Here is a 57671-nt window from a genome sequence, read left to right on the forward strand (position 1 = left end):
CATCGATTACTACTACGATCACTGGCAGCGTCTCGAGTTCCGGAGCCAGATCATCCATGGACTCGCGACGGTAAAGCGGGTCTGTCAACGGCGTACCGGCTTTCTGGCCATCCTTGACCTTGCGATTGAAGCCAGCGAGGTTACGCACACCCATGGCGGCCATCAGTTTGTAGCGACGTTCCATCTCGGCGACACACCAACGCAGAGCGTTCGCCGCTTCTTTCATATCGGTCACAACCGGTGCCAGCAGGTGCGGAATACCTTCATAGATCGACAGTTCCAGCATCTTCGGGTCGATCATGATCAAGCGCACTTCCTCTGGCGGCGACTTGAACAGAATGCTCAGCAGCATGGCATTGACACCCACCGACTTACCCGAGCCCGTGGTACCCGCCACCAGCAGGTGGGGCATCTTGGCCAGATCAGCCATGACCGGATGACCGCCGATATCATGCCCCAGCGCCAGCGTCACCGGCGAGGTGGCCTCGTCAAATTCGCGGGTTTCCAGCACCTCGGACAGGCGCACGATTTCACGGTCTTCGTTGGGAATTTCGATACCGACAGTGGTCTTGCCGGGAATCACCTCGACCACCCGCACACTGATCACCGCCAGCGAGCGGGCCAGATCCTTGGCCAGGTTGGAAATCTTGCTGACCTTCACACCCGGTGCCGGCTGAATCTCGAAGCGAGTAATCACGGGGCCCGGCTGCACCTTCTCTACTTCCGCCTCAACCCCGAAGTCCTTGAGCTTGAGTTCCAGTAGACGCGACATGCCCTCCAGCGACTCGGCGGAAAAGCCCTTCTGCTTCTTGCTCGCAGGGTCCAGAAGGGAAATCGGCGGCAGCGAACCGGGCTCGACACTGTCGCTGAACAGGCGTGACTGCTTTTCCTTCTGCAGTCGCACACTGGCTTCAACCGGTTTGGTGTCCAGCGGGACGATTTCCGGCGGCAGCCGGTGTTCCCGGGCCGCCACATGTTTGGCCAGGGCTTCCTGGCGCTGAGCCTTGGACGCATCAGCCTGACGCTGGTCTGCGGCGCTGAATACCGGCTCACTGCGGGCAGCCGGCTGCTTGCCGGGCCGACCTGGCATCTCACGCTGCAGGGCTGTTGAGGCACGACGGGCTCGCCAACTGGCCCAGGCCCGCTTGAGCAGGTCGAGCAAATCCAGGGTAATGCGCCCAGTCAGTTCCATGACCTTGAACCACGACAGATTGGTAAACACCGTCAGACCGAACAGAAACAGAGTGAGGAATACCAAGGTACTGCCCTGCATGTTCAGAATCGGGTAAGCCAGTTGTGACAACAACTGCCCCAGCACCCCGCCGGAGCCGGCGCCATCAGGAAAATGTGCTGGTTGTGAGCCATGCAGCGCGGCCAGCGCGGTACCCGCCAGCAAGGTCAGTACAAAACCAATCAGGCGCCAGGAAAACAGCCAGCCATTCCAGATAAAAGGCAAATGACGACGGCGGAACATCTGCCACACCTTGAGGGCGACGATCAGCGGAAACAGATAGGCCAGATAACCCAACGCGAGCAGTAGCACATCGGCAATCCAGGCGCCCATGCTGCCACCGGCATTGCTCACCTGCGCGGTATCACCACTGCGGGTCCAGCCCGGATCACTGGTCTGGTAGGTAAACAGTGCCATGCACAGGTACAGGCACAGGGCAATCATCGCCAGCAACGCGCCTTCGCGTAACCGCAGGGTCAGTTGTTCACGCCATACCGGCATGGCTGTCGAGACTTTGTTATCCTTCAAAACGCAGGCTTCCATTGTTGAACGCCGGTCATTGTACGATGTCCGGCAGGGGAATTCATAAATGCCGTTTGCGCTCTGTGCTCCCGCCTCGGCGGAAACAACACGAACGGCAGGGCCAAGGCCCTTTGTACTGCACCAGATTCCTGAACTATATTCATATCTGACAATAACTTATATCAGATAGCTGATAAACCATTTAAATCATCCAGTCACACCCAAGGCTCCGTATGACGCAATTGACCTGGCTTGATCCGGATAGCCTGGAGTTCCCACAGGCCGAGATGGCACTGGCGGACCCACCCGGACTGCTCGCTGCCGGTGGTGATCTGTCCCCCGCCCGACTTTTGGCCGCTTATCGGCGCGGCATCTTTCCCTGGTATCAGGATGGTCAACCGCTGCTCTGGTGGTGCCCCGCCCCGCGCACCGTTCTGATCCCGAAAAAGCTGCATATATCCCGCAGCATGCAAAAATTCCTGCGCCAAAGCGATCTGCACCTGAGTATCGACCGCGATTTTGCCGGCGTGATTCGCGCTTGTTCTGAACCTAGAGCCTATGCCGACTCGACCTGGATTACCGAAGAAATGCAGGCCGCTTACCGACGCCTGCATGCCTTAGGTGTAGCCCACTCGGTCGAGGTCTGGGAAGACACTGTTCTGGTCGGCGGACTCTACGGCCTGGCCATTGGCCGGGTATTTTTTGGCGAGTCGATGTTCAGCCGCCGCAGCAATGCCTCCAAGGCGGCCTTTATTCATCTGGTCAGGCAGTTGGCCAGCTGGGGATTCAGTCTGATCGACTGCCAGATGCCCACCGACCACCTGTTCAGCCTGGGCGCCGAATCCATGGATCGCGAGCAATTTCTGGCACAGTTGCAACGCGATTGCAGTGAAGATATACCCAGCGCCTGGGGCGTCACGCAATAGTCCATCACCGGCCGGCTTCACCCTCCGGGCAACTCGGCCTATACTGCTTACGAGTCTCAACGAACCTGCCATCATGACCGATCTGGCCCAGCTCAAGTTTTACGCCACCCAGCCCCATGGCTGCAGCTACCTGCCGGAAGAGCGGGCCACCACGCTATTCCTTGATCCGCAGAAAAGCATTGATTCAACCACCTACAGCCAGCTCTCGGACCTGGGCTTCAGGCGCAGTGGTGACCATCTCTATCGTCCACATTGCCAGAGCTGCAACGCCTGCATTGCCTGTCGCATTCCGGTTGCGCAGTTCATCCCGACTCGCCAGCAACGCCGCATCAGCCGACGCAACGCCGATCTTGAGGTCAGCGAACAGCCGCCGTTGATGACCGATGAGATCTACCAGCTGTATGCGCGCTATATCGAAGCGCGGCATGGTGATGGCGACATGTATCCGCCCAGCCGCGAGCAGTTCAGCTCCTTTCTTGTCCGCGATCTACCCTTCTGCCGCTTTCTGACCTTCAGGCTGGAAGGTCGACTGGTTGCCGTCGCTGTCACTGATTTGCTGGATAACGGCCTGTCTGCTGTCTACACCTTCTACGACCCGAACCTGCCCAAGCGCAGCCTTGGGCGTTTTGCCATCCTCTGGCAGATTGAGGAGACCCGGCGCAGGGGCTTGCATGCGGTGTACCTGGGTTACTGGATCAAGAGTTGCCGCAAAATGAATTACAAGACCGAATACCGGCCGCTTGAGATGCTCGCCAACCAGCGCTGGATCCTGATTACCTGATTATTTACAGCCCACGCGTTGCAAAAAACACGATGCGCCTTGGCTGTTGTGCACTTTTCAGGCACAATTGCTCACCTTTTTTACGGGCATGACCTGTTTTGCCCGTTGAATTCCCGACATTTGAGAGGCCTTTGCTTAATGGCAAAAGAAGACAGTATTGAAATGGAAGGCACCATCGTTGATACGTTGCCGAACACCATGTTCCGCGTTGAACTGGAAAACGGCCACGTAGTAACTGCCCACATTTCAGGCAAAATGCGCAAGAACTACATCCGCATTCTGACCGGCGACAAAGTGCGTGTTGAACTGACTCCCTACGACCTGACCAAGGGTCGCATCACCTACCGCGCTCGTTAATCCGGGTACCCTGCCCGGTTGCCCTGGCCGCTTCGGCCAACGTCAACGCCAGCAAAGCCTGCACATTCGACTACCCATCGAGTGCGCTTTGCCACGTCTGCTGGCTATTGATCACGGGGCATAAAAAAACCGCTCACATTGGAGCGGTTTTTCCGTCAGCAGCCTTGGATCAGCGGGCTGGCATATAACGTCCCAGCTCGTGCTTGCCAATCGCGGCACGGTGCACTTCGTCCGGACCATCGGCCAGACGCAGGGTACGCTGCATGGCGTACATGTGCGCCAGCGGGAAGTCCTCGGAGACACCAGCACCACCATGCATCTGAATGGCACGGTCAATGACGCGCAGGGCCACATTGGGTGCAACAACCTTGATCTGGGCAATTTCGCTCTTGGCGACCTTGTTGCCGACGGTATCCATCATGTAGGCGGCATTCAGGGTCAACAGGCGAGCCTGGTTGATGTCGATACGCGACTCTGCGATCAGGTCGATGTTGCCGCCCAACTGCGCCAGACGCTTGCCGAAGGCTTCACGTTCAACCGAGCGCTTGCACATCAGCTCCAATGCACGCTCGGCGGCACCGATGGAACGCATGCAGTGGTGAATACGGCCTGGCCCAAGGCGACCCTGGGCGATCTCGAAACCACGACCCTCACCCAGCAGTACGTTGTCATAGGGAACGCGGACGTTCTCCAGAACCACTTCAGCGTGACCGTGCGGAGCGTCGTCATAACCGAAAACCGGCAGCGGACGAATAACCTTCAGGCCGGGCGAGTCCATCGGCACCAGAATCATCGAGTGCTGCTGGTGACGCGGCGCATCGGGATTGGTCAGACCCATGAAAATCATGATCTTGCAACGTGGATCACAGGCACCGGACGTCCACCACTTGCGACCGTTGATAACCCACTCGTCGCCTTCGCGGCGGGCATTGGCCTGCATATTGGTCGCATCCGAAGAAGCGACACCGGGCTCGGTCATGCCGAAGCAGGAACGAATTTCGCCGGCCAGCAGCGGCTTCAACCAGCGTTCTTTCTGTTCTTCATTACCGTAGCGGACGATGGTTTCCATGTTGCCGGTGTCTGGCGCGCTGCAGTTGAAGGCTTCTGAAGCCAGGCCGGAACGACCCATCAGCTCGGCCAGTGGCGCGTATTCGAGGTTGGTCAGGCCTGCACCCAGCTCGGACTCAGGCAGAAACAGGTTCCACAGACCGGCGGCACGCGCCTTGACCTTGAGCTCCTCAACAACAGCGGTGGGCTGCCAGCGATCACCTTCATTGACCTGATGATGAAAGATTGGCTCCGCAGGGAAAACATGTTCCTGCATGAATGCATCAACACGTTCGCGAAGCTCTTTAACCTTGGGCGAGTATCCAAAATCCATAATTGCATGCCTTTTCTGGTGACAGTGATAAATCTCCCCATTGATGCTAGATGAGGTATGTGGATTTATCTAACCTATTTTCTGCGTGTATAAACATTCATAAGCAATATATACTTGGCCTATTATGTAACGAACGCTGTCTCGCATTGAGTCAATCAAACCTATCGAAGGATGATGCTGCGATGAACCTGAGTAAAGTCGATCTAAACCTGTTCATTGTGTTTGATGCCATTTATACCGAAGCCAACCTGACCCGCGCCGGACAGATTGTTGGCATCACCCAGCCCGCTGTCAGTAATGCCCTGGCCCGCCTGCGTGAAACCTTCAACGATCCGCTGTTTGTCCGTACCGCGCAGGGCATGGTGCCCACGCCCATGGCGCAGAACATCATCACACCGGTGCGCAGTGCACTGCAGTTGTTGCGCGTATCCGTTCAGGAAAGCCGCAGCTTCAATCCGGAGCAGGCCACCAAAACTTACCGTATCAGCATGACCGACCTCAATGAAGCCGTGATCCTGCCGCACCTGGCGGCGCGTATTCGACGCATGGCCCCCAACATTAAGATAGACAGCTTTCTTACCCGACGCCGGGAAACCACCAAGGAACTGGCTGCTGGGCGCCTGGATTTTGCCATCGATGCGCCGTTGAATACCGATACCCAGGTACGTCACGTCAAACTTTTCGAAGACCGTGGGGTCTGCGTCATGCGCCGGGATCATCCGCTGGCGAGCAAAGGCAAGATCACCCTGGACGATTATCTTGCCCAGTCGCACATTCATATTTCCAGCCGTCGCAATGGCCTGGGACATGTGGATCTGGCGCTTGGCAAGATTGGCCTGCAGCGCAAGGTGGTGATGCGCTCGCAGCATTACCAGATGGCCCCACTGGTGCTCGATTCAACCGATCTGGTCATGACCGTGCATGAGCGCTTTGCCCGGCGGCACAACCTGCATTTCGTGCAACTGCCAATTGATGACGTACCACCGATTGAAACCCACCTGTTCTGGCACGAAAGTACCGATCAGGATCCAGCCAACCGCTGGATGCGTGAGCAGATCATCGAGCTGTCGCAACTGGTCGAGCGCCGTACCCTGAAAGAACGCGAAGCCGCGCAGTCCTGATAACTATGGGCGGGCAGTTACCCGCCTTTTACCAACCTCTTCTGCTCTCTCCAACCTGCCTGGCTTGACAGAATGGCGCCTGCAGCCTTACGTTAACGTAAAGGTAAAGCACAAGGCGCCGCATGATCATGTCGACTTACTCAATATCTGACTTGGCCCGGGAGCTGGATATCACCACCCGGGCAATTCGCTTTTATGAAGAACAGGGGCTGCTGTCACCTCAGCGCCGGGGTAACGAACGCATCTATTCCGCACGTGACCGCGTCACCCTCAAACTGATTCTGCGTGGCAAGCGTATCGGCTTTTCTTTGGCCGAATGCCGCGACCTGATCTGCCTCTATGACCCTTCTGGAGGTAATCAGCGCCAACTGACCAGCATGCTGAACAAGATCGCCGAACGCCGTGCTCAACTGGACCAGCAGCTACTCGATATCCAGCAGATGCAGATCGAACTGGATACCGCCGAGGAGCGCTGCCAGGCCGCCCTTCTGTCAACCCGGCCAGACCAGCAACAGCCCGCCTGACGGGCGCCCACACAATAACAACAGGCAGGTGATGACATGCATTACACCTCTTTGAACTTTGCCCTCGGTGAGACCATCGACATGCTGCGCGACCAGGTCAGCGCCTTTGTCCGCACCGAACTGGCCCCGTTGGCAGCCGGGATTGATCGGGACAACCAGTTCCCGCAGGGCATGTGGACGCGCTTCGGCGATCTGGGCTTACTCGGCATCACGGTGCCCGACGAGCTGGGCGGCTCCGGGCTCGGCTACCTGGCCCATGTGATCGCCATGGAAGAAATCAGTCGTGCCTCGGCCTCGGTGGGGCTGTCCTACGGTGCCCACTCCAACCTCTGCGTCAACCAGATCAACCGCAACGGCAGTGCCGAACAGAAGGTCCGCTATCTGCCCAAACTGCTGAGCGGCGAGCATGTTGGTGCCCTGGCCATGAGCGAACCCAATGCCGGCTCCGATGTCGTCAGCATGAAATTGCGTGCCGAGCAGCACGGCGACTGCTTTGTTCTGAACGGCAGCAAAATGTGGATTACCAATGGACCGGACGCCGATGTCTACGTGATCTATGCCAAGACTGCGCCAGAGCTGGGACCACATGGCATTACCGCCTTTCTGGTCGAACGCAACTGGCCCGGCTTTTCCCGCGGCCCCAAGCTCGACAAATTGGGTATGCGCGGTTCAAACACCTGTGAACTGATTTTTGAGAACGTCAGCGTACCGGCTGAGAACGTGCTGGGCGGACTCCATTCAGGGGTCAAGGTGCTGATGAGCGGCCTGGACTATGAACGCGTGGTACTGGCTGGTGGCCCGGTGGGCATCATGCAGGCCTGCATGGATGTAGTTGTCCCCTATATCCATGATCGCAAACAGTTCGGCCAAAGCATTGGCGAGTTCCAGCTGATCCAGGGCAAGGTGGCCGACATGTACACCCAACTGAATGCCAGCCGCGCTTACCTGTATGCCGTGGCCCAGGCCTGCGATCGCGGTGAAGCGACTCGCAAGGATGCTGCCGGGGTGATTCTCTACACCGCCGAACGCGCCACGCAAATGGCCCTGGATACCATCCAGATTCTCGGCGGCAACGGTTACATCAACGACTACCCCGCCGGCCGCCTGCTGCGCGACGCCAAGCTCTATGAAATCGGCGCCGGCACCAGTGAGATCCGACGCATGCTGATCGGGCGGGAGTTGTTTAATGAAACGCGGTAAACAAGCTGGAAGCTTGAAGCTGAAAGCTGGAAGCAGCTCGGGGTTTTCTTCCAGCTTCAAGCTTCCAGCTTCTAGCTCAGGAGGATTGCAATGAGCATTCTCACTACACAGGTTCATTCGACCTCCGCTGAATTCAAGACCAACAGCGATGCCATGCGCCAGCTGGTCGATGAGCTGCGGCAGTTACTCGGCAAGGTGTCTGAAGGGGGTGGTGCGGTCGCGCAGGAGCGGCATGTGTCGCGAGGCAAGCTGTTGCCGCGCCAGCGGATTGATAGGCTGCTGGATGCTGGCTCGGCCTTTCTGGAAATTGCAGCCTTGGCCGCCCATGAGGTGTATGGCGAGGCCGTACCGGCAGCCGGGATCATTGCTGGCATTGGCCGGGTTGAGGGTGTGGAGTGCATGATTGTCGCCAACGATGCGACGGTCAAAGGCGGTTCCTACTACCCGTTGACGGTGAAGAAACACCTGCGCGCCCAGGCCATTGCCGAACAGAACCGACTGCCGTGCATTTATCTGGTCGACTCCGGCGGCGCCAATTTACCCAGTCAGGATGAGGTATTCCCGGATCGCGAGCACTTTGGGCGGATATTCTTCAATCAGGCCAACATGAGTGCCAAGGGTATTCCCCAGATCGCCGTGGTTATGGGTTCCTGTACGGCAGGCGGGGCCTATGTCCCGGCCATGGCCGATGAAGCCATCATGGTTGCCAATCAGGCGACCATCTTTCTCGCCGGGCCACCGCTGGTGCGGGCCGCTACCGGCGAGATCATCAGCGCTGAAGCCCTGGGTGGTGCCGATGTGCATTGCAAGGTCAGCGGTGTGGCCGACCATTATGCCGAGAATGACGAGCAGGCCCTGGCCATGGCCCGACGCTGCGTTGCCAACCTGAACTGGCAGAAACTAGGCAGGCTGACACATCGCCCACCGCTGCCACCGCGCTATCCGGCCAGTGAACTCTACGGACTGATCCCGGCGGACCCCAAGCAACCCTACGATGTACGTGAAGTCATTGCTCGTCTGGTGGATGACTCGCTCTTTGACGAGTTCAAGGCACAGTATGGCAGCACCCTGGTCTGCGGTTTCGCCCACCTGCACGGCTACCCGGTAGCCATTCTCGCGAACAACGGCATTCTGTTCAGTGAGTCCGCGCAAAAAGGCGCGCACTTTATCGAGCTGGCCTGCCAGCGCGGCATTCCGCTGATCTTTCTGCAGAACATCACCGGTTTCATGGTCGGGCAAAAGTACGAAGCCGGTGGCATTGCCAAGCATGGCGCCAAATTGGTCACGGCGGTGGCCTGTGCTCAGGTACCCAAGTTCACAGTGATCATCGGCGGCAGCTTTGGCGCGGGTAATTACGGCATGTGTGGCCGTGCCTATGACCCGCGCTTTCTATGGATGTGGCCGAATGCAAGGATTTCCGTGATGGGCGGCGAACAGGCTGCCGGCGTGCTGGTTCAGGTCAAGCGTGAACAGGCCGAACGCAGTGGCGAGGAGTTCACCGAGGCGCAACAGGCGCAACTGCGTGAGCCGATTCTTGAGCAGTATGATCGCCAGGGACACCCCTACTACTCCAGTGCCCGGCTCTGGGACGACGGTGTAATTGATCCGGCAGAGACCCGCGAGGTCTTGGCCCTGGCGCTCTCCGCCGCCCTGAATGCCCCGATTGAACCCAGCCGGTTTGGGGTTTTCAGAATGTAAGCGGCGCGAAGCGCCGCGCTGGAAGCTGGAAGCTGGAAGCTGGAAGCTGGAAAAGCATGACCAATTGGCATGGAGTAACGGGTTTTTTTTAACTTCAAGCTTCAAGCTTCAAGCTTCAAGCCTCTAGCCAACTAATCACCACTTATCGAGAAACACATGTCCGACTTCAAAACCCTCGAACTCGACTACAGCGCCACCGGCATCGCCACCCTGTGGCTCAACCGGCCTGACAAGCACAATGCCTTTAACGCCGAGATGATCCGTGAGCTGCTGCTGGCCTTTGACGAGGTTGAGGCGCGGCCGGAATTGCGTTTCATGCTGCTGCGCGGGCGCGGCAAGCATTTTTGCGCGGGTGCTGATCTGGCCTGGATGCAGGACAGTGCCACACTGGATTACAACGCCAACCTGAACGATGCGCGCGAACTGGCCCAGGTCATGGCCAGCCTGCACCAGCTCAAGCTGCCCACCCTGGCAGTAGTCCAGGGCGCCGCCTTTGGCGGGGCGCTGGGCCTGATCAGTTGCTGTGATATGGCGATTGGCAGCGATGACAGTCTGTTCTGCCTGTCCGAGGTCAAGCTGGGCATCCTGCCGGCGGTCATCAGTCCTTATCTGGTCCAGGCCATGGGCGCACGAGCGGTGCGCCGCTTCGCCCTGACCGCCGAGCGCTTTGATGCGACACAAGCGCTGCAAATGGGTCTGCTGCAAGCTACCTACAGCAGCGCTGAACTGGAGCAGGCCGTCAGTGACTGGGCCAGCAATCTGCTGCTCAATGGCCCGGCGGCCATGCGTGCTACCAAGGCCCTGCTGCAGGAGGTCAAACAGGGCGAACTCAGCCCTGCCCTGCGCCGCTACACCGAAGCAGCCATTGCCCGCACCCGCGTAAGCCCGGAAGGCCAGGAAGGTTTGAATGCCTTTCTGCAAAAACGCCCACCCGCCTGGCAGTTAGTCACCGCCGGTACAGATTCCGATTGATGGGAGCGACCATGATCACACGCCTGCTGATTGCCAACCGTGGTGAAATTGCCTGCCGGATCATCCGCACCGCACGCCAGCTCGGTATAGAGACTGTCGCGGTGCATAGCGCCATAGACGCCCATGCGCTGCATGTCCGCGAAGCCGATAGGGCCATCAATCTGGGCGGTACCAAACCGGGTGACAGCTATCTGCGTGCTGATTTGATTCTATCTGCGGCCCAATCCAGTGGCGCCCAGGCCATTCATCCCGGCTATGGTTTTCTCTCGGAGAATGCCGCCTTCGCCCGCGCCTGCGCCGACCAGGGCCTGATCTTTATTGGTCCGCCGCCCGCCGCAATAGACGCCATGGGCAGCAAAGCGGCAGCCAAGGCGCTGATGGAACAGGCAGGGGTGCCTCTGGTGCCGGGCTACCATGGCGATGCGCAAGATACCGCCCGGTTTATTGCCGAAGCCGACAAGATCGGCTACCCGGTCCTGTTGAAAGCCGTTGCCGGCGGTGGCGGCAAGGGCATGAAAGTGGTCAATAGCCCAACCGAGATGGCCGATGCACTGGCCTCGGCACAGCGCGAGGCAAAGGCGGCCTTTGGCGATGGCCGAATGCTGGTCGAGCGCTATCTGGCCCGCCCAAGGCATATCGAAATCCAGATCTTTGCCGACCAGCACGGCCACTGCATTCATCTGAACGAACGTGACTGCTCGATTCAGCGTCGGCATCAGAAGGTCATCGAAGAGGCCCCTGCCCCCGGACTGAGCACCGCGTTGCGTCAACGCATGGGTGAGGCAGCCGTGCGGGCAGCTCAGGCCATCAACTATGTGGGTGCCGGCACGGTCGAGTTTCTGCTGGATGAGCAGCAACGCTTCTACTTCATGGAGATGAACACCCGCTTGCAGGTCGAGCATCCCGTCACCGAGGCCATTACCGGCGTCGATCTGGTCGCCTGGCAACTACGAGTAGCCGAGGGCAATCCGCTACCCTTTAACCAGCAACAGGTACCGCTGAACGGCCATGCCATTGAGGCCCGTCTGTATGCCGAGAACCCGGAGCAGGATTTCATGCCTGCCAGTGGCCAGCTTGCCGTGTTTCAGCTACCTGAACTGCGCAGCGGCCAAAGGGTCGATAGCGGTATCAGCGAGGGCGAACAGGTGTCGCCCTTCTATGATCCGATGCTGGCCAAGCTGATTGCCTGGGGGGAGACCCGTGAAGCAGCGCGACTGAACCTGCTCGAGCTGCTGCGCAACACCCAAGCGGCCGGAATCGAAACCAACCTGGGTTTTGCCCAACGCATCATGCAGCACCCGGCCTTTATCGCTGGCGAGGTGGATACCGGTTTTATTCCACGCCACGCCGAACGGCTCTTGCCTGGCATACCGGAACTGGATCTGCGCTTCTGGCAACTGGCTGGCTGCGCCTGGTTGCTCAGTCTGCCAGGCCAGAATCCAACGGCGGACCCCTATAGTCCCTGGGCTGAACCTACAGGCTGGCGCTCCGCTGCAGCACCCGCTTTCAGCTTGCATCTGAGCTGCACTGGGCAGCACAGGGTGCTGACCAACCTGCCCTTGGCTGCGTGCAGCCTGGACCACAACAAGGGCTGTCTGAACGGTCAACTTGATGGTGTGAACCAGCAGCTGCCTTTTGCCCGCCGTGGCACCTCGCTGTTTTTGCAATGGCAGGGGTACTGGCACAGGATTGAAGCCTTTGACCCATTGGGTATTACAGACAAAAACAGGCAGGATGCCGGTGGCCTGCAGGCGCCCATGAACGGCAGCATTGTCAGAGTGCTGGTTAATCCCGGCGACCAGGTCGAGGCCGGCAGCCTGTTACTGGTGGTCGAAGCCATGAAAATGGAACACGCCATCCGCGCGCCGCAGGCGGGTCTGGTCACGGCACTGCGGTGCGCCGAAGGCGATATGGTCAGCGAAGGCCAGTTGCTGATTGATCTTGAGCCACAAAAACCGGAAGCTTGAATCCCTGCGATAAGTAATTGAGTAACGAAGCCCATGTCCAATTCCCTCCCCGCCGCCGTCCGCCTGGTTGAAGTGGGCCCGCGCGACGGCCTGCAGAATGAACAGCAACCCATCAGCGTGGCAGACAAGGTCAGGCTGGTTGATGACCTGTCAGCCGCCGGATTGCAGCACATTGAAGTCGGCAGTTTCGTCTCGCCAACCTGGGTACCGCAGATGGCGGGCTCGGCCGATGTCTTTGCCGGTATCCAGCGTATGCCCAGGGTCAGCTATTCAGCATTAACACCGAATATCAAAGGCTTGCATGCGGCTCTTGAAGCCAATGTTAAAGAAGTGGCGGTGTTTGCCGCGGCCTCGGAAGCCTTCTCCCAACGCAATATCAACTGCTCGATCGCCCAGAGCATAGAGCGTTTTGCGCCCGTACTCGAGGCGGCACAGGCTGCTGGACTGAAAGTACGCGGGTATATTTCCTGCGTACTGGGCTGCCCCTATGACGGTGATATCAGCGCCGAGCAGGTCGCCCATATCGCTGGCGAGTTGTATGCCATGGGCTGCTATGAGGTGTCACTGGGCGACACCATAGGTACTGGTACTCCGGGTGCGACCCGCAAGCTGATTGACGCCTGCGCGCGGCAGGTGCCACGTGAGCATTTGGCTGGACACTTCCATGACACCTTCGGTCAGGCATTGGCCAACATCTACGCCAGCCTGCTTGAGGGTGTTTCGGTCTTCGATGCCTCCGTAGCCGGGCTCGGTGGCTGCCCCTATGCCAAGGGCGCCACGGGTAATGTGGCCACTGAGGACGTGCTTTACATGCTGAACGGGATGGGCATTGAAAGCGGAATTGATCTGGATCGACTGATTGATGCCGGCGCAAGGATCAGCCGAGTGATTGGCCGGGAGAATGGCTCAAGGGTGGCGCGGGCCAGATTGGCAGCTCGCTAGTTACCTGCTTCTCGGTTTACGGCTTCGCTTTCGCGGCGGGGCCGCCGCTCCTACCAAGGCATGCCTCAACTTCAGGTGGGAGCGGCGGCCCTGCCGCGAAGGTCACAGGTCACTCTTAACCAGCAGAAACCCGAACCTTCTCCTCAACAACCTCCCGTATCAAATTGTTTTTATTCAATAAGTCTTTAGCCAACTCACCCAGCGTCCTCACTGCGCGCTCAGTCTCCTGACTCCAGGGGACCCCGCAGTTCAGTCGCAGACAGTGATTGAACTGGTCCGAGTTACTGAACACGGTACCAGGCGCGATACTGATGCCCTGCTCCAGGGCTTGATTAAACAGCATCTGCGCATCCAGTCCACCCGGCAGGCTTACCCACAACAGAAAGCCACCTTTGGGTCGAGTAAATTGCGTACCCTCGGGAAAATAATGCTGCACCGCCAATTGGAACTGGCTTAGATTGCGCCGATAGGCCTCTCGGATGTAACGCAGGTGACGGTCATACCCACCATTTTCCAGATAGGCCGCCATGGCCATCTGGCTGACACTGCTGGCGGACATGGTGGTAAAGGTCTGCAGCTTTTCTATTGCATCCTGGTACTTGCCGGCCACTACCCAGCCAATGCGTACGCCGGGCGAAATGGTTTTTGAAAAACTCGAGCAGTACAAAACGTTATCGTTGAGATCGAAAGCTTTCAAGGCACGCGATTGCCCTGACTCGAACACCAGCTCACCATAAATATCATCTTCAACAATCGGGATGTCGTGCGCTGCCATCAGCTCGAGCAGTGCACGCTGGCGCGAGACCGTCATGGTCGCGCCCATGGGATTGCCGCAACGTGCGGTCATCACCAGCGCCTTGATCGGCCATTTCTCTGACGCTGCCGTCAGCGATTCAAGGCTGATGCCGCTGTCCGGGTCGGTAGGGATTTCAATTACCTGCAATTCCAGCAGTTCACACAGCTGCAACAGCCCGTAGTAGCCTGGCGACTCAGTGGCAATCAGATCACCCGGTTTGGTCAGCGCACGCAGGCACAGCTGCAATGCCTCGACACAGCCATTGGTGATCACCACCTCAGCCGGTTCAACCCTTGCTCCAGCATCACGCATGCGAATCGCTACCTGTCGTCGCAACGGCTCGAAACCAGGGCTGAAAATATAGCTGTAAGCCTTGCGCCCATGAAAGCGCGTGACCTTGCTCATCTGCTGATGTAACGCACGCAGCGGCAAGTAATCACTTGAGGGCACCGCCGCCCCCAGCGGCATCACGCCCTCGCGACGGGATTGGCGCAAAATCTCGCTGATGATGCCGCTGCGGGTCACCGTATGGGGTGGCTGCACCTCGGCAATGGCTGGCTTTGGTGCGGTCAACAAAGGGCTTTCATGGACGTAGTAACCCGATTGCGGTCGCGCCCGAATCAGCCCCTGATCCTCCAGCGTGGCATAGGCATGCAGCACAGTGGCGTGGCTAACGCCCTTTTGCAGGCTCAACTTGCGTACCGAAGGCACGCGCTCACCGGGCCGATAAAACCCCTTGTGGATATCTTCAGCCAATTGATGCGCGATCTGCTGGTACAAAAGACGGCTCATGAACGCTCTCCGAGACCCCCGGTCGATGATTGTCGACAGCAAAGGGGCTGTCAAACCAACAGACTAGGATAACAGCGCAGGAAAGCGTCAGGATGCAACAGCAAGCAGAACAAACTGTTCTGCTTGCTGACATATCACTCCATGACAGGGACGGGCGAGATCTCCGCTTCAACCGGAGCAAACTGCTCGGACCAGATATCGCGGTACTTGTTCAACAAACGACGCGGCTCACCACGGTTGGTCAGATCGAGCATGGATTGCGACAGTATGGCTCGCAGTTCCGGCGAGTTGCAGGCCGAATTGTGCGACAAGGTGAAGTACAGATATTCGTTGATCAGCGAACCATCGACAACTTCCAGTTGATCCTCAAAACCCAATTGTTCAGCCAGCGCAAGACCTTGATAACGCTCATAGATCACATAATCGACGCGACCACGCAGCAAGGTGCGAAATGACTGTTCCACCGAGGGCACCTGCTCAATACGCAGATGATCACGGGCAAAGGTATCGAAGGCCTGACCAAAACTGTTGTTTACCAGAGTACTGCCACGCTTGTCCCTGAGGTCGTCCCAGCCACTGTAGGGAAACAGCTCTCCCCGCTTTACAAAGATAACACTGGGCACTTCAACATAGGGCGGATGAATGTAATCCATGTAGGACAGACGATCGCGGGTGAGAAAGGCGCCGGCCAGCATATCCACCCGGCCACTGCGAACCTCCTGCTGGGCGCGCGACCAGGGACCTACGTTCAGCACCTCGGCAGTGACACCGGTATCCTCAAGCGCCATATTGAGTAGCTCAACGGCAGCCCCCTTGAGCAGCTTTTCATTGTCCGGGTCTACCCAGAGGATGGGCGGATACTGAGCATTACCCGTCACGACAATGCGCTCACACAGTCCTGTTGCAGCCTGAACATTCAGGCTCAACAGCAGTGAAATCAGCGTTAGGGCAAAGCACCGAATCGATGCTGGGTGACAACCTCTCATCAGGCTTCCTTCTGAACAGATGAATACATTGCATTAACCGCAGTATAGACGCATTAAAGCTGATTGCTCGGGTTTTCCAAAGGGTTGGCCAACGCACCGCTATGAAAGCGAAATTCAAGATCAGGCGCCTGTATGGCCTGCGCCTCATGCTCGGCAAAAAAAGCAATACGCTGGTCAATGGGTTGGTCGGCATACTGGCGTGCGAGGTTCAAATAATCCTGATAGTGCCGTGCTTCGGATTTCAGCAGTGAACGATAGAAATCCGCCAATTCCTCATCCAGACAGGGTGCCAGGCTTGCAAACCGCTCGCAGGAACGGGCCTCGATAAAGGCACCAATGATCAGCGTGTCAATCAGCCGGCCAGGCTCGGTGGTTCTGACATGCTGACGCAAGCGCTGCGCATACTGGCTGGCCGACAGACCACGATAGACCACTCCACGTTTGTGCATCAGCGCGGTGACCTGTTCGAAGTGACGCAACTCTTCGCGCGCCAGCCTCGACATTTTTTGCAGTAACTGGGGCTTGTCGATATACCGGAACATCAGATTCAGCGCGGTGGAGGCGGCCTTTTTCTCGCAGTTGGCATGGTCGATCAGCAGCTCTTCAGGATGCTGCAGTGCTTGTTCCAGCCATTTCTGGGGCGTTCTGCAGGGTAAAAAGTCAATCAACTCTTGCGGCAAGGACATGCTGGGCTTTCCATTACTTGATATGAAATTCTAACGCGATTATAGGGTTAAGCCTGTTGTTTGAGCCAACCCTTCACTTGCAGGTTGATCCATATCAAAGGTAATTTGCCAGGATTCAGCTAGATTGTAGGTAGAAACCAATAGCGGCCATGGGCTGCATAAAAGGAGATTGCCATGCAAGCCATAAAACGCATCCTGGTCATTATTGACCCGACACAATCCACGCATGTTGCCCTTGGGCGCGCCAAGCTGATCGCCGGTGTTATCGAATCCGAACTGCACCTGCTGGTCTGCGAAGACCGCCATGACTACCTCCCGGTCCTGAACGAGCTGTCAACTGAACTGCGTGCCAGTGGCTTCAAGGCTGAGTGCAGCCAGCAATGGAAAGGCAGCATGACTGACACCGTGGTGCACGTGGTTAGCAGCCAGGGCTGCGGTCTGGTTGTCAAACAGCACCTGCCTGACAATCCGTTGAAAAAAGCCCTGCTGACCCCGGATGACTGGAAGTTGCTGCGTCATTGCCCGGCTCCGGTTCTGCTGGTCAAGGGCTCCGATAGCTGGATGAAAGGTGCTGTTCTGGCAGCGGTTGATGTGGGTAACCATGACGATCAGCATCACGTACTGCATGACACCATCGTTAGCCATGCTGGCGATATTGTCGACATGATCAATGGCCAACTGCACATCGTCAGTGCCCATCCGGCCCCGATGCTGTCTTCAGCCGATCCGGTTTTCCAGGTCCGTGAAAACATTGCTGCACGCTACCGGGATCAAGCTGCGGCCTATATTGCCCAGTTTTCACTGCCACAGGATCAGATTCATATCGACGAAGGCCCTGCCGATACGCTGATCCCCAGGGTAGCCCGGCAGATTGCTGCAAGCGTCACGGTGATTGGCACCGTTGCCCGCAAAGGCATTGCCGGCGCCCTGATTGGCAACACGGCCGAGGTTATTCTTGACCAGCTCGACTCGGACATTCTGGTATTGAAGCCGGAAGACACTATGGCGCATCTGGAACAGGTACTGGAAAAATAAACCTTAAGGGGCGAGTGGATCAGTTGACCTGCTCGCCCTGCGGCAGCATGTGCCGCTGATAATACGCCTGAGAGACGGCAAAGAACTGTTGATCCAGCTCCTCCCTCACCTGTTTCAAGGATTTTGTGGCCTGCTCTGGGCGCAGCCTCAACCCCATCTGCGTCAGCGCATCTAGGTCCACGGCACGCAACAAGGCTCGATGCGCAAGCAGCATGACGGGCATGTCTTGCGGCAGTCCGGGGGATAGCTGCGTCAATCTCTGCCGCAAGGTCAAGACCGAGAGCACCTCAATGCGTTCATGCAAGAGGGGTTCAAGCAATTGCCTCAGCCGTTGCCAGACGGCCGCACGTTGAGGCTGAGTCAGCGCATTCCAGGCAATGATTTCCTGACTGAAGCGCTTGCACCCTCGGCATACCTGATCACCATAAACGGTAGAACAGAGTCCAACGCAGGGTGTGGTGTCGGTGAAAGATTGTCTGTGCATGCGCTGTTCCATGGGCAGAGAACTGGATAGATTAAACTAAGGTGCTGTTCCGCGCAGCCAACTGCAACAGCCTGCATGGATACAAGACTAAGGTCAAAGGCCGGCGCTGCTTAACTTTAGCCCTCGCTTGCTGTAGAATCGCCTCGCCGTCAGGGCTGTGTGTCAGGCGATTGCCCGCAACTCCGTTTGTATCTGTTCCAACTAACTGGCCAGTTACCGGATGCCCGCCGCCAGCAACATCAAGACACCTGCACCCAACCTTGTAGCCGGCATGCAGGGGAAGCACTGAATAACTCCCTTATTATTCAAGATGCTTATTCAGTGCTTCCCTGGTCCGTGAGGATGACCGTTCCGCCACAAGCAGAACAGACTGATGAGGGTAATTATTGTGCTTGAAGCCTATCGCAAACACGTAGAAGAGCGCGCAGCACAGGGCATCGTGCCCCAGCCGCTGAACGCCGAACAAACCGCCGGTCTGGTTGACCTGCTGAAAAACCCACCTGCTGGCGAACAAGAGTTCCTGCTCGACCTGCTGACCAACCGCGTACCGCCGGGCGTTGACGAAGCTGCCTACGTCAAGGCTGGCTTCCTGGCTGCCGTGGCCAAGGGCGAAGTCACCTCTCCGTTGCTGACCAAATTACGCGCGGTTGAGCTGCTCGGCACCATGCAGGGCGGTTACAACATCGTCACTCTGGTCGAACTGCTCGACAATGACGAGCTGGCTGCCGCTGCCGCCAAGGAACTCAAGCACACCCTGCTGATGTTTGATGCTTTCCATGACGTAGCCGACCGCGCGAAAAAGGGCAATGCCCAGGCCAAGGCTGTATTGCAGTCCTGGGCCGATGGCGAGTGGTTCACTAACCGTCCTGCGGTTGCCGAGAAAGTCAGCCTGAGCGTGTTCAAGGTCCCCGGCGAAACCAACACCGACGACCTGTCACCCGCACCGGATGCCTGGTCACGCCCTGATATCCCGCTGCACGCCCTGGCCATGCTGAAAATGGCCCGTGACGGCATCGTGCCGGACGAGCAAGGCGCCATCGGCCCGCTGAAGATGATCGAAGAAGTCAAAGCCAAAGGCTTTCCGGTCGCCTACGTCGGTGACGTGGTAGGTACCGGCTCCTCGCGCAAATCAGCGACCAACTCGGTACTCTGGTTCTTCGGCGACGACATCCCTTACGTGCCGAACAAGCGCGCTGGCGGTTTCTGCTTCGGTAACAAGATCGCTCCTATCTTCTACAACACCATGGAAGATGCCGGCGCTCTGCCGATCGAGTTCGACGTCAACGAAATCAACACCGGCGACGTGATCGACCTGTACGTGTACGAAGGCAAGGTTTGCAAGCACGGTACTGACGATGTCATCACCACCTTCGAACTCAAGACCCAGGTTCTGCTCGACGAAGTACGCGCCGGTGGCCGTATTCCGCTGATCATTGGTCGTGGTCTGACCGACAAGGCTCGCACCGAACTCGGCATGGGTCCATCCGACCTGTTCCGCAAGCCCGATGTACCTGCCGCCAGCACCAAGGGCTTTACCCTGGCGCAGAAGATGGTCGGCAAGGCCTGTGGCGTCGAAGGCGTTCGCCCTGGCACCTATTGCGAACCGAAGATGACCACCGTGGGCTCCCAGGACACCACTGGTCCGATGACCCGTGACGAGCTGAAAGACCTGGCTTGCCTGGGCTTCTCAGCCGACCTGGTCATGCAGTCCTTCTGCCACACTGCGGCTTACCCCAAGCCCATCGATGTGACCACCCACCACACCCTGCCTGACTTCATCCACAACCGCGGTGGTGTTGCCCTGCGCCCTGGCGACGGCATCATCCACAGCTGGCTGAACCGCATGCTGCTGCCCGATACCGTTGGTACCGGTGGTGACTCACACACCCGATTCCCCATGGGCATTTCCTTCCCGGCCGGTTCCGGTCTGGTTGCCTTTGCCGCTGCCACCGGTGTAATGCCGCTGGATATGCCGGAATCGGTTCTGGTGCGCTTCAAGGGTGAAATGCAGCCCGGTATCACCCTGCGTGATCTGGTCCATGCGATCCCCTACTACGCCATCCAGGAAGGTCTTCTGACCGTCGAGAAGAAAGGCAAGAAGAACATCTTCTCCGGCCGTATTCTCGAGATCGAAGGTCTGGATCACCTGACTGCCGAGCAGGCATTCGAGCTGTCCGACGCCTCTGCTGAACGCTCCGCTGCCGGTTGTACCATCAACCTGAGCGAAGAGTCGGTTGCCGAGTACCTGAAGTCCAACATCGTCCTGCTGCGCTGGATGATTGCCAACGGTTATCAGGACCCACGCACCCTGGAGCGTCGCGCCCAGGCCATGGAAGCCTGGCTGGCCGATCCCAAGCTGATGAAGGCAGACGCCGACGCCGAATATGCCGCTGTGATCGAAATCGATCTGGCCGACATTAAAGAACCGGTTCTGTGTGCGCCGAACGATCCGGACGATGCCCGACTGCTGTCCCAGGTCGCCGGCGAGAAAATCGACGAAGTGTTCATCGGTTCGTGCATGACCAACATCGGTCACTTCCGCGCGGCTGGCAAACTGCTGGAGAAGAACAAGGGTGCCCTGCCGACCCGTCTGTGGCTGGCTCCGCCAACCAAGATGGATCAGTTCCAGCTGACCGAAGAAGGCTATTACGGCATCTACGGCAAGGCTGGCGCACGCATGGAAATGCCCGGCTGCTCGCTGTGCATGGGTAACCAGGCTCGCGTGGCTGCCAAGTCCACCGTGGTCTCCACATCCACGCGGAACTTCCCGAACCGCCTGGGCGATGGTGCCGATGTGTTCCTGGCCTCTGCCGAGCTGGCTTCGGTTGCTTCGATCCTGGGTCGCCTGCCGACCGTTGAGGAATACATGGGCTACGCGGCCGAGCTGAACAGCATGTCCGCCGATATCTATCGCTACATGAACTTCAACGAAATCGAGTCCTATCAGAAAGCCGCAGCGTCCATCCCGGTCGCCCAGCTCTGATCGTCTGACCCGAAACTAGAAACCGCCATCCAGGCAACTGGATGGCGGTTTTTTTTATGTCGCGCTGTAATGCTTGTTGCTGGGCGCATGGTGATCACATCTATGGGGGCTCGGAACGCGCTTGTGCATCAAGGATGGTCAGGCAGGTCTGCAACGCGGATCTGCAAGGCGGTGTGACGAGCGGCTATCCAGCAGACTGGTAACAGGGGCGGCAGACCGCTAGAATACGCGCCTTCCGTTCGCGACCACCGCACAGCCCGTGAGGATCAGCATGTCCACTACCCCATCGACCAATCCCAAAGTTGGCTTTGTCAGCCTTGGCTGTCCCAAGGCCCTGGTCGATTCGGAGCGCATCCTGACCCAGCTGCGCACCGAAGGCTACGACGTCGTCCCCACCTACGAAGATGCCGATGTGGTGGTGGTCAATACCTGCGGCTTTATCGACAGTGCCAAGGCCGAATCCCTGGATGCCATTGGCGAGGCCATTGCTGCCAATGGTCGCGTTATCGTCACCGGTTGCATGGGCGTGGATGAAAGCGTCATCCGTGACGTGCATCCCAGCGTCATGGCAGTAACGGGGCCCCAGCAATACGAACAGGTGGTTAATGCCGTACATGACGTGGTTCCACCCAGAGCTGATCACAACCCCTTGATCGACCTGGTGCCACCCCAGGGCATCAAGCTGACACCCCGTCACTATGCCTACCTGAAGATTTCCGAAGGCTGTAACCATAGCTGCAGCTTCTGCATTATTCCCAGCATGCGCGGCAAGCTGGTCAGCCGCCCCGTTGGCGACGTGCTCAGCGAAGCGGAACGGCTGGTCAAAGCGGGCGTCAAGGAACTCCTGGTGATCTCCCAGGACACCAGCGCCTATGGGGTCGATATCAAGTACCGCACCGGGTTCTGGAATGGCCGCCCGGTCAAATCACGTCTGACTGAAATGTGCGACGCCATGGCTGAACTGGGCGTATGGATTCGCCTGCACTACGTGTATCCCTATCCGCACGTTGATGAACTGATTCCGCTGATGGCCGAAGGCAAGGTGCTGCCCTACCTGGATATCCCCTTCCAGCACGCCAGCCCCAAGGTTCTCAAGGCCATGAAGCGTCCGGCCTACGAAGACAAGACCCTGGCCCGCATCAAGCGCTGGCGCGAGATCTGTCCTGAACTGACGATTCGCTCGACCTTTATCGTCGGTTTTCCTGGTGAGACCGAAGAAGATTTTCAGTATCTGCTCGACTGGCTTACCGAAGCGCAGCTGGATCGCGTTGGTTGCTTCCAGTATTCACCCGTTGAAGGCGCGCCGGCCAATGATCTGGACTTTGAACCCGTTACCGATGAGATCAAGCAGGACCGTTGGGAACGCTTTATGGCCCATCAACAGGCCATCAGCAGCGCTCGCCTGCAATTGAAAGTAGGCAAGTCTATTCAGGTGATCATTGACGAGGTCGACGAAGAGGGTCCGATTGGTCGTGCCATGGCCGACGCCCCGGAAATCGATGGCAACGTCTATATCGAAACCGATCAGGCACTCAATCCCGGTGACATTGTCACTGTCAGAGTGACCGATGCCGACGAGTACGATCTCTGGGCTGAATTGACCTGATAGCCTGATAGCTGCTGACAGGGAGCAAGCGACATGACCATGCGCGTTGGCATTTATCTTTTCGACAAGGTTGAAGTGCTGGACTTTGCCGGCCCCTTTGAGGTGTTCACCTCCGCAGCGCGAGTCTGGCGCAATAGCAAACCTGACGAAGCAAGGCTGTTTGAGGTGTTTACCCTGAGTTCCGAAGGTCAAAGCATTCAAGCCCGTGCTGGCCTCCGGGTGGTACCAGACCACAGCCTGAACAGTCACCCACCGATAGATCTGCTGCTGATTCCCGGCGGCATCGTCTCTGCCGAACTGGATAAGCCTGCAGTGATTGACTGGATCAAACAGCAAGCGGCGCAGGCCCAGGTCACTTCGTCAGTCTGCACCGGCGCCATGTTGCTGGCCAAGGCGGGCTTACTCGACCACCTGACCGCCACGACCCACTGGGAAGATATCACCGAGCTGCAGCAAACCTTCCCCAGGGTCCAGGTGCTGAGTGACCAGCGCTGGGTGGATCATGGACACATCATCACTTCAGCCGGCATCTCCGCTGGCATCGATATGAGCCTGCATCTGGTCGCTCGGCTAGCCGGTCAGGATATTGCCGCGCAGACCGCAAGACAGATGGAGTTTGACTGGACAGCGCGACCCTGAGTCGCCGCTGTTGCACCTGCGTCCCGACAGGGACTCTATTCAACTGACAAGGTAACCACCATGAGCACCCTTCCACCCTGCCCGGCATGCGGTTCCGATTATACCTACGAGGACGCCGCACTCCTTGTTTGCCCGGAATGCGGGCATGAATGGTCATCTACCGATCAGGCCAGTGCTAGCGAGGTGCGGGAAATCCGTGATGCCAACGGCAATCCGCTGCAGGACGGTGACAGCGTGACGGTGATCAAGGATCTGAAGGTCAAGGGCTCATCCCTGGTGGTCAAGGTCGGCACCAAGGTCAAGAATATCCGCCTGGTAGAGGGCGACCACGACATTGACTGCCGGATCGAGGGTATCGGCGCGATGAAACTCAAGTCCGAGTTTGTCAAAAAGTCCTGATCCAGACTAATGCTGCGCGATGGTCGCCATCCAGGCAACCACCAGCGAGGCAACTACCACAATACTGATGGGTTTGCGCAGCGCCAGGTACCAGACCGGTGCCAGGCCATGGCGCACCGCCCATACATCGGCAAAGTACATCGCCGCAAAGGCCAAAAAGAAAACCGGCAAAGCCAGGTTGATCGGTAGGCTGAGGGCAAACCAGCCCAGCAAGGGCGGAATCACCGAGAGTCCGAGCTGAACCGGGGCTTGATCACTGGCCTCATCGGCGCGCATGGCCAGCCCCCAGTGTATGGCGCCCATAAAGGCCAGGATAACCGCTGCATAGTTCAGCAACTCCTCCATAACCCACTCACGCCAGGCCTCCGGCGTCACCCACAAGCCCAGAGCCCCGGTCACAAAGGGTATAAGCCCAGCCAGACCAAGACCCATGGCCAGGTGCGGTGGACGTATTGCGCTGAACGGATGCATGGGTACTCCAGAAAGGCTGGGTTGTCTAAAACCACCGGCCCATTATAGGCCGCTGGACCTGCTCGGCAAATCGTTATCCTCGAGCAACTGACTGGCGCGCCGCGGACGCTTGCGCGGTAATCTGCGCAGCAGTATCTGCAAGCACTGCTGCAAGCGCTGCCGGGCGTCGGGCGTGGGCTGGTCATTCCCCTGGGCATAGAGTTGCTGGACATACTCGTCAAAAAAGGCACTCAGTTCAGCGACCAAAGCGGGTAGTGCGTCACTCAAACGCAGCTGCCAATCCCGTGGTCCCTCGCCCTTCAGGGCTTGCAGCCCCAGATGCTGTAGGCGTCTATCAAGCTGTTGCCAGGCGCGAACCCGTGTATCCCGGTGGCGACGCTCTGGACGCAGGGTCCAAATGGCCAGGGGAATCATTACCAGACCGACGCAGATCAGCAGAATAATGCCTAAGCGCTGCCAATCCGTGGTGCCTAACCAATCACGGAAAAACGCTAGTTGCCGTTCCGACTGATAGCCCAGCACACGCATCTGCCACTGGTAATTGATGTCATCCCAGGTCATGCGCAGGTTATTGACCCAACTGATATTGCGAAAGCGCGCTGCGGATAGCGGCGAATCTTCCAGAAAGCTGCCCTCGCCCTGAAGAGCATCCTGCAAGCCGCGCTCTATACGCTCAGGTGCTACCTGGAAAGTAGGATCCACTGATACCCAGCCGCGCCCTGAGAGCCAGACCTCTACCCAGGCATGGGCATCAAACTGGTGCACCAGAACATAGTTGCCACGCGGGTTGACCTCGCCGCCCTGGTAGCCCGCCACCACCCGCGCCGGAATCCCTGCCGCGCGCAGGACAAAGGTCATGGCGCCTGCATAATGGGCACAAAAACCACGCCGGGTATCAAACAGAAACTCGTCATTGGTATGCCTGCCGAGTGTCTGTGGCTGCAGGGTGTAATGAAAGGGTTCACGGTTGAAATGCGTCAGCAAGGCGTCCACCAGGTCCGCATCACGCGGGTACTGACGGCGTAGCTGCATGGCCCATCGACGACTGCGCGGATCCACCTCGTCAGGCAGATTGGTATAGATCCGCTGTTGCAGCGGATCAAGCGATTGCGCCTCAAGCAAACTGTCCGGGTAGGAGGTGGCCCGATAACTCAGGGTTTTACTGATTGGACGCTTGGCCTGGAGCATGAAATCGCGAGTCAGCATCAACGCTGCATTGTCACTACTGGCTCCGCGCAGACTGAAAACCCAGGGCTGTTGCGTAGCCCGCGTCAGCACTTCATAGCTGACCGCCTCCCCCCGGGTTTCCCATTGGCGCGGCTGACCGGAGGAGGCGAATGTAGAGTGACTCCAACGCCGACCATCAAAGCTGCTCAAGGTCAGGGCGCGCCAGTACATCTTTTCGTGGGCAGGAATTTCGCCATCGAAACTGACCCGAAAAGCCAGATCGGCTGATCGCGCCAGATTGGCAATATCGCCCGGGGTCATGCTCTCGGCCAGTCCAGTCGACGCACTCTGGCCGGGGGCGTTGACCGCCCATAATGGCCCGATGCGCGGAAACAATAAAAACAAGACCAGCATCAAAGGCACTGCTTGTAGCAGCAGCACTGCACCGGTTTTCAGGGCGCGCGCTGGGTCATTGCGTCCTGGGGTCTGTTGCAGTCCGACCAGAGCAGCGACCAGCACCAGCAGGGAAAAACAGTGGTACAGGGTCAACAGGATGCTTTGATCAAACAGAAAGGCCGTGGCCAGAATAAAAAAGCCCAGATAAATCACCACCATGGCGTCCCGTGGGTGGCGCATTTCCAGCAACTTGAGCATAAACAGCAGCAACAGCAGCATGACGGCGGCGTCCAGCCCGATCATGCTACCTTGGGTAACGAAAACACCGACAGCGATCAGGAATACGCCCAGTGCCTTGAGCAGATTACCCGGATACACCCAGCGCATCCGCTGGATCTGCACCCGCCAGACCGCACAACCAATCCACAGCACGACGACCCACAGAGGCAGACGCGGCAGTTGCGGCAACAGCACCACGATCTGGGCGACCAGCAGCCAGGCCAGACTGTTGCGCGGGATGAGTGCGTGTCCTTTCATCCAGCCACCCCATAAAGCGCCAATGCCCTGAGGCAAGCATCACGGTGAGCATCACCCAGGGCCGGACTGAACTGCTGCCCCTTGATACTCAGGCCATAGGGTTGTGCGGCCTGCTCCAACTGCATGATCCAGCCACAGAGAATCGAAAGACGCTGTTCGATATCGGTTCCAGGCGTCTGCTCCAGATCGAGCCAGAGCGCATTGTGCTGCGGCTCGGCAAATATCTTGCTGTGCAGGCCCTGACCACGGGAATAGGCTCGCCAATCAAGACGACGGCGCGAATCACCGGGCTGGTAATGACGCAACCCCTGAAAGTCATCCACACCCTCCCCCATGGGCACATCCCCCTCACCGTCACCCCCACCGACAAAGGGCAAAGGCATCGTCAGTGGCTTGGGGTAGACCAGCACGCGCCAATTCAGATCCACCAGACTCCAGGCCACAAACCAGCCCAACGGATAACGCGTATCGATGCGCAAACGTCCCGGGCTGAACCAGCCGCGTTGCGCGGTCGGATGATAGAGGGTTACGCGCATATCAGCGCCGTGAACAACATCGAGGGTTTGCGACAGGGCATCCGGCCAGCCAAGGGTAATGGATTGATGTTCATGCCGGGGGGCAATCAGGGTCAACTCCAGTGGTGCAGCCTCACCGGCAAACACCGCCCTGGCGCCGGCAGTATGCAACTCCAGGCTCGAGAGGTTGCGATAGGTATGGTGCAGCGAGACCCAGAACAAACTGCCGAGCACAAAGGTAACCGCATAGACCAGACTGTTCTGGTAGTTGATCGCCCCCACCAGCATGATCAGCAACAGCAATAGCAGACCCAATCCGGCGCGGGTCGGGATGATAAAGATTTGCCGGTGATTCAATCTGACCATGCTGGCCGCAGGAATGCGCCGCTTCAACCAGCGGTCAAACAGATTGGACAGGCGCGATCCGAGCAAGATGCTCACACCGCAGGCACCTCTTTCAGCAGCCACTGGGCCAGTCCGCCGCCGCCGTGACCGGCTGGATCTTCACTGGCACGCAAGCGATGACTGACGACGGACGGCAGCACAGCCTGCACATCCTCAGGGATCACATAATGGCGCTTTTCGAGCATGGCCCAGGCGCGTGCCGCTGCCAACAGACCCAGACTAGCACGCGGTGACAGCCCCCAGGCACAGACCTGGGATTCACGGGTGCGACTGACCAGCCGCAGTATGTAGTCGATGATCGCCGGGCTGGCCGTGATCTTGGGCACTTCGGCCTGCAGCGCACGCAGCGTGTCACGATCCAGCACCGCCGCAACGCGGTCAAGCCTGACGGTACGCTCATCACCCATCAACAGCGCTTTTTCCGCCTGGGGTGAGGGGTAACCCAGGGACAAGCGCATGAGAAAGCGGTCAAGTTGCGACTCGGGCAAGGCAAAGGTACCGCTTTGCGATACCGGGTTCTGCGTGGCAATCACAAAGAACGGATCAGGCAAGGGCCGGGTCGCGCCATCGACGGTGACCTGCCCCTCCTCCATGGCCTCCAGCAGGGCGCTCTGGCTTTTGGGCGTGGCGCGGTTGATCTCATCGGCGAGAATCAGCTCAGCAAAGATTGGCCCCGGATGGAAGACAAACTGTGCGGTATTGCGGTCGAATACCGAGGTGCCCAGAATATCCCCGGGCAACAGGTCACTGGTGAACTGGATGCGTTGATAGCGCATACCCATGACCCGCGCCAGCGCCTGTGACAAGGTGGTCTTGCCCATGCCCGGCAAATCCTCGATCAGCAAATGCCCCTTGGCCAATATGCAGGCCACCGCCAGTTTGACTGCTCGCTGCTTGCCCAGCAGCACCTGATCAATGGCGTCCAGCGCCTGACTCAACGCATCCTTCATACTATCCCCTTGTCTGCCTTTAGGGCATGTTAGGTGCCTGCATGTCAGCCCGAAAGGTGCATGCAACGACTTGTAACAGCTTGTTGTTTTTTCTGGCACGGGGCTGGGTCATGATCACTGCTGATACTGAGGATGATCCTGTCATGCCGCCGTCCCTGCGCTATCTGTGTTTGCCGCTCGTCCTGCTGTTGCAGGCCTGTTCGCCCCTGGCACCCCTGAACCTGATCATACCTGACTCATCCTATCGTGTACTCAGTGACCAGGCCTACGGCGATCAGCCAAGACAGAAGCTGGATGTCTACTTTCCCCGGCAAGGGCTGCAGGAGGCGCCCATCGTGGTGTTTTACTATGGCGGCAGCTGGCGAGGTGGCAAACGTGAACACTATGTCTTTGTTGCTGAAGCCCTGGCAAGGCGCGGCATTATCACGGTGGTCGCCGATTACCGTGTGTATCCCGAGGTCCGTTACCCGGATTTCCTGATAGACAGTGCCGCCGCCCTGGCCTGGGTTGAAGAGGCACGTCAGTCCTGGCAGCAGACACCCCAGCCGCTGTTTGTCATGGGCCACAGTGCCGGCGCCTACAACGCCGCGATGTTGGCGCTGGATCAGCGCTGGCTGCAGCAACAGGGACTGGAAGCCGAGGTACTGGCTGGCTGGATCGGACTGGCGGGCCCCTATGACTTCATTCCGATCCTCAACCCGCGGGTCAAGCCGATATTTCATCACCCGGATACCTCGGCAGACTCGCAGCCGCTGTTCCATGCCGGTAGTCATAGCCCGCCAGCACTGCTGCTAGCCGCCAGTCCCGATCGCCTGGTTGACCCTCAGCGCAATACCGGTCAAATGGTCGAGGCACTCAGGGGGGCTGGCGTCCGGGTCGAGACCCAGGTTTTCCCCTCGCTGAATCATTTCAGCCTCGTGCTGGCCATGGCCAAGCCCTTTGAGGACTGGGAACCGATCGCCGATCAGGTCGCTGAATTTGTAATGGACCCGGCCTTCGCCCCCTGAGCCGACTGCATGCTTTCCAAACGTTGGATCATATAGCGCACATGCAGATGCAAGCTGTACAGCTCGTGGGCATAGGACAAGGGCACATCAACCCGGGTCAGCTCGTCCTCGAGCCGATGCAGGGCGGCAATCTCGTCATTGATCACGCTGGCTATCTGGTCCTTGAGAATCAGCCTGTCAACCCGCCGCAGGTACTCATACCAGCGGTATACCCGTGAACGCACACGCCAGCGATAAATCGGCCCCATGCTGCGCATCAGCGGCAACATGATGGCAATAAAGGGAATCACCAGCACGATATAGCGATCCACGATGGAGGCGATCCAGAAAGGCAGGTAGCGCTGCAGGAAGGGGGTGCCGCGTTGATGGTAATAATCCGCCTCGCCAGTCAGGGGCAGATCCATGGGCTGCGCCGCCGGAAAGCTACCCGGCGGATCAATCAGATTACCCTCACGCAACACATCACGCGCTGCGTCCAGTACCAGCGCAGTCAGCGCCGGGTGAAAGTCGTCATTGGCCACCAGGGTGGCGACCGGTGAGAGCAGACTGATCTCGCCGGCAGGAATGTTGCGCTGAATATCCAGCAGCCCCTCCGGCACCCGGATATCGGCAAGAAAGGGCAAGCGCGCAGAAAAGGCCCGGGCCTGACGAATATCCACCAGCTCGACATCCGGATGGGCAATCAATTCACGCACAATACTGTTGCTGGCCGGCAGAACAAAGAAGGCGGCATCCAGCTCATCGGCGAGCAGTGCATTGACCGAGGCACGCCCGGGCAAGGCCTGCCACTGACCATCATTGAGACTGTCGAGTCGCTGCAGGTCATTCTGTACCGCGAACAGGCTGCGCACCACAGACCAGGTGCCACTGCCCTCGCCACCCACCGATACCCTTTTGTCATTCAGATCACTGAGCCGCTGAATACCCAGATCACGACGCTGGAACAACCACAATGGCTCGTGATACAGAGCGGCCAGACCATTCAGCTGTGCCAACTGACTGGCATCGGCCATTTGCTCAACGCCGCTTTGGATCAAACCCAGTTGGACCTCACCACTGCCATCGGTCAGCCGCTGGATATTATCCATCGAGCCGCGACTGGGCCGTAGCTCGAGGGTCAGGCCCTCCCGCGCCAGACGTTCCTTGAGCGCTTCACCGAACTGGTGATAGCCACCGCTTTCACCGCCGGTGGTCATCACCAGGCTGCGTGGCGGCGCGGGATCGAGAAAGCGGAACAGCACCCAGAGCAATACCAGAACCAATGGCACCATCCATAGGTTAGCTCGTATGAACAGGGCGGTCTGTTTAAGAACATGCATGTAGCGCTCTCCAGCGAGTGAACTGGGTAGAGTCTAAACGCACTAACGCAAATGGGCGAACTGGCGCACCAGCGACTTGTCGGTCACAGGGGTGCGCCAGGCAAAGACTATCAACCAGCCAGAACCATACCCACACCCGCCAGGCCGATCAGCGCGCCAAGTGTGCGCGACAACACCGCAGCATGACTCCGGCGCAACCACTGGCCCAGGCTCAGGCCGAACAGATGCAGGCCGGCAGTGGCCAGGGCAAAACCGGCAGCATAGGTGCCTGCAGACGCGTCCAGAGGCATCTCGGTACCGTGCGCATGGCCATGAAACAGCGCAAACACAGCGACCAGCGAGGCACTGGCCAGCAGCGGCAATTGACGCGCCCAAAGCAGCATCAAACCCAGCACCAGAACCGAGGCGACAATCCCGGACTCGACAGCCGGCAGGATCATACCCGCCATCCCCAGAGCGCCACCGACGAGCATGACCACGACAAACAGCACCGGCAGAAACCAGCGTGCGCGTCCGCCCAGCTGAGCCCCCCAGAGGCCTACGGCCAACATGGCCAGCAGGTGATCGAGACCGAGCAACGGATGGCTCAGTCCCGCCAGCCAGCCCTCCATGACCATGTGTCCGGGGTGCGCATGGGCCATGGCGGGTAAACCCAGGCTGGCGCAAAGCAATAGTGTTTTCAGAGTAATGTGGCGCATGGTCAGACTCCTTCTGCCTGTTTGTTCTGGTCTTTAAACGGCCGCAGCATGCCCTGACGGACAATAAAGGCGATGATGTCATCGACCCCTGTACCGCTTTTCAAATTGGAAAAGACAAAGGGCCGCTCGCCACGCATCTTGGCTGCATCGCGGTCCATGACGCCCAGATCGGCGCCGACCAGCGGTGCCAGATCGGTCTTGTTGATAATCAACAGATCGGAGCGGGTAATGCCGGGACCACCCTTGCGCGGAATCTTGTCGCCGGCGGATACATCAATCACGTAGAGCGTCAGATCAGACAACTCCGGACTGAAGGTAGCAGCGAGATTATCGCCACCGCTTTCCACAAAAATCAGCTCGACTGCGGGAAAGCGTTCCTGCAATTCGGCAATGGCCGCCAGGTTCATCGAGGCATCCTCGCGAATCGCCGTATGCGGGCAACCCCCGGTTTCCACCCCGAGAATCCGGTCAGCCGGCAGCGCTTCATGACGCAGCAGAAAGTCGGCATCCTCGCGGGTATAGATGTCGTTGGTAATGACCGCCAGATCGTAATAGGGGTACAGGCGTTCACAGAGAATACGCACCAGGGCGGTCTTGCCGGAGCCAACCGGGCCACCGATGCCGACGCGCAGGGCAGGTTTGCTATGCATATCAAGTTTCCTCAGGATCGAAAGAGTCGAGTGTATTGGTGTTCGTGCCGGGCACTGGCAAAGGCCAGCCCCGGTAAGCCGGCGCCCAGCTCGTCATCGGTCAGCAACAGGGCCTGATCAATAATAGGCCCCAGGGATGGCAACAGACGATCAAGCAGGCGCTGGGCATCGGTCTGCCCCAGCGGAATCAGTTTGGTAGCTGCACCGGTCTGGTTTTCCAGCCAGCTCCAGAGCACACCCAGCGCCAGGGTTCGTTCCCCGGTCTGCCAATGCTGACCGGCCATGGCCATGGCACTGACCAGCGCCAGCGGCTCCCCGGTACGCCAGGCGAGTGCCGCCGGGTTCTCAAGGGATTTCAGCAGGCGCAGCAAGGCGCCGCCCTGCTGGCTGTCTTCCAGATAGAGTTCGGCGGTTTCCCGACTGGCCAGCAGCCAGTCGTTCCAACGGGCAAATCCTTGCTCATCACCGGCCTGCAAGGCACGGTACTGGCGCAGCAGCAAAGGAATATCGAGACGCCCCAGAGACTCGCGAGCCAGACCGGAGAGCCAGTCAGCGGCGCTGTCCAGGTCGGTTACCCAGTGCTCACCTATGGCATATTCAAGGCCCTGAGAGTAGGCATAGCCGCCTATCGGCAAGGCCGGGCTGGCCAACTGCATGACCCGCAGCAAGGCGGCATCCTCAATGCCCATGACCGTGTAACCGTAACAGGGGTGCCGGCGGCGTTGCGACACTGTGGGCATGGTTGTGATAGGCACCCGGCTCCGGGTTGAAGGGCGCATGCACCGACTCAACATTCAGCCCGAAACCAACCAGCATGGCGTCCAGCACATGATCACAGAGGTAACGCAGTTTCCCCGGCTGGATCTCCAGCGGCACATGCCGGTTACCCATGTGGTAGGCCGCCCTGGACAGCAACAGCGGGTCGTCACAACAGACCTGCGACAGTTTTTCCGACCGGGCGCGGATAACGACAACGCTGCCATCGGTGGCCAACAAGCGGTCACCTTCTGCCAGCACCCGCCCACGCGGCAAAAACAGACCGACTTCGATACCCGACTGGGTAGTAGCGCGAAGACGGCTACGCGTACGTTTTTCGTAGGTCAGCTCCAACTCATGATGAGCCGGGCCGCTGCCCTCAAGCCATTCATGGCATTCCAGCATGTCCGCCTCCTCAGAACAGGTAATAGCGTTGTGCGAGAGGCAGGGTTTCTGCCGGCTCGCACAGCAGTTCAACACCATCTGCCTTGACCACATAGGTCTGGGCATCGACGTCGATCTTCGGCTGGTAATCGTTGAGTTTCATGTCGGCCTTGCTGATGCTGCGGGTTTGGCTGACCGCTTCGAGGCGTCGATTCAAACCCAGTCGAGCACCAATATCGGCCTCCAGCGCTGCCTTGCTGACAAAGGTCAGACAGGTACTGTTCATGGCGCTGCCAAAGGCTCCGAACATGGGCCGGTAATGCACCGGCTGGGGCGTCGGAATTGACGCGTTCGGATCGCCCATGGGCGCTGCAGCAATGCTGCCGCCCTTGATGATCAGACTGGGCTTGGTGGCAAAAAAGGCGGGTTTCCAGAGCACCAGATCCGCCAGCTTGCCGACCTCGACCGACCCGACTACATGGGATATACCCATGGTAATGGCCGGATTGATGGTGTACTTGGCGATATAGCGCTTGGCGCGGAAATTGTCCGACCAGTCATCGTCCTCTGGCAGCGGGCCGCGCTGTACTTTCATCTTGTGTGCGGTTTGCCAGGTGCGGGTCACCACTTCACCTACCCGGCCCATGGCCTGGGAATCGGACGAAATCATGCAGAAGGCGCCCAGGTCATGGAGTATGTCTTCAGCAGCAATGGTTTCACGGCGAATACGCGAATCAGCAAAGGCCACGTCTTCGGCAATGGCTGGGTCAAGGTGATGGCAGACCATCAGCATATCCAGATGCTCATCCACCGTATTGACGGTGTAAGGTCGCGTCGGATTGGTTGATGACGGCAATACATTCGGCTCGCCACAGGCCTTGATGATGTCCGGAGCATGACCGCCGCCGGCGCCTTCAGTATGGTAGGTATGGATAACCCGGCCCTTGATAGCCGCCAGGGTATCCTCGACAAAACCGGACTCATTCAGGGTATCGGTGTGAATCGCCACCTGCACGTCATAGACATCCGCCACGCTCAAACAGCAGTCAATCGCCGCCGGGGTGGTTCCCCAGTCCTCATGCAGTTTCAGGCCCATGGCGCCGGCCTTGATCTGCTCTTCCAGTGCCGCTGGCAAACTGGCGTTGCCCTTGCCAAGAAAACCCAGGTTCATGGGGAAGCTTTCCGCTGCCTGCAACATCTTGCCGATGTGCCAGGCCCCCGGCGTGCAGGTGGTGGCATTGGTACCGGTAGCCGGGCCTGTGCCGCCGCCGAGCATGGTGGTGACCCCCGACATCAGGGCCTCTTCGATCTGCTGCGGGCAGATGAAATGAATGTGCGCATCGATGCCACCGGCGGTCAGGATCATACCCTCCCCGGCAATCACCTCGGTGCCCGGACCAATGACGATATCAATCTGCGGCTGAATATCCGGATTACCGGCCTTGCCTATAGCCGCTATCAATCCATCGCGTATGGCCACATCGGCCTTGACGATGCCCCACCAATCCAGGATCAGGGCATTGGTGATCACCGTATCCGGTGTTTCCGCCCTGACTCGCTGACTTTGGCCCATACCGTCACGGATAACCTTGCCACCGCCGAACTTGACCTCTTCGCCGTAGCAGGTGTGGTCCTGCTCAACGCTGATCCACAGCTCGGTATCACCGAGACGCACACGATCCCCGGTGGTCGGACCATACATTTCGGCATAGGCCTGCCTGTCAATTTTCATCACAACACCCCCATGACCTGACCGCGAAAACCGTATACCTTGCGCTCTCCGGCAAGGGCCACCAGTTCGACTTCACGGTACTGGCCGGGCTCAAAACGCACGGCTGTGCCGGCAGCAATATTCAAGCGAAAGCCCCGCGCCGCCTCACGGTCAAACTGCAAGCCGGCATTGGTCTCGGCAAAGTGATAGTGCGAGCCGACCTGAATAGGTCGGTCACCGCTGTTGGCAACGGTCAGCTTGATGGTCTGGCGACCTTCATTCAGTTCCAGACTGCCTGGCCGGGTCTGGATTTCTCCGGGAATCATCTGCTCTCTCCCCTTCAGGGTATCGGGTTGTGCACGGTGACCAGTTTGGTACCGTCGGCAAAGGTGGCTTCTACCTGAACTTCGGCAATCATTTCCGGCACACCCGCCATCACCTGATCGCGACGCAGCAGGGTGCGGCCAAAGCTCATCATCTCGGCCACGCTCCGCCCATCGCGTGCGCCCTCCATGATCGCGGCGCTGATATAGGCCACCGCCTCGGGGTAATTCAGAATCACGCCGCGCGCCAGTCGGCGCTCGGCCACCAGGGCTGCGGTAAACAGCAGCAACTTGTCCTTTTCCCGGGGTGTCAGCTCCATGGTGTTACTCCTGTCAGGTATTCCAGATACGTGGCGGGCAAGCTGCCCGACCATTGATCAAAGGGCGCAGATGTTGCCAGAGGCGCATAAAGGTAAACCGTGCCTGCTCGGCATCCTGCCCCAGGTAGCGGCCAATCAACAGCCCGTGCCTTTGTGTCAGGGCCAGTTCGGGGACAGCGGAAAAGGTCTCGCGCAGGGCATCAAGCCGGTCGCGATCCAGGGTCAGACTGGCCAACCAGGTACCGCTGACGCCCTGTCCGGCCAGTCCCCAACGCGCGCTGAGCAGAGGATCACCACCGATAAAGCGGTTGCGCTCGATATACACCGGGCGTCCTTCACGCCAGACATCCAGGCACTGCTCAACCCGGCCATGGGCGAAGCCTTCGTTCGCTGCCGGGCGGCCCAGACACAGCAGATCCCAGAGACAGAAACGCGCACTGGCCGCCAGGTCGATACGCGTCACCAAGCGGGCGTTACACCCTTCATAGGCGATGCTGTCCTGGGGTAGAAATTCCAGACTGCTATGCTCGGCCAGATTGAAACGGTTGTGCTGGATCTGCAGCGTGCCGTTGTCCCGGGCACGGTAGAACTTGCCGGAAGACGGGGTGGTCAAGAGCGCCGTAGCACCGGCATGCATATCGACCTGCAGGCGCAAATGATCACCGCTGACCAAGCCACCAGGCGGATGCAGGATATACAGATGGGGACAGGCGGGTCCTTCGGGATGCAAGGCCCGCTGAACGCGCAGGGGGCCACGGTGACTGAGATGCTGCAAAAGACTGCGCCCATCGCAGTGGACAAAACCCAGGTTCAGTCCAGCCTGCCAATTGAGCGCACTGTCATGTTGTTCGAGGTGCCAGGCAGCCGTCATCCCGGTACGCATCCCTATGTGATCCGATTCGTTGATCTGGATGAGCAAGGGTCGTGCCAGTAGCCCAGTACCCAGCTGTGCAGGCTTGCACAGGCTGTGCTCGAACAAACTGCGCACCAAATAAGTGCCAGCATCGCCGCGCGCACCAAAATAATGCTTTAGCCTGTGCTTTGGTCGTAGACGCCTTGCTAAAACAATTACCTGTGATAGTGTCAGTGGTGGCTGCAAGCCGCAGTCATTCCCACACTTTTTTTAATCCAAGCAAGGAGTCTTTCCGTTCGCCATGAACAAATCACCCGCTATTGTGATGACCCAACTGGATGTCCAGCGTCTTGACCAGGTGTTGGCCGCGCTGGATGCCCCGATTGACCTGCTGGAGTCCCTTGAGGGCGAAATGCTGAGGGCTCGGGTGGTCAATCACAAGCGTATCGCAGCTGACGTTGTCACCATGAACTCGACGGTGCGTTTTATTGATGAGGCTAGTCAGCGAGAATTCGTCTTGACCCTGGTCTACCCCGACAAGGCCGGACAGCCCGGGACCATTTCGGTGCTGGCGCCGGTTGGCATTGCCCTGCTGGGCCTGAAAACCGGCCAGCAAATTGACTGGAAAGGCCCGAACGGCCGCCCCCTGAAACTGAAGATTGTCGACATCCTGTACCAGCCGGAAGCCAACGGCGACTACCACCTCTGATCTGAGGCGGCGCCGACCAGCAGGACGCACCCGCCCTATTCCGGGTCAGCGTCCTGACTGTTGCGACTCAATTCCAGCGCCGCCCGATCAGTCCAATCCTCATCCAGCTCAGCCCTGACCGACACCCCCAGATCCCTGAAGTCGGTCACCTGCTTGACCAGATTGCCACGGCCATTGACCAATTGATCACAGGCCTTCTGGTAAGCATCAGTGGCCCGCTCCAGGCTCTTGCCAATTCCGTCCATGCTACCCAAAAAGGTGCGCAGCTTGTCGTACACCTTACCGGCGCGCTCGGCGAGCTCGGCGGTATGGCGATTCTGGTCCTCGAAGCGCCAGAGCTGCCGAACGATGTTCAGGCTGGTCAGTAACGTGGTCGGCGTGGCGACCAGCACATTCTGCTCGATGGCCTTCTGAAACAGGCTCTCATCGGCCTTCAAGGCTTCGACAAAGGCCGACTCGATGGGAATGAACATGAACACCATTTCAGGTGCGTTGAGTCCGGGCAATTCAAAGTAATTGCGATCCGAGAGTTCACGGATACGTTGACTGATCGCCTGTACATGCTCGCTCAGCGCAACACGCCGCTCGGTGTCGTCCTCACTATTGATATAACGGGTATAGGCATTCAGCGAAACCTTGGCATCGATGATCAGATGCTTGTCCTGCGGCAGGTACACCAGTACATCAGGACGCTGACGCTGACCCTCACTGGTGGTCATGCTGACCTCGCGCTGAAAGTCCTTGCCGGCGCGCAGACCTGAGCGCTCCAACACGTTTTCCAGTATCAGTTCACCCCAGTTGCCCTGGGTCTTTTTCTGTCCACGCAGGGCCGTGCTCAAATCATGCGCTTCCTGGGTGATCTGCCGGTTCAATTCCTTGAGATGCTGCAGTTCACTGGCTAGCGTGGCCTGTTGCTGGGTGTCCTTGTGGTGAATATCCTCAACCTTGGCCCGGAACTGATCGATCTGCTCGCGAAAGGGTTTGAGCAGTGCATCCAGCGACTGCTGGCTCTGCTGCGAAAACGCCTGGCCCTTGGCTTCGAAGATCTTGCCGGCCAGCTGCTCGAATTCCATTTTCAACTGATCGCGACTGTCCTTGAGCAACTGTTGCTGCTCGGCAAAATGCTGCTGCCGGTGCTCCAGGGTATTTTTCAGCGTCGAGTGATCCTGCCCCAGCTGCTCATGGTTTTCCTGCAATTGTTGCAAGCGGCTCTGCAGGGCGTCACGCTCGCGGCGCAGCTCATCAATCTGGCGGGCCTGCTCGGCGCTCAGCGTTTGTGCGCGTTCAGCCTGCAACTGCCAGGTCTGACGCTCCTGCTCAGAAGCGGTCAGGCGGTTACTGCTGGTTAGCTGCTGGCTTCTGAGTTCCTCAAGACTGACCTGCAGTAGCTCATAGCGCGCCTCCAGTGAGGCCTGGGCAGAATGCTGGTGATGCAGATCCAACTGCAACTGCTGTTGCTGTTGTTGCGCGGCCTGCAGCAAGGCCTGCAGCTGTGACGAACGGCGTAGCATCATCCAACTGCTCAGGCCCCAGGCGGCCAACAGGGCAAGCACCACCACAGCCAGTACCAGTGAGTCATTCAGGGGCATGCATTTTTCTCCTTTGCGGGTTAGGCATTATCCCTCCAGCGCCCACGCATTGTAAGCAGGATTGACAACAAACCCATACCAGCCGCGGATTTCAGCTTCACACCCCCCATTAGGGGGGGGCATACCTGACAACCTTGCGCATAGTGTCAATATCAGTGCGGGAGCCTCTATGGGCTCTCAGGATGGCCAACAACAGCCAGCATGCACTTGCCAAGGGTTCCCAATAACAACAAGCGCCCGGCGCGAGGAATACCATGACTAGGATAACAACAAGAAAATCCTTCAGTACCCTGCTAAAGCCCCTGACCATTGCCGTTGCCGTTGCCACCTCCTTCCAGGCCCAGGCAGTTCGCTTTGACCTGGGCGAGATCGAAGGCCAGTTCGATTCACAACTGTCCGTTGGCGCCAGTTTCAGCACCAGCAGCATAGATGATGACTTGATCTGGGTTGGCAATGGCGGCGGTGCCAATGCAGCCAACTCGGACGATGGCCGTTTGAACTTCAAGAAGGGCGAGATGTTCTCGCAAATCTTCAAAGGCACCCATGATCTGTCATTGGCCTATGGCGATACCGGTGTCTTCATACGCGGAAAGTACTGGTACGACTTCGAGTTGATGGACGGCAGCCGCGAACTCTATGACATCAATGACAGCGGGCGCCGAGACGCGGCCAAGTCATCAGGTGCACAGTTACTCGACGCCTTTCTGTACCACAACTACAACCTGGGCAACCTGCCAGGCTCGGTCCGCGTTGGCAAGCAGGTGGTCAGCTGGGGTGAAAGTACCTTTATCCAGAACAGCATCAACAGCATCAACCCGATTGATGTAGCCGCCTTCCGGCGTCCCGGCGCCGAGATCAAGGAAGGTCTGATTCCGGTCAACATGCTGTTTGTATCGCAAAGCCTGACCGACAACCTGGGGATGGAAGCCTTTTATCAGTTGGATTGGGAGCCGACTGTGCTGGATAACTGCGGCACCTTTTTCTCCTTTACCGACTCGGTGGCTCGAGGCTGCAACCAGGTGGGTGTCGGCGGCACACAACTGAATGATCCGGCTGACCCGCTCAATCCCTTTGTTTATGTTCCCCGCTCGAAAACCCGTGAAGCCCGTGACAGTGGTCAGTTCGGTGTGGCCTTCCGTCTGTTTGTCGATAGCCTGAATCAAACCGAGTTCGGCTTTTTCATGATGAACTACCACAGCCGTAATCCTGTCTTCAGCACTACAGCCGGAACAGGCAACCCAGCTGGATTTGGCTTCAACAACAATACCGGCGTATTTGAGGTCCCTCTGGACGCCAATTACTTCATCGAGTACCCCGAGGACATCCGTTTGTACGGTCTGAGTTTCCAGACCAATGTGGGCGGCATGTCTGTTTCAGGCGAAGTCAGCTATCGACCCAACATGCCCCTGCAGATCAGCACCAATGACTTGGTCGGCGCTGCTCTGGGCGCTGGCGGCAACCCTGTTACCCCGGTTAACGCCACGGGCATCGGCGGCACCGTGTTTGGCGTGCCTGCCGCACCGGGCACCGATCTTCACGGCTACAAGCGCATGCCGGTTACCCAGGCCCAGGTCACCGTTATCAACTTTATCGATAACGTAATGGGCGCTGACCGCCTGACGCTGGTCGGCGAGGTCGGATACAACCATATCGGCGGCATTCAAGATAGCCCGACTGAGCTGCGCTTTGGCCGTGACTCACTATATGGTTCAGGCCCCCTGGCTGTTCCCGGTGTCTGCGAAGGCGTGAATGCGGCACAACCCAAGTACTGCACCAATGACGGCTTCTACACCCAGCATTCCTGGGGCCTGCGTACCGTCGCCGAGCTGGATTACAGCGGCTATGCCGGTATCAACCTGAAACCCAATCTGGCCTTTGCCTGGGATGTGGAAGGCTACGGTCCGAACTTCAACGAAGGGTCCAAGGCGCTGAGCCTAGGCCTGAATGCCATCTACAACAATAAATACAACGCCAGCATCAACTACACGAATTTCTTCGACGGTGATTTCAACACCAACGTCGATCGGGACTTTGTGGCAGTCAGCCTCGGCGTGAACTTCTGACCAGGATGGAGACATGCATATGAAATCAGTAAAACATCTGGGACGCACACTGTCCGTGCTCGCCCTGAGCAGCCTGGCCATGTCGGTTTCGGCGGCTGTGTCGCCCGAGCAGGCCGCCGCCTTGCAAACCACCCTGACCCCCATGGGCGCCGAGCGTGCCGGTAATGCGGCCGGCACCATTCCAGCGTGGACCGGCGGTCTGGCCAGGGATGCAGCGGCAGTCGATGCCAAGGGTTTCTACGCCGACCCTTTTGCCGGCGACCAACGTCAGTTCACCGTGACCGCAGCGAATATGGAGCAGTACCGCGACAACCTTAGTCCCGGTCAGATCGCCATGTTTACCCGCTATCCGGAAACCTACCGGATGCATGTGTATCAAACCCGGCGCAGCAATACCGTACCCCAGGAAATCTTTGATGCGGTAGCTCGCAACGCGGTGAACACCCGCCTGGCTGAAGGCGGCAACGGTCTGGAGAACTTTGACAGTGCCTACCCCTTCCCTATCCCCCAAAGCGGTGTGGAAGTCATCTGGAATCATATTACCCGCTACCGTGGCGGCTCCTTTGCCCGCACCATTGCCCAGGCAACACCCCAGGCCAATGGCGCCAACACCATGGTGGTTTTCCAGGATGAGTTCACCTTTGCTACCGCACTGAATGACTACGGCCCGACTATCTCTGACAACCTGATGTTCTATTTCACCCAACGCGTACTGTCGCCGTCGCGACTGGCCGGTGACGTGCTGCTGGTGCACGAGAATATCAACCAGTTCAAGGAACCCCGTCTGGCCTGGATCTACAATGCCGGTCAACGTCGTGTGCGTCGGGCACCCCAGGTGGCCTATGACGGCCCGGCCTTTGGTTCCGACGGTACCCGCACATCGGATAACTACGACTTCTACAACGGCTCACCGGACCGCTATGACTGGAAGCTGATCGGTAAGCGCGAGTTGCTGATCCCCTATAACAACTATCGAATCGCCTCACCGGAGGTGAAGTACGACGACATCATCCAGTCTGGTCATATCAATCAGGATCTAGTGCGTTACGAATTGCACCGTGTCTGGGAGGTAGAGGCGACGCTCAAGGATGGCCAGCGCCATGTCTATGCCAAGCGTCATTTCTTCATCAATGAGGACAACTGGCAGGCGTCTGCGATTGATCATTACGATGGCCGTGGTGGCTTGTGGCGCGTGGCTGAAGCGGTTGGCATGCAACGCTTTGATCACCAGGTTCCAAGCTACGCAGTAGAAACCCTGTATGACCTGCAAAACGGTCGCTATGTAGCCCTGGGCATGACCAACGAAGAGCGGAGCAACTACGACTTCAGTTTCCGCGCCGCCTCAGCGGACTTTACCCCCAACGCCCTGCGCGCATCCGGCATTCGCTAGAAAGCAGGCAAAAAGGCGCCACCCGGTTTATCCGGGTGGCGCCTTTTTTATGGGAATTCCAAGCAATCCAGCTACTGAGCATATCCGCTCTGCAGCATGACGGCTGCCTGCGCGCGATTTTCAACCTTGAGCTTGGCAAAAATGCTCTTCATGTGCGACTTGATGGTTTCCGGTGTCACGTTCAGGTCGCGGGCAATCTGCTTGTTCGACTTGCCCTCGGCCACCAGTTGCATGACCTGGCGCTCCTTGACAGTCAGCTCCAGCAAGGCATTACAGCAGGCTTGGCTGACCATACCGGCAGAGCCACTCAGCAACGCTTCAACCCGGGTTATCCAGTCCTCCGAGACATGCCCAATCAGCCGGTCACAGGCTTGCGGCAAGGGCAGATCCTGAATCAGGCTGACCGCACCCATGCTGCATACCTGATCAAGGCATTGATCGAGCAAAAACTGCCCTCGTTCGGAATACCCATCAAGGCTGTATAGCGCCCCAAGGGTCAAACCCAGTTCGGCATGGGCCAGCACCAATTGCCGCTGATCAAGCTCTTTCAGCAAAACCTCACAATCGACAACCAGATCGCTGCGCTGCTCCAGTCCGTTCAGGGCCAGCCACAGCGCACTGAGGTGGGCAAGCAGTCGTCGGTCGAGACTGCCATCGGTCGATTCGTTCAGATCCATCTCGCGCAACGAGTGACTGCAGGCGATGGCCTTGCGGGGTTTATGATCCAGCAGGTTCAACCAGGTGCGCTCAAACAATACCCGCGCCCGCAAACGCGCCCAGCCACGCTGCTGTGCCAATGAATCCAGTTGTTCCAGGGTCCGTCGAGCACGAGTCATGGCGCCTTGGCGCACCTGCAGACGGGCATCCGTGCAGTAAGCCGCCGCCATGCAGTCAAGAAAGCCACCCATGGCAACAAAATCGATGGATTCTGCCAGGTGCTTCTCGGTCTGCGTGAGGTCACCGCGCCAGTAACTGATCTGCGCCAGCATGGCATGGGGCAGCGCCAGCAACGCGGGGTTGGGTCTGTGCAACTGTCTGTGAGCCGTGTTGTGCACCTTGGCCAGCAGCATTTGAACGCCCTCATGGGCGGCCTGCAGACGACCCTGCGCACTCTCTGCCAGCGCCTGTATTGCATGTCTGTAGCAGTCATGAAAAAGCATCGGCGGACTAAGCCGACCATCACTCAAGGTGGCCGGTACGGTGTAAAACGCGTCCCAGTTTGCCGCGTGATAATGACTGCAACTCATCAGATTGAGCAGCACATTGGTAATCCAGGGACGATGTGCCACAGCCTCATAGCAGCGTTGCGCCAGCGGGCCGGACACCTTGTTGTGATCCGCCAGTCCCAGCAGCATGGCCCGCAAGGCCTGCACTTCCCAATACAAGGTCTGGCTGGCCTGATCGGCAGGCTCAATGCATTGCTCAAGTTCGTCCAGCAAGGCCTGTGCCTTGGCGCCTTCAAGTGCCAGGCCAAAAGCCCAGGCGCGCGCCAGCTTGAGCGGCAAGCCAACCTGGTCAGCCTGTTGTTGCCAGCGCTTGTCGAGCATCACCAAGGTACTGAAATCACCGCACTCAAGCAGATCGAGCGCACAGTTGTTGATCCATTCCGCCACTCGCTCCGACTGACCGGCATCCAATTCAAGACGAATGGCGTCAAGCCACAGCTGCCGCTCGGCAAACCACTCTGCAGCGCGCTGCTGAAGGGCGGCGGCCTGGCCCGGATACTGCTCAAGACACTGTTTCTTCAGATAACTGCGCAGCATTGGATGCAGTGAATACCAGACATCATGGTCATCCAGGCAAACAAAAAATAGCTGATGGTGGTCAAGTTCATGCAGCAATCTCAGAGCGGTAGACTGACCAAACAGATGAGCTATGAGTGCCTCACTGAAGCTGTCCAGCAGGCCAAGAAAGGTCAATGCGGGCAGTAGAGATGCATCCAGCTTGACGATCTGCTCGGCAAACAACAGTGAGATGTTGCGCGTCAACAGTCGCGGCTGACCCTGCGGCGTGATCAACGGGGTCAACAGGAAGGATCTGAGCGCCGCAATCCAACCCTCGGAATGTTGCTGGATCAGCATCAGATCACTGGCCTGCTCAAGCTCTACACCGGCTTTTCTAAGCAAATCACGGGTCTCATCCAGGCTGAAACGCAGTTGATCGTAATCGATCTCCTGCAGGTCGTCGGCGTACAGATGACGGGTCAAACCGGCAGGCAGCTGCCGCCTGCTGAGCAGAACAACCTGTAAACAGGCCGGTGCACGCTGCAGAATAAAACGTAGCGCTGCTTCCAGCACCTGGTCTTCAACCACATGGCAATCATCGATAAAGAGCACCACAGGACGATCAAAAGTACTGAGCTCGTTGATCAGCAAACTGACAAGGGTTTCCACAGCAAAGAAGTTCGGCTCGGCGCGCAGGCTTAAACAGGCCCGGCCCAATGCCGGATCAGCGCGATTCAAGGCCGCAGCAAGATAGAACAACAGACGCTGGACCGACTGGTCCTCAGGATCCAGAGATAACCAGGCAACGGCTGATCCCTGGGCTGAAATCGCAGCACTCCAGATGCTCGCCAAGGTCGACTTGCCATAGCCCGGCGGTGCCCTAAGCACGGTTAATCGTGTATCTAATACCGACTCTGCCAGGCGTTCCAGACGTGGTCTGGGCAAAATCCCGCGCCCTAATCGGGGCGGTACCAGCTTGGTCGTCAGTAACAGGGGCAGATCCTGACCCGGGTCGAGGTTATCGACTACGAGTCGGGGAAGAGCAAGGGCAGTGCCTTTGATGATCATCGGCCAGGTCATCCTGATACGCGCGGGCCAATAGTGGCCTCTTGTTGTTATTGGCTGGCGGATCACATGGACGCGAACACAGATTGCGGTCGCTTTTGGCCGTGCTGCGACCCATGGAAAGTCCCCCAATTGACCATGAGCCTAGCATAAAGATAGCTGTAATTAGAGCAATTACTCGGTATTAATTTGTGTCTTGTTCTGCGACAGCTTGCATGGCTTGCATATGGGTTTCATATTCCCGCTGACGCACGTACACCTTGATCTGTTCTACCTGCTGTTCGCTCAGACTCTCGGCAAAGTCAGGCATACCCAATGATGCCAGGGCACCTTGACGCAGAATGACCTGATAGGCGTCGCGAATCGGTGCCGACGAGTAACGCAGGTCCGGTAATACGCCACCACCCACCACACCGGTGCCATGGCAAACAGCACAATACTGGCTATACAGAACCAGGCCGGCCTGTATATCCGTACTGGCCGCCACCACCGGTTCCGGGATACGTTCCGGCGGTGTTATCTCAGCCAATGCCGGCAAACTGCCCTGGGCGTCAAGACGAAACACCAGCAGACGGCTGACGTTGCGCACACCTGTTGCAACCGCCGCATCCCCGCCAAACAGCGCCGCTGCTCCGCCCCAGCCCGCCATCAGGGCGACGTATTGGTGATCACCATGCTGATAGGTCATGGGCGCGGCAATTACCCCGGTCTGGGCGTCAAACTGCCAGAGGGTCTGACCCTGGTCCGCGCTGTAGGCGACAAATTTGCCCGCAGCTGTGCCCTGAAACACCAGATTGCCTGCCGTCGTCAGGGTACCCCCGTTCCAGTGATTGGGGTGCTCAACCCGCCAGGCGGCTGATTGCGTGAGCGGGTTCCAGGCTATCAGCGCGCCCGAGGTGAAATCCCTCGGCAGCTCGAGGATCTCCGAGCTACCGGAGCCGGTATTGAAGGCCTTGCGCGGGACGAAACTGCGGCCTTCGTTACTGTAGGTGCCGGGTACCTCCTGATAGGGAATATAAACCAGCCCGGTGGCCGGGTTGTACGACATGGGATGCCAGTTGTGCGCGCCAAAGGGGCTTGGCCACATGACCACGGGTTCGTCTTCATAACGTGCCCCGGGGACTTCTACCGGACGACCGGTGGCCATATCGATACGCTCTGCCCAGGTCACCTTGCCAAACTTTTCCGCAGACAACAGTTCACCCGTCTCACGGTCGAGCACATAAAAAAAACCGTTCTTGGGCGCCTGCATCAGCACCTTGCGCGCTTTGCCGGCGATCTCCATCTCGGCCAGGATCATGTGCTGTGTGGCGGTAAAATCCCAGGTATCGCCTGGGTTAACCTGATAATGCCAAACCAGTCGACCGGTATCAGGGCGAATAGCCAGAATCGACGACAGGAACAGGTTGTCGCCACCGCCCGGGCTGCGTACTTCCCGGTTCCAGGGTGAGCCGTTGCCGGTACCGACATACAGCAGATCAAGGTCGGGATCATAGGCCATGCTGTCCCAGGCCGTGCCACCCCCGCCAAGCGACCAATTGGTAGCCTCGCTCCAGGTCTTGGCCGCCTCGACCAACTCGGGATGCTCGACCGGCTGATCAGGCGCAGCAGGCACGGTATAGAAGCGCCAGCGCATCTCGCCGGTCTCGGCATCGTAGGCCGAGAAATAACCACGGACACCGAATTCGGCCCCACCATTGCCGATCATCACCATGCCCTTGACCACCCGCGGTGCTGCCGTAATGGTGTAAGGCTGGCTGTTATCTGTGGTCTGCTGGGTCCACACCGGTTGGCCGGTAGCGGCGTCCAGTGCAACCAGTCGGCCATCCAACGTGCCGACATAGACCTTGCCATTCCACAGCGCAACGCCGCGGTTGACCGCATCACAACAGGCATGCCGACCCTTGGCCTTGTCTACCTGAGGATCATAACTCCAGAGAACCGCGCCGGACGTTGCATCCACAGCCATCACCCGACTCCAGGAGAGCGAGGTATAGAGCACACCGTCGCTATACAGGGGCGTGGCTTCCAGACCGCGGTTGTTATCCAGGTCAATGGACCAGGCCAGGCCAAGACGAGCAACACTGTCGTCGTTGATCTGGGTCAGGGGACTGTGGCGTTGTTCTGACCAGGTGCGACCGTGACTCAGCCACTCGCCACCCCCCTCTTCCAGCGCCCGTAATGCCGCTTCATCGACCTTGGCAGCCTGGGCCGACAAGGCGTACAAGGCGGCCAGTCCGGTCAGAACCAGGCCAAGTGCTGTGCTGGCAGATTGTCTTGTTGTTTTCATTTTAATGGTCTCTTCTGACGCGAGCGGTTAAGCGTTAAAGGGCTTCAATTCTTGGCAAAGGCAATAAGCGCATCTGCCACCTGCTGCGGCGCTTCGAGCGCGACCGAGTGGCCTGCGCCACTGATCACCCTGAGTTCGCCGTGACCAGCGCAATGGACAATCTGTTCTGACAAGGCCACCGAGTAGGCGTGATCCTGCTCGCCGGCCAGCACCAGGAGCGGAACAGATACACCGGCAAGCTCGTCAATCAGGCTGGTTCGATGGATAACGGCGCTGGCAGCGGCGGCAATGCCAGTCCCCAGGCCCTGCATTTTGCTGCGCCAGTGCGCCAGCATCGCTGCAGCCTCAGGATCTCCCAGACTGCGATCACCAAACATGATGTACATCAGTGCGTCGATATGGGCTGCCGTGCCCTGCACAGCAAGGGACTCGACCAAGGGCTCGAACGCCGCCAGGTTATGCTCCAGGTCGGCACTGCTACCCATGACGATGCAGCCTGCCAGCAACTGCGGGTGGCGTGCTGCCAGCCGCAGCGCAACAAAGCCGCCCATGGAGTTGCCGGCTACGTAGCAAGGCGCCAGGTTCAGAGCAGTAATGAGCTCGGCCGCATCCTCAGCCAACTGATCCATATCCAGCGGCCCTTCACGGCTGCTAAGCCCCTGCCCTCGATGGTCATACACCAGCAGGTCAAAATGCGCGGAGAGACGGGTAACAAGGGGATCGAACATGCTGTGATCGAAGAACAGCGAGTGACTGAGCAACAAGGTCGGCTTACCACGCTGGCCATGACGCTGGTAATACAGGGTTGCGCTTTTCAGTGTGATGTCGGGCATGACTGACTCCGGGCGCTGAGCTCATGGTAAATGAACACTTACCTGATCCTAGGCAGCCCGGCAGGGCTCTTTCACCCCCCTGTTGGGGGGTGTGCAATGGGGTATGGCACGGCATACACCACAGAAATGACAAAGGCCCTCAGAGGGGCCTTTGTCAGTTGACGCGTCGACTGGATCAGCAGGTTAACCGCACTTGCTGTCGCCACAGTTCAGGCAGGTCATGCAACCATCCATCTGTACCGCTGCCTTGGTATGACATTTACCACACATCTGCGCACCGGCCGGATAGGCACTGGCGCTGTCATCACAGGAGGCGTCGGTCTGCCCCTGTGGCTGCAGGCTGACGAATTCGGCGCGCTTCTGCTCCAGATAGGCGCGCTGATGATCGTCCATCTCATTGGTCAGCATGCCGATGCGGGTCAGGTGCTGCTCGAGCACATCGCCAATCTCGGCCACCAGTGACGGCATCCAGCGACCGCCACGCTTCATGTAGCCGCCCTTGGGATCGAACACACTGCGCAGTTCTTCCACCAGGAAGGTACAGTCACCGCCCTTGCGGAACACGGCGGAGATAATCAGCGTCAGTGCCGAGATCCACTGATAGTGCTCCATGTTCTTGGAGTTGATGAAGATCTCGAAGGGCCGACGAATTTCATGATCGCTGCCATGGTTGAGAATCACGTCATTGATGGTGACGTAAATGGCATGCTCGGAATTCGGTGTCTTGATCTTGTAGGTTGAGCCTTCGAGGAACTCGGGACGCTTGAGTTTCTCGTGCATTTCCTCGAGCTGGTCGTTGGCTGCAGCCGCCTCGAGGGAGGCAGCTGCCGCGGCGCTGTCATCCGCCTTGACCACTGCGTAATTGACAATCTTGCTGGATATTTTCAATGCCATGATGTGTTCCCTCTACCCGCCCGTGCGGGGCCTTGCTTGTCTATAAGGCAGGTGCCGCGGCAATCAGCCGGGCACCGGCGAATCAGAATTTACCGTAGTAGCCTTCTTTCAAGGCATCGTAGAGATTCGCAGCGCTGTGCATTTCGCCGTCATATTCGATCTCTTCGTTACCCTTGACCTCAACTTCGCTGCCATCTTCCAGCGTGAAGCGGTAGGTAGTGTTGGCCAGATCCTGCTCCTTGACCAGAACACCCTGGAAGGCCTCCGGATTGAAGCGGAAGGTGGTGCAGCCCTTGAGACCCTTTTCGAAGGCGTAGCGGTAAATATCCTTGAAGTCTTCGTAAGGGTAATCGGTCGGTACGTTGGCGGTTTTCGAAATCGAAGAATCCACCCACTTCTGCGCAGCGGCCTGCACATCAACATGCTCGGTCGGTTTGACATCATCGGCAGCGATGAAGTAATCCGGCAGATTACGGGTACCGGCTTCCATGCTCGGCAGCGCATCGGCGTTGATAAAGTGACGGTAAGCCAGCAGTTCAAAGCTGAACACGTCGACCTTTTCCTTGGACTTCTTGCCCTCACGAATCACGTTACGGTAATAGTGATGGGCAAAGCTTGGCTCAATACCGTTGGAGGCGTTGTTGGCCAGTGACAGGGAGATGGTCCCGGTCGGGGCAATGGAACTGTGGTGGGTAAAGCGACCACCCTTCTCAACCAATGCCTTGACCAACCCGGCATCTTCTGCGGCAACCTGCTGCATATAGCGGCTGTACTTGGCCCAGAGCACCTTGCCCTTGATTACCTGACCGGCCTTGATACCGTCCTTGCGCATCTCGGGCCGCTTGGCCAGCATGGCTTCGGTGACCGTGAACTCCTCGTCCATGATCGGCGCAGCACCCTTCTCTTCAGCCAGCTGCAGGGCGGTACGCCAACCCTGGATAGCCATTTCCTTGGACACCTGTTCTGTGAAGTCCAGGGACTTGGCCTCGCCATACTTCATGCACAGCATGGTCATGGTCGAGCCCAACCCGAGGAAGCCCATACCATGGCGACGCTTGCGGAAAATTTCGTTGCGCTGCTGCTCCAACGGCAGACCATTGATCTCGACTACGTTGTCCAGCATGCGGGTGAAGATATCCACTACCTTGCGGTATTCCTCCCAATCGAAGCTGGCCTTGTCGGTGAAGGGATCACGGACAAACAGCGTCAGGTTGATTGAACCCAGCAGGCAGGCACCGTGCGGCGGCAAAGGTTGCTCACCACAGGGGTTGGTAGCGCGAATTTCCTCGCAGAACCAGTTGTTGTTCATCTGGTTGACACGGTCAATCAGGATAAAGCCAGGTTCAGCAAAGTCGTAGGTCGAGGACATGATCACATCCCAGATACGACGAGCCTTGATCACCTTGGACACGCGGCAGGCCACCTTGCCATCTTCGCGGCGCAAGTAGCGATCAGTAGCGGGCAGATCGCGCCAGATCACCTGATCTTCATTGTTGACGTCGAGTTTGTCGGCATCGGCTTCAGCCTGGGTCAGCGGGAAAGACAACTTCCAGTCCGCGTCTGCAGCCACCGCATTCATGAAGTCTTCGGTAATCAGCAACGACAGGTTGAACTGACGCAGGCGACCACCCTCGCGCTTGGCGCGAATGAAATCCATGACATCCGGGTGACCGACATCAAAGGTCGCCATCTGGGCACCACGACGGCCACCGGCGGAGGACACGGTGAAGCACATCTTGTCGTAGATATCCATGAACGACAGCGGGCCGGAGGTGTAGGCACCTGCACCGGAGACATAGGCACCCTTGGGGCGCAGGGTAGAGAATTCATAGCCGATGCCACAGCCAGCCTTCAGCGTCAGACCAGCCTCGTGCAGCTTGGACAGAATGTCGTCCATCGAGTCACCGATGGTGGCGCTCACGGTACAGTTGATGGTCGAGGTAGCAGGCTTGTGTTCCAACGCACCGGCATTCGAGGTGATGCGTCCGGCTGGAATGGCACCATGGCGCAGCGCCCAGAGGAACTGTTCATACCAGTGTTCACGCACTTCAGGAGCTTCGACATCGGCAATGGCACGGGCAACGCGCTGGTAGGTCTCATCAACGGTCTTGTCGATGGCTACCGCTTCCTTGGTTTTGAGGCGGTATTTGGTATCCCAGATATCCAGCGAAGCTGGTTGCATGGGAATATCGTTTACCACGTTGTGCAAGCGCTGCACCTTGGCTGTCTGGCTCATTCTTATCTCCTGAAATGCTCCGATACGCCCCGTAGAACCAACCCATCAGGAAAGACGACGTCCTGGGGAGTCTGCGGGAAAGAAACACTACTTCTTGTGCATTGGAGGCAATCCTAGACCCAGATATGGTAAAGATCAATATCGTTCGAGGCAGAAAAAAGGGGTTATTTTGCTTGACTTGAGCGAAGCCTGATGACTTCTGGGCGGCTGCCAAAGCCGACAGGCCGCCAGGTTCGCGGCCCGATCAATTCAGGACGGCTCGGATTAGGGTAGAGAGCCGTCTATCGGAAAAAAGTAGCCATGGCTCCAGACACCCAAAACCTCGTGTCCGCCATGTTGATGTTCAACCGCGAGGTCAACCAGCTGGTAGAACAGCGTGCGACTGATCAAGGCATCCAGATTGCTGCGGACGCGGACGTACGGCGATGGCTCCTCGGTCTCGGCATCCACCACCACTCGGATAGGGTGCTCCAGGTTGACCTCGACCTGCTCCTCCAGATTGGTGGTAAAGACCAGAACCTGATCTGTGCCACTTCCCTGCACCTGCAAGGTGGTAGCGACAAAGGGCACGTCATCCACCTGAATGGCCCAGCGCTCGACGGGGGTCACCAGGTAATAACGGCCATCATCATCCAGTCGCAGAATACCGGCAAACAGCTGCACCAGAGCTTTGCGGCGGATCGGGCCACCTTCGTGGTACCAGGTGCCGTCGCGGGTGATGTGCATATCCATCTCACCGCTGAGGGGTGGATGCCACAGGTGCACCGGTGCCGGCTCACGCGGTTTGCTCGAGCCAAGGCCAGGAATGCTGTCGATCAATGACTGGGGTGGCAACCCGCGCAGACTCATAACCTCTCCTCAGCGACCCAGCAGGCGACGGGTGTAATCTTCCAACGGACGGCGTAGCAGATCCTCAGGCTCGGCCTGATAAAACTGCAGAAAACCACCGCGTGCCTGAATCACAGCAAAATCAATCAGGCGCTCAGTTGAGGTTTCCAGCAACATCAGTTGAAGAACGGCCTTGTCCAGACCCAGATCGGCAAATTGCTGCGACTCGTTCCAGTGTTCAAGATCGCCTACGGCGTCCCGGGCGCGGGCAAAGCGACCGTAAAGCAGGTAATCCGAGCCGTGCCTGCGGGCCTCGGCCAACGCCTGCTCCAGACCCTGTGGCTGTTCAGCCCGACGCACCCGAGGAAAGACTTGAACGGCTGCGGCGAAGGTTTCCTCGGCGACCACATTGGGCCGGGAATAGCTGTGCCCAACGGGCAAAAAATGGCCTTGTGAAATAAACAGTGCGGAGTCCGACTGCAATGTCCAGGTGGCACTGCGAGTGATCTCGTAATGGTTCATCAGACCGGCGTCACCCAGATAATGGCGCGCACTTGTCTGCATATCGGAAGGCTTCATGCAGGCACCCAGCACAGCCAACGTCAGTATCAGGATTGTCCAACGCAGCATGTTCATATCCTCACAGCCCTCGCATCCACTCAGGTCGCAGTCTGGCATGCTCCGGCTGGTTTATGGCGCTTCGCACCTGCGCCAGCAAGCGTTCCTTGTCGGCACCCAGCTCACCCTTCAACACCAGTGCATTGGAGGCATGGTCGCTGCGGAATACCGTATTGTCCAGTTGCAACTGATCAATCAGGCTTTCCAGTTCGGCAAACAGGCTGGGTTGATCCAACTCTTCAAAATCGGGGAAACGCTCACGGTAACGCTCAAGTCCCTGTGGAAAGCTGACCACCAGGGTCGAGAGAAACTCCGGCTGAGTCAGATTCATCAGCCGCGCCGAGTTTCGCGCATGCTGCTCACTCAGGGCCTTGCCACCCAGACCGTTGAGAATCATCACCGAACGCTGCAGCCCGGCCTCACCGGACTTCAACAGGGCCTCGGCGGTAGATTCAAAGGTTTCGCCCTTATTGACCCGTTCTAGTACCTCATCATCACCGGATTCGGCACCGACATAGAGCATGGCCAGCCCGGCTTCGCGTAACTCGCGTAACTCTTCCACTGACTTGCGCTTGAGGTTGCGCGGCAGGCAATAGGACGTGACACGTTCGACCGTGGGCATATGCTCACGGATCGCCTCGAGAATAGAAAGCAGGCGACGGGTTGGCAGGATCATGGCATCGCCATCGGCCAGAAAAACCCGCTGCACGATCAGTTGCTCACCGCTGCGGCGGATATCTTCAAGCACCTGCTGCTCATCACGGGCCCGGAATTTTTTCTGCGGCGCGGTATACATTTCGCAAAAAGTGCACTGGTTCCAGGAACAACCATTGGTGACCGGCAGAATCAGTGAGTGGGCTTCGCTGGGTGGACGGAAAACCGGCTCGATATAACTGATGGGGAACGCCTGAACTGCGCGCATGAAGCCACTCCTGAAAAATAAAAACAAATGGCTGCAAACATACCCCAATTCACCTATGCAAGACATCACCTTTATAGGGGCATGGCACTTGGCAGCTATCGAAGTTAGTTTCTGTGCATGCGAATGACAGAATTGAATATCGGCTCGGCCTGAGTGTTACTCGCAGTATGGCCCACACACGGCAATTATTCTTAAAAAGGACAAGAACAATGCAACAATTTCGCCAAGGGTCGCCTATGCGCCCTACTCTCACCTTGTTGGCGTCGGCCTTACTGGCCATCTCACTGACTGGCTGTCTGTCCAGCGGTGGTGGCGGTGGCGGAAGCACCCCGCCAGAGCCGCCAAGAGCCAGCACAACTCAAGGCGATTATACTGGTATTAACCTGGATGATATGCGCGTTTTTCGCGGTATTCGCTATGGTGAAGCGCCGGTTGGTGAGCGACGCTTTGCTTCACCACAGCCAGCACCTGAGCACGAAGAAGAGATTGCACTATCGGACCAGTTTGGCAGCGCCTGCCCGCAGGCCGGTGGAGCATTTGGCCCGGCCAGCAATAACGAGGACTGCTTATTCCTCAACGTGTATGCCCCTGCCGAGCCAGGCGAGTATCCGGTTATGGTCTGGATTCACGGCGGTGCGTTCGTAAGTGGGGATGGTGGAAGCAGCTACGAACCCCAACGACTGGTTGAGCAAGGTATCGTCGTCGTTACCATCAACTACCGATTGGGCATGCTTGGCTTCCTTCCGCACGCCGCCCTTGAGGGCAGCAATTTCGGCTTGCAAGATCAGCAACTGGCTCTGCAATGGGTACAAGACAATATCAGCGCCTTTGATGGCGACCCTGATAATGTCACCATTTTTGGAGAGTCTGCTGGCGGTCACAGTGTTCTCAGCCAACTGGCCTCACCCGGCGCTGAAGGGCTTTTCCAAAAGGCCATCGTGCAGAGCGGCTCCTATAACGGCGACCAAATCCCACTTGCAGATCTTGATCTGGGTTTCACCGTCATCCCGGGTGGCCAAACGTTGTTTGCTGAACCCTTCATCAACGAAACCAGTTGCGCCGGTGAAGAAGGCACAGCACTGGTTACCTGTTTACGTAACCTTAGTGTTGCCGAGATACTGGCTGAGCAGCCAGCAAGTATTATTCCAGTGACTGGGACGCCAACCCTCCCGACATCTATTAATGCCTCCCTCACTTCAGGAAACTTTAACCAGGTTCCGGTGATGATCGGCAGTAACTTGGAGGAAGGCGCTCTCTTTACTCTTCTTGCAATTGCAGGTGGAGCAAACCTTCAAAGCGAAGAAGGCTACAGAACTGCTGTAGCAACACTGCTCAGCGAAAATCCGCGCCTGGACACCGCTGAAATTGCCGATATTTACTTAGAGAAACAAAACCCTTTAAACCCAATTCCATTCATTACCGCATATACACAAATTGGTACGGACTGGCGCTTTAACTGCCCCAACAATAACCAATGGAGTCTACTTGAAGACCGCGTAGATACCTGGGGCTACTGGTTTACAGACCGCAATGCCCCGAATCCCCTTCCAATAACATCACCTTTCCCACTAGGGGCATCACATACGGTTGAAATTCAATATGTGTTGAATACGTTCGATACTTTGACGGAACGCGGCGCAGGGGAAAACCAACTCAGTCTGGCTGACTATATGGCCGAATACTGGGCTAACTTTGCCAAATTCACAGATCCGAACAGTACTGACGGTGCAGCAGAGGCGGTCGAATGGCCACGCTACATCGATGGTGGCAACATTATTCGCCTGGATGCCCCAACTCCAGCCTCTGTAGCAGTTAGTGATTTCCGCACCTTCCATGAGTGTGAAAGCGTATGGAATAACCCACCACTCCTTCCTCTTCCTTAATCTGCAGTGGCTAACAACAACGCCGGCTAATGCCGGCGTTGTTGTTTTAACAGCCCGAGTCAGTCAGCCGTCACATTGTCTGTCTCACCAACTGATTCCTTGCGCCCCCGCTTGGACCGGTTGCCCATGCGCACACCCACGTCCACCAGAAACTGCATATAACCTTCCGGATCTTCGATCACCTCGCGCCAGAAGGGTGAATGGTGCATGGACATGGCGCCCTGAACCAGGGCCCAGGCCGCGCAATAGTGAAAATAGGCGGGTACATCCTCGAGCGAACCCTCATCGATACGCAGCTGAATCACGCCCTTGAGGTGATTGAAGTTCGATGCGCGGATCTGATGTAACTGCTCGACCATCTCGGGCAACTGGTTGGCCTTGACCAGCTTTTCCTCCAGCCGGTCAAACAGACGATAACGGTCCGGGTCCTTCATGCGGAAGGCAAAGTACTCACGGGGCAATGCCGTCTTGTCCTGAATAAAGGCATCTGAGTGCAGCAGTTCGGCCAGATCCCGCTCATAGTCGAGCATCAGACGTAGATAGATTTCAGCCTTGGATTTGAAATGCTTGTAGATGGTGCCTTTGCCGATACCGACATCATCAGCAATCATTTCCACCGTGACACTGTCTTCACCCTGGTCAAGAAAGAGACGCAGGGCGGTATCGAGGATTTCCTGTTCGCGGCGACGAAACTCACGAACCTTTCGGGATTCTTTATGCATGGTCACTGATACTTCCGGGCTGGCAATAGAATGCGAGCATTATGCCACTTCATGACCAGCCTGACACAAGTGATGCAAAGCTGACCCAAAAGCCCTTTTGTGAACGCGCCTTCAACATGAACATATTTGAGGAGAGGGCTGAGCTGGAAGCCAGACTAACAACGGTTGACGATAAGCTTGCGCCAGAGTATTCCAAATCAGTTTATAAAAGAGGCGAATGTCAGTGGCAGAACGGCGAATTGCGTCAATACTGAATACATCAGGTCTGCGGTGTTCCCCCCAAATACCGCACCTGTCTGGACAGACTTCAGCCCTGTCCTTGCAACACTCCTAATGGTCTTGACCCGGACTCTTCCCCCAGAGTTCGGGTTTTTTTTGTCCGGTTCATTTGGCCAGGGGAAACAACCGATGAAAGTTCTCGGTGGTGTTGCAGCTCAGTTGCTCCAGCGTCTCACCACGCAACTCGGCAAGGAAAGCAGCCACTTCATAGACAAACTGTGGCTCGTTCGGTTGGCCGCGGTGTGGTACCGGCGCCAGATAGGGTGAATCGGTCTCGACCAGCAAGCGGTCCGACGGTAGCCGCCGTGCAACATCACGCAGCGCTTCGGCATTACGGAAGGTGACAATGCCAGACAGTGATATGTAGTAACCCAGATCCAGCGCCGCACGGGCCATATCCCAGTCTTCGGTAAAACAGTGCAATACCCCGGTATTGGCCAGATCGGCTTCACGCAACAAATTCAGAGTGTCCTGCCGGGCATCGCGAGTATGAATAATCACCGGCTTGCCGGTTTCCCGAGCCGCATCCAGGTGGCAGATAAAGGAGCGCTGCTGTTGTTCCGCCATCTCGGGCTGATAGTGATAATCCAGCCCGGTTTCACCAATGGCCACGACCCTGGGGTGATCCAGGGCACCAAGCAGCCACTGATAGTCGGTAGGTTGATCATCACCAAGGTCAAGGGGATGAATACCCACACTGCAGTACACGTCCGCATAGCGTTCAGCCAGCGCCTTTACCCTGGGTGCGTTGGCCGCATCGACGCCGATACAGAGAAATTTGCCTATGCCCCGGTTGCGTGCAGCATCAAGGGCCGCATCCAGGGAGCCTTGATGGGCAGCCAGGTCAAGGCGATCCAGGTGGCAGTGTGAGTCAATCAACATTGCATCGGGGTCACATGGTGTGGGTAGGTCTGTCCGACTTGAGTGCACCAGCCAGGTAGGTTTCTATCTTGCTGCGCGCGGTATTGTCCTGATCACTGAATTGCACACCAATACCGGCAGCGCGGTTGCCCTGCGCGCCCTTGGGGGTAACCCAGATAACCTTGCCGGCCACCGGAATCTTTTCTGGCTCTTCCATCAGGTTCAGCAGCATGAACACTTCGTCGCCCAGACGGTAGCTCTTGTTGGTCGGAATA

Annotated in this window: 51 protein-coding genes (2 of these 51 cut by a window edge); 20 read left to right on the forward strand and 31 right to left on the reverse strand. The window is 58.0% G+C overall.

Features of this window, described 5'->3' with window-relative positions:
* Nucleotides 1-1759, reverse strand: partial view of a DNA translocase FtsK gene (locus tag AC27HQ_RS05500; protein ID WP_487155080.1) — the 5' portion only. 647 nt of this gene lie to the left of the window's left edge; the window shows 1759 of its 2406 coding nt (coding positions 1-1759); the start codon lies at nucleotides 1757-1759; its stop codon lies off the left edge, out of view.
* Between the two features lie 227 nt (nucleotides 1760-1986).
* Here AC27HQ_RS05500 and aat point away from each other — a divergent pair, with 227 nt between their 5' ends.
* The 3 genes from aat (at nucleotide 1987) to infA (ending at nucleotide 3817) form a co-directional block, all read left to right on the forward strand.
* On the forward strand, nucleotides 1987-2679 hold the full coding sequence (gene aat / locus AC27HQ_RS05505) for a leucyl/phenylalanyl-tRNA--protein transferase (RefSeq protein ID WP_487155081.1): 693 nt from the start codon (nucleotides 1987-1989) through the stop codon (nucleotides 2677-2679).
* A 73-nt stretch (nucleotides 2680-2752) separates the two neighbouring features.
* Nucleotides 2753-3460 (forward strand): arginyltransferase, encoded by a 708-nt coding sequence (locus AC27HQ_RS05510; RefSeq protein WP_487155082.1) that lies wholly within the window; start codon nucleotides 2753-2755, stop codon nucleotides 3458-3460.
* Nucleotides 3461-3598: 138 nt separating this feature from the next.
* Nucleotides 3599-3817, forward strand: coding sequence for a translation initiation factor IF-1 (infA, locus tag AC27HQ_RS05515; RefSeq protein WP_036989719.1), 219 nt, complete (start codon nucleotides 3599-3601; stop codon nucleotides 3815-3817).
* A gap of 169 nt (nucleotides 3818-3986) precedes the next feature.
* On the opposite strand, the gene AC27HQ_RS05520 is transcribed toward infA, so the two are convergent.
* On the reverse strand, nucleotides 3987-5198 hold the full coding sequence (locus tag AC27HQ_RS05520; protein WP_487155083.1) for an acyl-CoA dehydrogenase: 1212 nt from the start codon (nucleotides 5196-5198) through the stop codon (nucleotides 3987-3989).
* Between the two features lie 182 nt (nucleotides 5199-5380).
* Here AC27HQ_RS05520 and AC27HQ_RS05525 point away from each other — a divergent pair, with 182 nt between their 5' ends.
* The 7 genes from AC27HQ_RS05525 to AC27HQ_RS05555 all read left to right on the forward strand — a co-directional run bounded on the left by AC27HQ_RS05525 (nucleotide 5381) and on the right by AC27HQ_RS05555 (nucleotide 13622).
* Nucleotides 5381-6319 (forward strand): LysR family transcriptional regulator, encoded by a 939-nt coding sequence (locus AC27HQ_RS05525; protein ID WP_487155084.1) that lies wholly within the window; start codon nucleotides 5381-5383, stop codon nucleotides 6317-6319.
* 122 nt (nucleotides 6320-6441) lie between these two features.
* Nucleotides 6442-6843, forward strand: a complete 402-nt coding sequence (locus tag AC27HQ_RS05530; RefSeq protein ID WP_487155085.1) for a MerR family transcriptional regulator — start codon at nucleotides 6442-6444, stop codon at nucleotides 6841-6843.
* 36 nt (nucleotides 6844-6879) lie between these two features.
* Nucleotides 6880-8043 (forward strand): isovaleryl-CoA dehydrogenase, encoded by a 1164-nt coding sequence (locus AC27HQ_RS05535; protein WP_487155086.1) that lies wholly within the window; start codon nucleotides 6880-6882, stop codon nucleotides 8041-8043.
* A gap of 90 nt (nucleotides 8044-8133) precedes the next feature.
* Nucleotides 8134-9741 carry a carboxyl transferase domain-containing protein gene (locus AC27HQ_RS05540; protein ID WP_487155087.1) on the forward strand — a complete coding sequence of 536 codons (1608 nt, stop codon included), beginning with the start codon at nucleotides 8134-8136 and terminating at the stop codon, nucleotides 9739-9741.
* Between the two features lie 156 nt (nucleotides 9742-9897).
* Nucleotides 9898-10713 carry a gamma-carboxygeranoyl-CoA hydratase gene (locus AC27HQ_RS05545; protein ID WP_487155088.1) on the forward strand — a complete coding sequence of 272 codons (816 nt, stop codon included), beginning with the start codon at nucleotides 9898-9900 and terminating at the stop codon, nucleotides 10711-10713.
* Nucleotides 10714-10724: 11 nt separating this feature from the next.
* On the forward strand, nucleotides 10725-12680 hold the full coding sequence (locus AC27HQ_RS05550; protein WP_487155089.1) for an acetyl/propionyl/methylcrotonyl-CoA carboxylase subunit alpha: 1956 nt from the start codon (nucleotides 10725-10727) through the stop codon (nucleotides 12678-12680).
* A 33-nt stretch (nucleotides 12681-12713) separates the two neighbouring features.
* Nucleotides 12714-13622, forward strand: coding sequence for a hydroxymethylglutaryl-CoA lyase (locus tag AC27HQ_RS05555; protein ID WP_487155090.1), 909 nt, complete (start codon nucleotides 12714-12716; stop codon nucleotides 13620-13622).
* 115 nt (nucleotides 13623-13737) lie between these two features.
* Here AC27HQ_RS05555 and AC27HQ_RS05560 read toward each other — a convergent pair whose 3' ends face one another.
* The 3 genes from AC27HQ_RS05560 to AC27HQ_RS05570 all read right to left on the reverse strand — a co-directional run bounded on the left by AC27HQ_RS05560 (nucleotide 13738) and on the right by AC27HQ_RS05570 (nucleotide 16882).
* A complete protein-coding gene (locus AC27HQ_RS05560) occupies nucleotides 13738-15210 on the reverse strand; it encodes an aminotransferase-like domain-containing protein (RefSeq protein ID WP_487155092.1) in 1473 nt (490 codons plus the stop codon).
* Nucleotides 15211-15344: 134 nt separating this feature from the next.
* Nucleotides 15345-16196 (reverse strand): substrate-binding periplasmic protein, encoded by an 852-nt coding sequence (locus tag AC27HQ_RS05565; protein ID WP_487155094.1) that lies wholly within the window; start codon nucleotides 16194-16196, stop codon nucleotides 15345-15347.
* A gap of 53 nt (nucleotides 16197-16249) precedes the next feature.
* Nucleotides 16250-16882, reverse strand: a complete 633-nt coding sequence (locus tag AC27HQ_RS05570) for a MiaE family protein (protein ID WP_487155096.1) — start codon at nucleotides 16880-16882, stop codon at nucleotides 16250-16252.
* Between the two features lie 174 nt (nucleotides 16883-17056).
* On the opposite strand from AC27HQ_RS05570, the gene AC27HQ_RS05575 reads away from it, so the two are divergent.
* The gene (locus AC27HQ_RS05575) at nucleotides 17057-17917 is read left to right on the forward strand and encodes a universal stress protein (protein ID WP_487155097.1); all 861 of its coding nucleotides are present in this window, start codon (nucleotides 17057-17059) and stop codon (nucleotides 17915-17917) included.
* Nucleotides 17918-17936: 19 nt separating this feature from the next.
* Here AC27HQ_RS05575 and AC27HQ_RS05580 read toward each other — a convergent pair whose 3' ends face one another.
* Nucleotides 17937-18401, reverse strand: coding sequence for a DUF1289 domain-containing protein (locus AC27HQ_RS05580; protein WP_487155098.1), 465 nt, complete (start codon nucleotides 18399-18401; stop codon nucleotides 17937-17939).
* Nucleotides 18402-18774: 373 nt separating this feature from the next.
* Between AC27HQ_RS05580 and acnB the strand changes: the two genes are divergently transcribed.
* The 4 genes from acnB (at nucleotide 18775) to AC27HQ_RS05600 (ending at nucleotide 24028) form a co-directional block, all read left to right on the forward strand.
* Nucleotides 18775-21384: a bifunctional aconitate hydratase 2/2-methylisocitrate dehydratase gene (gene acnB, locus AC27HQ_RS05585; protein WP_487155099.1), complete on the forward strand. Its 2610-nt coding sequence runs from the start codon at nucleotides 18775-18777 to the stop codon at nucleotides 21382-21384.
* A gap of 271 nt (nucleotides 21385-21655) precedes the next feature.
* Nucleotides 21656-22990, forward strand: a complete 1335-nt coding sequence (gene rimO, locus AC27HQ_RS05590; protein WP_487155100.1) for a 30S ribosomal protein S12 methylthiotransferase RimO — start codon at nucleotides 21656-21658, stop codon at nucleotides 22988-22990.
* 33 nt (nucleotides 22991-23023) lie between these two features.
* Entirely contained in the window at nucleotides 23024-23629 is a 606-nt protein-coding gene (locus AC27HQ_RS05595; RefSeq protein WP_487155101.1) for a DJ-1/PfpI family protein, read from the forward strand.
* Nucleotides 23630-23689: 60 nt separating this feature from the next.
* Nucleotides 23690-24028 (forward strand): zinc ribbon domain-containing protein YjdM, encoded by a 339-nt coding sequence (locus AC27HQ_RS05600; protein WP_487155102.1) that lies wholly within the window; start codon nucleotides 23690-23692, stop codon nucleotides 24026-24028.
* A gap of 6 nt (nucleotides 24029-24034) precedes the next feature.
* On the opposite strand, the gene AC27HQ_RS05605 is transcribed toward AC27HQ_RS05600, so the two are convergent.
* The 4 genes from AC27HQ_RS05605 to AC27HQ_RS05620 are packed head-to-tail and all read right to left on the reverse strand — an operon-like array spanning nucleotide 24035 to nucleotide 28469.
* A complete protein-coding gene (locus AC27HQ_RS05605) occupies nucleotides 24035-24499 on the reverse strand; it encodes a DUF3429 domain-containing protein (protein WP_487155103.1) in 465 nt (154 codons plus the stop codon).
* Between the two features lie 42 nt (nucleotides 24500-24541).
* Nucleotides 24542-26599 carry a transglutaminase TgpA family protein gene (locus AC27HQ_RS05610; RefSeq protein WP_487155104.1) on the reverse strand — a complete coding sequence of 686 codons (2058 nt, stop codon included), beginning with the start codon at nucleotides 26597-26599 and terminating at the stop codon, nucleotides 24542-24544.
* Nucleotides 26596-27555, reverse strand: coding sequence for a DUF58 domain-containing protein (locus tag AC27HQ_RS05615; protein ID WP_487155105.1), 960 nt, complete (start codon nucleotides 27553-27555; stop codon nucleotides 26596-26598). The genes AC27HQ_RS05610 and AC27HQ_RS05615 overlap by 4 nt, the downstream gene beginning before the upstream one ends.
* Complete coding sequence (locus tag AC27HQ_RS05620; protein ID WP_487155106.1) at nucleotides 27552-28469, reverse strand: AAA family ATPase; 918 nt, start codon at nucleotides 28467-28469, stop codon at nucleotides 27552-27554. Before AC27HQ_RS05620 ends, AC27HQ_RS05615 begins: the two co-directional genes overlap by 4 nt.
* 143 nt (nucleotides 28470-28612) lie before the next feature.
* Between AC27HQ_RS05620 and AC27HQ_RS05625 the strand changes: the two genes are divergently transcribed.
* On the forward strand, nucleotides 28613-29476 hold the full coding sequence (locus AC27HQ_RS05625) for an alpha/beta hydrolase (protein ID WP_487155321.1): 864 nt from the start codon (nucleotides 28613-28615) through the stop codon (nucleotides 29474-29476).
* On the opposite strand, the gene AC27HQ_RS05630 is transcribed toward AC27HQ_RS05625, so the two are convergent.
* The 9 genes from AC27HQ_RS05630 to AC27HQ_RS05670 all read right to left on the reverse strand — a co-directional run bounded on the left by AC27HQ_RS05630 (nucleotide 29434) and on the right by AC27HQ_RS05670 (nucleotide 36625).
* A complete protein-coding gene (locus AC27HQ_RS05630) occupies nucleotides 29434-30795 on the reverse strand; it encodes a TAXI family TRAP transporter solute-binding subunit (RefSeq protein WP_487155107.1) in 1362 nt (453 codons plus the stop codon). The genes AC27HQ_RS05625 and AC27HQ_RS05630 overlap by 43 nt on opposite strands.
* A gap of 110 nt (nucleotides 30796-30905) precedes the next feature.
* The gene (locus AC27HQ_RS05635; protein ID WP_487155322.1) at nucleotides 30906-31484 is read right to left on the reverse strand and encodes a HupE/UreJ family protein; all 579 of its coding nucleotides are present in this window, start codon (nucleotides 31482-31484) and stop codon (nucleotides 30906-30908) included.
* Between the two features lie 11 nt (nucleotides 31485-31495).
* Nucleotides 31496-32143, reverse strand: coding sequence for an urease accessory protein UreG (ureG, locus tag AC27HQ_RS05640; RefSeq protein ID WP_487155108.1), 648 nt, complete (start codon nucleotides 32141-32143; stop codon nucleotides 31496-31498).
* Between the two features lie 11 nt (nucleotides 32144-32154).
* The gene (locus tag AC27HQ_RS05645; RefSeq protein ID WP_487155323.1) at nucleotides 32155-32832 is read right to left on the reverse strand and encodes an urease accessory protein UreF; all 678 of its coding nucleotides are present in this window, start codon (nucleotides 32830-32832) and stop codon (nucleotides 32155-32157) included.
* Nucleotides 32822-33304 carry an urease accessory protein UreE gene (gene ureE, locus AC27HQ_RS05650; RefSeq protein WP_487155109.1) on the reverse strand — a complete coding sequence of 161 codons (483 nt, stop codon included), beginning with the start codon at nucleotides 33302-33304 and terminating at the stop codon, nucleotides 32822-32824. The genes AC27HQ_RS05645 and ureE overlap by 11 nt, the downstream gene beginning before the upstream one ends.
* Nucleotides 33305-33314: 10 nt before the next feature.
* Nucleotides 33315-35015 carry an urease subunit alpha gene (ureC, locus tag AC27HQ_RS05655; RefSeq protein WP_487155110.1) on the reverse strand — a complete coding sequence of 567 codons (1701 nt, stop codon included), beginning with the start codon at nucleotides 35013-35015 and terminating at the stop codon, nucleotides 33315-33317.
* Nucleotides 35015-35320, reverse strand: coding sequence for an urease subunit beta (locus tag AC27HQ_RS05660; protein ID WP_487155111.1), 306 nt, complete (start codon nucleotides 35318-35320; stop codon nucleotides 35015-35017). Before AC27HQ_RS05660 ends, ureC begins: the two co-directional genes overlap by 1 nt.
* A gap of 14 nt (nucleotides 35321-35334) precedes the next feature.
* A complete protein-coding gene (gene ureA / locus AC27HQ_RS05665; RefSeq protein ID WP_487155112.1) occupies nucleotides 35335-35637 on the reverse strand; it encodes an urease subunit gamma in 303 nt (100 codons plus the stop codon).
* A gap of 13 nt (nucleotides 35638-35650) precedes the next feature.
* Nucleotides 35651-36625, reverse strand: coding sequence for an urease accessory protein UreD (locus tag AC27HQ_RS05670; protein ID WP_487155113.1), 975 nt, complete (start codon nucleotides 36623-36625; stop codon nucleotides 35651-35653).
* A 166-nt stretch (nucleotides 36626-36791) separates the two neighbouring features.
* Here AC27HQ_RS05670 and rnk point away from each other — a divergent pair, with 166 nt between their 5' ends.
* Complete coding sequence (gene rnk, locus AC27HQ_RS05675) at nucleotides 36792-37199, forward strand: nucleoside diphosphate kinase regulator (RefSeq protein WP_487155114.1); 408 nt, start codon at nucleotides 36792-36794, stop codon at nucleotides 37197-37199.
* 35 nt (nucleotides 37200-37234) lie between these two features.
* On the opposite strand, the gene AC27HQ_RS05680 is transcribed toward rnk, so the two are convergent.
* A complete protein-coding gene (locus tag AC27HQ_RS05680; protein WP_487155115.1) occupies nucleotides 37235-38788 on the reverse strand; it encodes a DNA recombination protein RmuC in 1554 nt (517 codons plus the stop codon).
* 254 nt (nucleotides 38789-39042) lie between these two features.
* Here AC27HQ_RS05680 and AC27HQ_RS05685 point away from each other — a divergent pair, with 254 nt between their 5' ends.
* Together AC27HQ_RS05685 and AC27HQ_RS05690 are read left to right on the forward strand one after the other, a co-directional pair.
* On the forward strand, nucleotides 39043-40851 hold the full coding sequence (locus AC27HQ_RS05685) for a DUF1302 domain-containing protein (RefSeq protein WP_487155116.1): 1809 nt from the start codon (nucleotides 39043-39045) through the stop codon (nucleotides 40849-40851).
* A gap of 19 nt (nucleotides 40852-40870) precedes the next feature.
* On the forward strand, nucleotides 40871-42241 hold the full coding sequence (locus tag AC27HQ_RS05690; RefSeq protein WP_487155117.1) for a DUF1329 domain-containing protein: 1371 nt from the start codon (nucleotides 40871-40873) through the stop codon (nucleotides 42239-42241).
* A 71-nt stretch (nucleotides 42242-42312) separates the two neighbouring features.
* On the opposite strand, the gene AC27HQ_RS05695 is transcribed toward AC27HQ_RS05690, so the two are convergent.
* The 8 genes from AC27HQ_RS05695 to AC27HQ_RS05730 form a co-directional block, all read right to left on the reverse strand.
* On the reverse strand, nucleotides 42313-45033 hold the full coding sequence (locus tag AC27HQ_RS05695; RefSeq protein WP_487155119.1) for a LuxR C-terminal-related transcriptional regulator: 2721 nt from the start codon (nucleotides 45031-45033) through the stop codon (nucleotides 42313-42315).
* Nucleotides 45034-45214: 181 nt separating this feature from the next.
* Nucleotides 45215-47320, reverse strand: a complete 2106-nt coding sequence (locus AC27HQ_RS05700) for a PQQ-dependent dehydrogenase, methanol/ethanol family (protein WP_487155121.1) — start codon at nucleotides 47318-47320, stop codon at nucleotides 45215-45217.
* A gap of 44 nt (nucleotides 47321-47364) precedes the next feature.
* A complete protein-coding gene (locus AC27HQ_RS05705; protein WP_487155122.1) occupies nucleotides 47365-48153 on the reverse strand; it encodes an alpha/beta fold hydrolase in 789 nt (262 codons plus the stop codon).
* A gap of 183 nt (nucleotides 48154-48336) precedes the next feature.
* Nucleotides 48337-49047, reverse strand: a complete 711-nt coding sequence (locus AC27HQ_RS05710; RefSeq protein WP_487155124.1) for a TSCPD domain-containing protein — start codon at nucleotides 49045-49047, stop codon at nucleotides 48337-48339.
* A gap of 82 nt (nucleotides 49048-49129) precedes the next feature.
* The gene (locus tag AC27HQ_RS05715; RefSeq protein WP_487155125.1) at nucleotides 49130-51283 is read right to left on the reverse strand and encodes an adenosylcobalamin-dependent ribonucleoside-diphosphate reductase; all 2154 of its coding nucleotides are present in this window, start codon (nucleotides 51281-51283) and stop codon (nucleotides 49130-49132) included.
* A gap of 264 nt (nucleotides 51284-51547) precedes the next feature.
* On the reverse strand, nucleotides 51548-52132 hold the full coding sequence (locus AC27HQ_RS05720) for a DUF1285 domain-containing protein (RefSeq protein WP_487155127.1): 585 nt from the start codon (nucleotides 52130-52132) through the stop codon (nucleotides 51548-51550).
* A 9-nt stretch (nucleotides 52133-52141) separates the two neighbouring features.
* Nucleotides 52142-52741, reverse strand: a complete 600-nt coding sequence (locus AC27HQ_RS05725; RefSeq protein ID WP_487155128.1) for a DUF4823 domain-containing protein — start codon at nucleotides 52739-52741, stop codon at nucleotides 52142-52144.
* Between the two features lie 10 nt (nucleotides 52742-52751).
* Nucleotides 52752-53651: a radical SAM protein gene (locus tag AC27HQ_RS05730; protein WP_487155129.1), complete on the reverse strand. Its 900-nt coding sequence runs from the start codon at nucleotides 53649-53651 to the stop codon at nucleotides 52752-52754.
* Between the two features lie 209 nt (nucleotides 53652-53860).
* Between AC27HQ_RS05730 and AC27HQ_RS05735 the strand changes: the two genes are divergently transcribed.
* Nucleotides 53861-55534 carry a carboxylesterase/lipase family protein gene (locus tag AC27HQ_RS05735; protein WP_487155130.1) on the forward strand — a complete coding sequence of 558 codons (1674 nt, stop codon included), beginning with the start codon at nucleotides 53861-53863 and terminating at the stop codon, nucleotides 55532-55534.
* A gap of 59 nt (nucleotides 55535-55593) precedes the next feature.
* Here AC27HQ_RS05735 and AC27HQ_RS05740 read toward each other — a convergent pair whose 3' ends face one another.
* The 3 genes from AC27HQ_RS05740 to AC27HQ_RS05750 form a co-directional block, all read right to left on the reverse strand.
* Complete coding sequence (locus tag AC27HQ_RS05740) at nucleotides 55594-56256, reverse strand: TetR/AcrR family transcriptional regulator (protein WP_487155132.1); 663 nt, start codon at nucleotides 56254-56256, stop codon at nucleotides 55594-55596.
* 384 nt (nucleotides 56257-56640) lie between these two features.
* Nucleotides 56641-57417, reverse strand: a complete 777-nt coding sequence (locus AC27HQ_RS05745) for a TatD family hydrolase (RefSeq protein WP_487155133.1) — start codon at nucleotides 57415-57417, stop codon at nucleotides 56641-56643.
* A 10-nt stretch (nucleotides 57418-57427) separates the two neighbouring features.
* Nucleotides 57428-57671, reverse strand: partial view of a PilZ domain-containing protein gene (locus AC27HQ_RS05750; protein WP_487155134.1) — the 3' portion only. 116 nt of this gene lie beyond the right edge of the window; the window shows 244 of its 360 coding nt (coding positions 117-360); the start codon falls outside the window, past its right edge; it ends in the stop codon at nucleotides 57428-57430.

Source organism: Halopseudomonas sp. 4NH20-0008 (genome assembly GCF_057548395.1).

Bases quoted from the DNA above. Each gene is read 5' to 3' on its own strand.
- aat (WP_487155081.1), top strand. From the start codon at position 1,987: ATGACGCAATTGACCTGGCTTGATCCGGATAGCCTGGAGTTCCCACAG.
- AC27HQ_RS05510 (WP_487155082.1), top strand. From the start codon at position 2,753: ATGACCGATCTGGCCCAGCTCAAGTTTTACGCCACCCAGCCCCATGGC.
- infA (WP_036989719.1), top strand. From the start codon at position 3,599: ATGGCAAAAGAAGACAGTATTGAAATGGAAGGCACCATCGTTGATACG.
- AC27HQ_RS05520 (WP_487155083.1), bottom strand. From the start codon at position 5,198: ATGGATTTTGGATACTCGCCCAAGGTTAAAGAGCTTCGCGAACGTGTT.
- AC27HQ_RS05525 (WP_487155084.1), top strand. From the start codon at position 5,381: ATGAACCTGAGTAAAGTCGATCTAAACCTGTTCATTGTGTTTGATGCC.
- AC27HQ_RS05530 (WP_487155085.1), top strand. From the start codon at position 6,442: ATGATCATGTCGACTTACTCAATATCTGACTTGGCCCGGGAGCTGGAT.
- AC27HQ_RS05535 (WP_487155086.1), top strand. From the start codon at position 6,880: ATGCATTACACCTCTTTGAACTTTGCCCTCGGTGAGACCATCGACATG.
- AC27HQ_RS05540 (WP_487155087.1), top strand. From the start codon at position 8,134: ATGAGCATTCTCACTACACAGGTTCATTCGACCTCCGCTGAATTCAAG.
- AC27HQ_RS05545 (WP_487155088.1), top strand. From the start codon at position 9,898: ATGTCCGACTTCAAAACCCTCGAACTCGACTACAGCGCCACCGGCATC.
- AC27HQ_RS05550 (WP_487155089.1), top strand. From the start codon at position 10,725: ATGATCACACGCCTGCTGATTGCCAACCGTGGTGAAATTGCCTGCCGG.
- AC27HQ_RS05555 (WP_487155090.1), top strand. From the start codon at position 12,714: ATGTCCAATTCCCTCCCCGCCGCCGTCCGCCTGGTTGAAGTGGGCCCG.
- AC27HQ_RS05560 (WP_487155092.1), bottom strand. From the start codon at position 15,210: ATGAGCCGTCTTTTGTACCAGCAGATCGCGCATCAATTGGCTGAAGAT.
- AC27HQ_RS05565 (WP_487155094.1), bottom strand. From the start codon at position 16,196: ATGAGAGGTTGTCACCCAGCATCGATTCGGTGCTTTGCCCTAACGCTG.
- AC27HQ_RS05570 (WP_487155096.1), bottom strand. From the start codon at position 16,882: ATGTCCTTGCCGCAAGAGTTGATTGACTTTTTACCCTGCAGAACGCCC.
- AC27HQ_RS05575 (WP_487155097.1), top strand. From the start codon at position 17,057: ATGCAAGCCATAAAACGCATCCTGGTCATTATTGACCCGACACAATCC.
- AC27HQ_RS05580 (WP_487155098.1), bottom strand. From the start codon at position 18,401: ATGCACAGACAATCTTTCACCGACACCACACCCTGCGTTGGACTCTGT.
- acnB (WP_487155099.1), top strand. From the start codon at position 18,775: ATGAGGGTAATTATTGTGCTTGAAGCCTATCGCAAACACGTAGAAGAG.
- rimO (WP_487155100.1), top strand. From the start codon at position 21,656: ATGTCCACTACCCCATCGACCAATCCCAAAGTTGGCTTTGTCAGCCTT.
- AC27HQ_RS05595 (WP_487155101.1), top strand. From the start codon at position 23,024: ATGACCATGCGCGTTGGCATTTATCTTTTCGACAAGGTTGAAGTGCTG.
- AC27HQ_RS05600 (WP_487155102.1), top strand. From the start codon at position 23,690: ATGAGCACCCTTCCACCCTGCCCGGCATGCGGTTCCGATTATACCTAC.
- AC27HQ_RS05605 (WP_487155103.1), bottom strand. From the start codon at position 24,499: ATGCATCCGTTCAGCGCAATACGTCCACCGCACCTGGCCATGGGTCTT.
- AC27HQ_RS05610 (WP_487155104.1), bottom strand. From the start codon at position 26,599: ATGAAAGGACACGCACTCATCCCGCGCAACAGTCTGGCCTGGCTGCTG.
- AC27HQ_RS05620 (WP_487155106.1), bottom strand. From the start codon at position 28,469: ATGAAGGATGCGTTGAGTCAGGCGCTGGACGCCATTGATCAGGTGCTG.
- AC27HQ_RS05625 (WP_487155321.1), top strand. From the start codon at position 28,613: ATGCCGCCGTCCCTGCGCTATCTGTGTTTGCCGCTCGTCCTGCTGTTG.
- AC27HQ_RS05630 (WP_487155107.1), bottom strand. From the start codon at position 30,795: ATGCATGTTCTTAAACAGACCGCCCTGTTCATACGAGCTAACCTATGG.
- ureG (WP_487155108.1), bottom strand. From the start codon at position 32,143: ATGCATAGCAAACCTGCCCTGCGCGTCGGCATCGGTGGCCCGGTTGGC.
- AC27HQ_RS05645 (WP_487155323.1), bottom strand. From the start codon at position 32,832: ATGGGCATTGAGGATGCCGCCTTGCTGCGGGTCATGCAGTTGGCCAGC.
- ureE (WP_487155109.1), bottom strand. From the start codon at position 33,304: ATGCTGGAATGCCATGAATGGCTTGAGGGCAGCGGCCCGGCTCATCAT.
- ureC (WP_487155110.1), bottom strand. From the start codon at position 35,015: ATGAAAATTGACAGGCAGGCCTATGCCGAAATGTATGGTCCGACCACC.
- AC27HQ_RS05660 (WP_487155111.1), bottom strand. From the start codon at position 35,320: ATGATTCCCGGAGAAATCCAGACCCGGCCAGGCAGTCTGGAACTGAAT.
- ureA (WP_487155112.1), bottom strand. From the start codon at position 35,637: ATGGAGCTGACACCCCGGGAAAAGGACAAGTTGCTGCTGTTTACCGCA.
- rnk (WP_487155114.1), top strand. From the start codon at position 36,792: ATGAACAAATCACCCGCTATTGTGATGACCCAACTGGATGTCCAGCGT.
- AC27HQ_RS05680 (WP_487155115.1), bottom strand. From the start codon at position 38,788: ATGCCCCTGAATGACTCACTGGTACTGGCTGTGGTGGTGCTTGCCCTG.
- AC27HQ_RS05685 (WP_487155116.1), top strand. From the start codon at position 39,043: ATGACTAGGATAACAACAAGAAAATCCTTCAGTACCCTGCTAAAGCCC.
- AC27HQ_RS05690 (WP_487155117.1), top strand. From the start codon at position 40,871: ATGAAATCAGTAAAACATCTGGGACGCACACTGTCCGTGCTCGCCCTG.
- AC27HQ_RS05695 (WP_487155119.1), bottom strand. From the start codon at position 45,033: ATGATCATCAAAGGCACTGCCCTTGCTCTTCCCCGACTCGTAGTCGAT.
- AC27HQ_RS05700 (WP_487155121.1), bottom strand. From the start codon at position 47,320: ATGAAAACAACAAGACAATCTGCCAGCACAGCACTTGGCCTGGTTCTG.
- AC27HQ_RS05705 (WP_487155122.1), bottom strand. From the start codon at position 48,153: ATGCCCGACATCACACTGAAAAGCGCAACCCTGTATTACCAGCGTCAT.
- AC27HQ_RS05710 (WP_487155124.1), bottom strand. From the start codon at position 49,047: ATGGCATTGAAAATATCCAGCAAGATTGTCAATTACGCAGTGGTCAAG.
- AC27HQ_RS05715 (WP_487155125.1), bottom strand. From the start codon at position 51,283: ATGAGCCAGACAGCCAAGGTGCAGCGCTTGCACAACGTGGTAAACGAT.
- AC27HQ_RS05720 (WP_487155127.1), bottom strand. From the start codon at position 52,132: ATGAGTCTGCGCGGGTTGCCACCCCAGTCATTGATCGACAGCATTCCT.
- AC27HQ_RS05725 (WP_487155128.1), bottom strand. From the start codon at position 52,741: ATGCTGCGTTGGACAATCCTGATACTGACGTTGGCTGTGCTGGGTGCC.
- AC27HQ_RS05730 (WP_487155129.1), bottom strand. From the start codon at position 53,651: ATGCGCGCAGTTCAGGCGTTCCCCATCAGTTATATCGAGCCGGTTTTC.
- AC27HQ_RS05735 (WP_487155130.1), top strand. From the start codon at position 53,861: ATGCAACAATTTCGCCAAGGGTCGCCTATGCGCCCTACTCTCACCTTG.
- AC27HQ_RS05740 (WP_487155132.1), bottom strand. From the start codon at position 56,256: ATGCATAAAGAATCCCGAAAGGTTCGTGAGTTTCGTCGCCGCGAACAG.
- AC27HQ_RS05745 (WP_487155133.1), bottom strand. From the start codon at position 57,417: ATGTTGATTGACTCACACTGCCACCTGGATCGCCTTGACCTGGCTGCC.